The 56944-nt window shown below is 59.8% G+C and carries 53 protein-coding genes, 1 other RNA gene and 1 riboswitch (1 of these 55 cut by a window edge); of the genes, 13 read left to right on the forward strand and 41 right to left on the reverse strand.

Going from position 1 to position 56944, the window contains the following annotated elements:
• Nucleotides 1–129: 129 nt before the first annotated feature.
• From lpxC to rsmI, 18 genes are all read right to left on the reverse strand, one after another.
• Nucleotides 130–1041, reverse strand: coding sequence for a UDP-3-O-acyl-N-acetylglucosamine deacetylase (gene lpxC, locus JQF37_RS16295; protein WP_034149517.1), 912 nt, complete (start codon nt 1039–1041; stop codon nt 130–132).
• A gap of 112 nt (nt 1042–1153) precedes the next feature.
• Nucleotides 1154–2347 carry a cell division protein FtsZ gene (ftsZ, locus tag JQF37_RS16300; protein WP_130211251.1) on the reverse strand — a complete coding sequence of 398 codons (1194 nt, stop codon included), beginning with the start codon at nt 2345–2347 and terminating at the stop codon, nt 1154–1156.
• Nucleotides 2348–2424: 77 nt separating this feature from the next.
• Complete coding sequence (ftsA, locus tag JQF37_RS16305; RefSeq protein ID WP_047532946.1) at nt 2425–3684, reverse strand: cell division protein FtsA; 1260 nt, start codon at nt 3682–3684, stop codon at nt 2425–2427.
• A gap of 15 nt (nt 3685–3699) precedes the next feature.
• A complete protein-coding gene (locus JQF37_RS16310; protein WP_103406171.1) occupies nt 3700–4566 on the reverse strand; it encodes a cell division protein FtsQ/DivIB in 867 nt (288 codons plus the stop codon).
• 4 nt (nt 4567–4570) lie between these two features.
• Nucleotides 4571–5554 (reverse strand): D-alanine--D-alanine ligase, encoded by a 984-nt coding sequence (locus JQF37_RS16315; RefSeq protein ID WP_130211252.1) that lies wholly within the window; start codon nt 5552–5554, stop codon nt 4571–4573.
• Entirely contained in the window at nt 5551–7011 is a 1461-nt protein-coding gene (gene murC / locus JQF37_RS16320) for a UDP-N-acetylmuramate--L-alanine ligase (RefSeq protein ID WP_130211253.1), read from the reverse strand. The genes JQF37_RS16315 and murC overlap by 4 nt, the downstream gene beginning before the upstream one ends.
• The gene (gene murG, locus JQF37_RS16325; protein ID WP_130211254.1) at nt 7004–8074 is read right to left on the reverse strand and encodes an undecaprenyldiphospho-muramoylpentapeptide beta-N-acetylglucosaminyltransferase; all 1071 of its coding nucleotides are present in this window, start codon (nt 8072–8074) and stop codon (nt 7004–7006) included. Before murG ends, murC begins: the two co-directional genes overlap by 8 nt.
• Nucleotides 8064–9275 (reverse strand): putative lipid II flippase FtsW, encoded by a 1212-nt coding sequence (gene ftsW / locus JQF37_RS16330; RefSeq protein ID WP_189340507.1) that lies wholly within the window; start codon nt 9273–9275, stop codon nt 8064–8066. Before ftsW ends, murG begins: the two co-directional genes overlap by 11 nt.
• 2 nt (nt 9276–9277) lie before the next feature.
• Complete coding sequence (gene murD / locus JQF37_RS16335; RefSeq protein ID WP_130211256.1) at nt 9278–10624, reverse strand: UDP-N-acetylmuramoyl-L-alanine--D-glutamate ligase; 1347 nt, start codon at nt 10622–10624, stop codon at nt 9278–9280.
• Nucleotides 10625–10629: 5 nt separating this feature from the next.
• A complete protein-coding gene (gene mraY, locus JQF37_RS16340) occupies nt 10630–11712 on the reverse strand; it encodes a phospho-N-acetylmuramoyl-pentapeptide-transferase (protein ID WP_008016698.1) in 1083 nt (360 codons plus the stop codon).
• A complete protein-coding gene (gene murF / locus JQF37_RS16345) occupies nt 11712–13079 on the reverse strand; it encodes a UDP-N-acetylmuramoyl-tripeptide--D-alanyl-D-alanine ligase (RefSeq protein WP_130211257.1) in 1368 nt (455 codons plus the stop codon). Before murF ends, mraY begins: the two co-directional genes overlap by 1 nt.
• Entirely contained in the window at nt 13072–14535 is a 1464-nt protein-coding gene (locus JQF37_RS16350) for a UDP-N-acetylmuramoyl-L-alanyl-D-glutamate--2,6-diaminopimelate ligase (protein WP_130211258.1), read from the reverse strand. Before JQF37_RS16350 ends, murF begins: the two co-directional genes overlap by 8 nt.
• Nucleotides 14535–16274 (reverse strand): penicillin-binding protein 2, encoded by a 1740-nt coding sequence (locus tag JQF37_RS16355; protein ID WP_177329359.1) that lies wholly within the window; start codon nt 16272–16274, stop codon nt 14535–14537. The genes JQF37_RS16350 and JQF37_RS16355 overlap by 1 nt, the downstream gene beginning before the upstream one ends.
• The gene (ftsL, locus tag JQF37_RS16360; protein WP_047532978.1) at nt 16274–16567 is read right to left on the reverse strand and encodes a cell division protein FtsL; all 294 of its coding nucleotides are present in this window, start codon (nt 16565–16567) and stop codon (nt 16274–16276) included. Before ftsL ends, JQF37_RS16355 begins: the two co-directional genes overlap by 1 nt.
• Nucleotides 16564–17505 (reverse strand): 16S rRNA (cytosine(1402)-N(4))-methyltransferase RsmH, encoded by a 942-nt coding sequence (rsmH, locus tag JQF37_RS16365; protein WP_130211265.1) that lies wholly within the window; start codon nt 17503–17505, stop codon nt 16564–16566. Before rsmH ends, ftsL begins: the two co-directional genes overlap by 4 nt.
• A 2-nt stretch (nt 17506–17507) precedes the next feature.
• Nucleotides 17508–17963 (reverse strand): division/cell wall cluster transcriptional repressor MraZ, encoded by a 456-nt coding sequence (gene mraZ, locus JQF37_RS16370; protein ID WP_047532982.1) that lies wholly within the window; start codon nt 17961–17963, stop codon nt 17508–17510.
• Nucleotides 17964–18410: 447 nt separating this feature from the next.
• An RNA gene (gene rnpB / locus JQF37_RS16375) (RNase P RNA component class A) lies at nt 18411–18764 on the reverse strand.
• A gap of 75 nt (nt 18765–18839) precedes the next feature.
• Nucleotides 18840–19712, reverse strand: coding sequence for a 16S rRNA (cytidine(1402)-2'-O)-methyltransferase (gene rsmI, locus JQF37_RS16380; RefSeq protein WP_130211259.1), 873 nt, complete (start codon nt 19710–19712; stop codon nt 18840–18842).
• A 209-nt stretch (nt 19713–19921) separates the two neighbouring features.
• On the opposite strand from rsmI, the gene JQF37_RS16385 reads away from it, so the two are divergent.
• From JQF37_RS16385 to JQF37_RS16400, 4 genes are all read left to right on the forward strand, one after another.
• On the forward strand, nt 19922–21733 hold the full coding sequence (locus tag JQF37_RS16385) for a penicillin-binding protein activator (RefSeq protein WP_130211260.1): 1812 nt from the start codon (nt 19922–19924) through the stop codon (nt 21731–21733).
• The gene (locus JQF37_RS16390; protein ID WP_130211266.1) at nt 21733–22095 is read left to right on the forward strand and encodes a YraN family protein; all 363 of its coding nucleotides are present in this window, start codon (nt 21733–21735) and stop codon (nt 22093–22095) included. Before JQF37_RS16385 ends, JQF37_RS16390 begins: the two co-directional genes overlap by 1 nt.
• A gap of 101 nt (nt 22096–22196) precedes the next feature.
• On the forward strand, nt 22197–22790 hold the full coding sequence (locus JQF37_RS16395; RefSeq protein ID WP_003171862.1) for a phosphoheptose isomerase: 594 nt from the start codon (nt 22197–22199) through the stop codon (nt 22788–22790).
• Nucleotides 22787–23365 (forward strand): BON domain-containing protein, encoded by a 579-nt coding sequence (locus tag JQF37_RS16400; protein WP_056853208.1) that lies wholly within the window; start codon nt 22787–22789, stop codon nt 23363–23365. The genes JQF37_RS16395 and JQF37_RS16400 overlap by 4 nt, the downstream gene beginning before the upstream one ends.
• 75 nt (nt 23366–23440) lie before the next feature.
• On the opposite strand, the gene JQF37_RS16405 is transcribed toward JQF37_RS16400, so the two are convergent.
• From JQF37_RS16405 to rplM, 7 genes are all read right to left on the reverse strand, one after another.
• Nucleotides 23441–23854, reverse strand: a complete 414-nt coding sequence (locus JQF37_RS16405; RefSeq protein ID WP_047532998.1) for a ClpXP protease specificity-enhancing factor — start codon at nt 23852–23854, stop codon at nt 23441–23443.
• A 16-nt stretch (nt 23855–23870) separates the two neighbouring features.
• Entirely contained in the window at nt 23871–24488 is a 618-nt protein-coding gene (locus JQF37_RS16410) for a glutathione S-transferase N-terminal domain-containing protein (RefSeq protein WP_007972581.1), read from the reverse strand.
• A 150-nt stretch (nt 24489–24638) separates the two neighbouring features.
• On the reverse strand, nt 24639–25418 hold the full coding sequence (locus JQF37_RS16415) for a cytochrome c1 (protein ID WP_130211261.1): 780 nt from the start codon (nt 25416–25418) through the stop codon (nt 24639–24641).
• Nucleotides 25418–26629, reverse strand: a complete 1212-nt coding sequence (locus JQF37_RS16420) for a cytochrome bc complex cytochrome b subunit (protein WP_047533006.1) — start codon at nt 26627–26629, stop codon at nt 25418–25420. The genes JQF37_RS16415 and JQF37_RS16420 overlap by 1 nt, the downstream gene beginning before the upstream one ends.
• Nucleotides 26629–27222, reverse strand: coding sequence for a ubiquinol-cytochrome c reductase iron-sulfur subunit (gene petA, locus JQF37_RS16425; protein ID WP_034149537.1), 594 nt, complete (start codon nt 27220–27222; stop codon nt 26629–26631). The genes JQF37_RS16420 and petA overlap by 1 nt, the downstream gene beginning before the upstream one ends.
• Before the next feature lie 268 nt (nt 27223–27490).
• The gene (gene rpsI / locus JQF37_RS16430; protein ID WP_003228056.1) at nt 27491–27883 is read right to left on the reverse strand and encodes a 30S ribosomal protein S9; all 393 of its coding nucleotides are present in this window, start codon (nt 27881–27883) and stop codon (nt 27491–27493) included.
• 14 nt (nt 27884–27897) lie between these two features.
• Nucleotides 27898–28326 (reverse strand): 50S ribosomal protein L13, encoded by a 429-nt coding sequence (rplM, locus tag JQF37_RS16435; protein WP_003228062.1) that lies wholly within the window; start codon nt 28324–28326, stop codon nt 27898–27900.
• Between the two features lie 245 nt (nt 28327–28571).
• Here rplM and JQF37_RS16440 point away from each other — a divergent pair, with 245 nt between their 5' ends.
• Nucleotides 28572–29612, forward strand: coding sequence for an NADP(H)-dependent aldo-keto reductase (locus JQF37_RS16440; protein WP_130211262.1), 1041 nt, complete (start codon nt 28572–28574; stop codon nt 29610–29612).
• A 98-nt stretch (nt 29613–29710) separates the two neighbouring features.
• On the opposite strand, the gene JQF37_RS16445 is transcribed toward JQF37_RS16440, so the two are convergent.
• Nucleotides 29711–30847, reverse strand: coding sequence for an acyl-CoA dehydrogenase family protein (locus JQF37_RS16445; protein ID WP_130211263.1), 1137 nt, complete (start codon nt 30845–30847; stop codon nt 29711–29713).
• Nucleotides 30848–31067: 220 nt separating this feature from the next.
• Between JQF37_RS16445 and JQF37_RS16450 the strand changes: the two genes are divergently transcribed.
• A complete protein-coding gene (locus tag JQF37_RS16450) occupies nt 31068–31988 on the forward strand; it encodes a GlxA family transcriptional regulator (RefSeq protein ID WP_189340509.1) in 921 nt (306 codons plus the stop codon).
• Nucleotides 31989–32091: 103 nt separating this feature from the next.
• On the opposite strand, the gene zapE is transcribed toward JQF37_RS16450, so the two are convergent.
• The 3 genes from zapE to JQF37_RS16465 all read right to left on the reverse strand — a co-directional run bounded on the left by zapE (nt 32092) and on the right by JQF37_RS16465 (nt 35286).
• Nucleotides 32092–33186: a cell division protein ZapE gene (gene zapE, locus JQF37_RS16455; protein WP_130208239.1), complete on the reverse strand. Its 1095-nt coding sequence runs from the start codon at nt 33184–33186 to the stop codon at nt 32092–32094.
• A gap of 90 nt (nt 33187–33276) precedes the next feature.
• A complete protein-coding gene (locus tag JQF37_RS16460) occupies nt 33277–34632 on the reverse strand; it encodes a tryptophan--tRNA ligase (RefSeq protein WP_130208241.1) in 1356 nt (451 codons plus the stop codon).
• Between the two features lie 24 nt (nt 34633–34656).
• The gene (locus JQF37_RS16465) at nt 34657–35286 is read right to left on the reverse strand and encodes an alpha/beta fold hydrolase (RefSeq protein ID WP_130208379.1); all 630 of its coding nucleotides are present in this window, start codon (nt 35284–35286) and stop codon (nt 34657–34659) included.
• Between the two features lie 144 nt (nt 35287–35430).
• Here JQF37_RS16465 and JQF37_RS16470 point away from each other — a divergent pair, with 144 nt between their 5' ends.
• Nucleotides 35431–35865 carry a DUF1043 family protein gene (locus JQF37_RS16470; protein ID WP_047533043.1) on the forward strand — a complete coding sequence of 145 codons (435 nt, stop codon included), beginning with the start codon at nt 35431–35433 and terminating at the stop codon, nt 35863–35865.
• Between the two features lie 265 nt (nt 35866–36130).
• Here the strand turns inward: JQF37_RS16470 and JQF37_RS16475 are convergent, their stop codons facing one another.
• The 7 genes from JQF37_RS16475 to JQF37_RS16505 form a co-directional block, all read right to left on the reverse strand.
• A complete protein-coding gene (locus JQF37_RS16475) occupies nt 36131–36859 on the reverse strand; it encodes an OmpA family protein (protein ID WP_130208243.1) in 729 nt (242 codons plus the stop codon).
• Between the two features lie 103 nt (nt 36860–36962).
• Nucleotides 36963–37604 (reverse strand): MBL fold metallo-hydrolase, encoded by a 642-nt coding sequence (locus JQF37_RS16480; protein ID WP_130208245.1) that lies wholly within the window; start codon nt 37602–37604, stop codon nt 36963–36965.
• Nucleotides 37605–37692: 88 nt separating this feature from the next.
• Complete coding sequence (locus JQF37_RS16485) at nt 37693–40431, reverse strand: LuxR C-terminal-related transcriptional regulator (protein ID WP_130208247.1); 2739 nt, start codon at nt 40429–40431, stop codon at nt 37693–37695.
• A 245-nt stretch (nt 40432–40676) separates the two neighbouring features.
• Nucleotides 40677–42041, reverse strand: coding sequence for a DUF1329 domain-containing protein (locus tag JQF37_RS16490; protein WP_130208249.1), 1365 nt, complete (start codon nt 42039–42041; stop codon nt 40677–40679).
• A 28-nt stretch (nt 42042–42069) separates the two neighbouring features.
• Complete coding sequence (locus JQF37_RS16495) at nt 42070–43956, reverse strand: DUF1302 domain-containing protein (protein ID WP_130208251.1); 1887 nt, start codon at nt 43954–43956, stop codon at nt 42070–42072.
• A gap of 339 nt (nt 43957–44295) precedes the next feature.
• Nucleotides 44296–45978, reverse strand: coding sequence for a fatty acid--CoA ligase (locus tag JQF37_RS16500; RefSeq protein WP_130208253.1), 1683 nt, complete (start codon nt 45976–45978; stop codon nt 44296–44298).
• Between the two features lie 144 nt (nt 45979–46122).
• Nucleotides 46123–47307 carry an MFS transporter gene (locus tag JQF37_RS16505; protein WP_130208255.1) on the reverse strand — a complete coding sequence of 395 codons (1185 nt, stop codon included), beginning with the start codon at nt 47305–47307 and terminating at the stop codon, nt 46123–46125.
• An 85-nt stretch (nt 47308–47392) separates the two neighbouring features.
• Here JQF37_RS16505 and JQF37_RS16510 point away from each other — a divergent pair, with 85 nt between their 5' ends.
• Nucleotides 47393–48163, forward strand: a complete 771-nt coding sequence (locus JQF37_RS16510; protein ID WP_130208257.1) for a helix-turn-helix transcriptional regulator — start codon at nt 47393–47395, stop codon at nt 48161–48163.
• A 2-nt stretch (nt 48164–48165) separates the two neighbouring features.
• Here the strand turns inward: JQF37_RS16510 and JQF37_RS16515 are convergent, their stop codons facing one another.
• On the reverse strand, nt 48166–48795 hold the full coding sequence (locus JQF37_RS16515; protein WP_130208259.1) for a LysE family transporter: 630 nt from the start codon (nt 48793–48795) through the stop codon (nt 48166–48168).
• A gap of 92 nt (nt 48796–48887) precedes the next feature.
• Here JQF37_RS16515 and JQF37_RS16520 point away from each other — a divergent pair, with 92 nt between their 5' ends.
• The 3 genes from JQF37_RS16520 to JQF37_RS16530 all read left to right on the forward strand — a co-directional run bounded on the left by JQF37_RS16520 (nt 48888) and on the right by JQF37_RS16530 (nt 51725).
• A complete protein-coding gene (locus JQF37_RS16520) occupies nt 48888–49853 on the forward strand; it encodes a 2-hydroxyacid dehydrogenase (RefSeq protein ID WP_130208261.1) in 966 nt (321 codons plus the stop codon).
• A 33-nt stretch (nt 49854–49886) separates the two neighbouring features.
• Nucleotides 49887–50885, forward strand: coding sequence for a class I SAM-dependent methyltransferase (locus tag JQF37_RS16525; protein ID WP_130208263.1), 999 nt, complete (start codon nt 49887–49889; stop codon nt 50883–50885).
• A gap of 41 nt (nt 50886–50926) precedes the next feature.
• Nucleotides 50927–51050, forward strand: a riboswitch (yybP-ykoY riboswitch).
• Between the two features lie 90 nt (nt 51051–51140).
• On the forward strand, nt 51141–51725 hold the full coding sequence (locus JQF37_RS16530) for a TMEM165/GDT1 family protein (protein WP_130208265.1): 585 nt from the start codon (nt 51141–51143) through the stop codon (nt 51723–51725).
• Between the two features lie 58 nt (nt 51726–51783).
• On the opposite strand, the gene JQF37_RS16535 is transcribed toward JQF37_RS16530, so the two are convergent.
• Entirely contained in the window at nt 51784–52602 is an 819-nt protein-coding gene (locus JQF37_RS16535) for a M48 family metallopeptidase (RefSeq protein ID WP_130208267.1), read from the reverse strand.
• A 262-nt stretch (nt 52603–52864) separates the two neighbouring features.
• Between JQF37_RS16535 and JQF37_RS16540 the strand changes: the two genes are divergently transcribed.
• The gene (locus tag JQF37_RS16540; protein WP_130208269.1) at nt 52865–55006 is read left to right on the forward strand and encodes a methyl-accepting chemotaxis protein; all 2142 of its coding nucleotides are present in this window, start codon (nt 52865–52867) and stop codon (nt 55004–55006) included.
• Nucleotides 55007–55114: 108 nt separating this feature from the next.
• Here the strand turns inward: JQF37_RS16540 and JQF37_RS16545 are convergent, their stop codons facing one another.
• From JQF37_RS16545 to JQF37_RS16555, 3 genes are read right to left on the reverse strand one after another with little or no spacing between them, the layout of a single operon-like run.
• Nucleotides 55115–55738, reverse strand: a complete 624-nt coding sequence (locus JQF37_RS16545; protein ID WP_047533082.1) for an SOS response-associated peptidase — start codon at nt 55736–55738, stop codon at nt 55115–55117.
• A gap of 35 nt (nt 55739–55773) precedes the next feature.
• Nucleotides 55774–56034, reverse strand: coding sequence for a DUF2007 domain-containing protein (locus JQF37_RS16550; protein ID WP_090464998.1), 261 nt, complete (start codon nt 56032–56034; stop codon nt 55774–55776).
• Nucleotides 56035–56043: 9 nt separating this feature from the next.
• Entirely contained in the window at nt 56044–56226 is a 183-nt protein-coding gene (locus JQF37_RS16555) for a CPXCG motif-containing cysteine-rich protein (RefSeq protein WP_130208271.1), read from the reverse strand.
• A gap of 142 nt (nt 56227–56368) precedes the next feature.
• Here JQF37_RS16555 and JQF37_RS16560 point away from each other — a divergent pair, with 142 nt between their 5' ends.
• Nucleotides 56369–56944, forward strand: the start of a protein-coding gene (locus tag JQF37_RS16560; RefSeq protein ID WP_189340423.1) for a 1-acyl-sn-glycerol-3-phosphate acyltransferase. Its footprint extends 588 nt past the window's final position; only the first 576 of its 1164 coding nucleotides appear in the window; its start codon is at nt 56369–56371; its stop codon lies off the right edge, out of view.

The following is a 56944-nucleotide window of genomic DNA, read 5'->3' on the forward strand; positions in this document are numbered from 1 at the left end:
ATGTGTTTGCTCGCACGAACATCATCAATCAAATCGGCGTTCTTGTTTCTGTGTTTCCCGGGATTCCGTGAAGAACCATAAAAAAGGCCACCCAAAGGTGGCCTTCAAAAAACTAGAGAGGTTTTTTACTTACACGGCCGCAACAGGACGCATGTAAGAGATCGGTGCAGTGCTGGCGTCTTCGAAAGTCACGACTTCCCAAGCATCTGTCTGCTCAATCAACTTGCGCAGCAGCTGGTTGTTCAATGCATGTCCGGACTTGAAGCCCTTGAACTCACCAATCAGGCTATTGCCCAACAGGTAGAGGTCACCAATTGCATCGAGGATCTTGTGCTTCACGAATTCGTCTTCATAGCGAAGGCCGTCTTCGTTCAGTACTCCATCCGCGTCGACCACAATAGCGTTTTCAACGCTGCCGCCGAGTGCGAGGTTGTGCTTGCGCAGGTACTCGATGTCACTCATGAAACCAAAGGTACGGGCGCGGCTGACTTCTTTTACGAACGAAGTGCTGGAAAAATCCACGCTTGCACTTTGTGTGCGGTCACGGAAAACCGGGTGATCGAAATCGATCTCGAAGCTCACCTTGAAGCCTTCGAAAGGGACGAAAGTGGCGCGCTTGTCGCCGTCTTCCACTGTCACTTCCCGCAGGATACGGATGAACTTCTTGGCGGCGTCCTGTTCTTCCAGGCCAGCCGATTGAATCAGAAATACGAAGGGTCCAGCGCTACCATCCATGATCGGGACTTCGGACGCGGAGAGCTCGACGTAGGCGTTATCGATGCCCAGGCCAGCCATGGCCGAGAGCAAGTGCTCCACCGTATCCACTTTGGTGTCACCGTTGACCAAGGTGGTCGACATCGTGGTTTCACCAACGTTTTCCGCGCGGGCAGGGATCTGCACCGCAGGGTCCAGGTCGGCACGAACAAACACGATGCCGGTGTCGACAGGCGCAGGCTTGAGGGTCAGATAGACCTTCTCACCAGAGTGCAGACCTACACCTGTGGCACGGATAATATTTTTCAGTGTGCGTTGTTTAATCATGGCTTGGGCCGCTTCAGCGCAAATTGCGAACTGGTATCAACAAAGGCTGGCGATGATAGCAGACCACGCCTTTGCTGAACACCAATCACCTTCATAGCCCTGATACATTTCATCAATCGGCCTGACGACGCAGGAATGCCGGGATATCCAGGTAATCCAGATCATCTTGCGGATTCATCTTCGCGGCAGCCGCAGCACCGGCCTGAGCCTGGTTGCGCATGACGGTCGGACGGTCCAGGTCACGGTAGTTCACCGCTGGCGCTTCCTGACGAGCAGGGGCTTGCTGTTGTGGCTGCGAAGCCATCGAGGTGTGAACGGTATTGTCGATGACCTTCACAGGCTTCTCGATTTTTGCGCCCAGACCGGTGGCAACCACAGTCACGTGCAACTCGTCGCGCATGTCCGGATCGATAACGGTACCGACCTTGACCATTGCGTGCTCGGAAGCGAAGGCTTCGATGATGCTACCCACGTCGGAGTACTCACCCAGGGACAGGTCAGGACCGGCGGTGATGTTCACCAGGATGCCGCGTGCACCTTGCAGGTTCACGTCTTCGAGCAACGGGTTGCGAATGGCGGCTTCAGTCGCCTCACGCGCACGGTTCGGACCGCTGGCGCAGCCAGTGCCCATCATCGCCATGCCCATTTCGCTCATCACGGTACGTACGTCGGCGAAGTCGACGTTGATCATGCCCGGACGCTTGATGATGTCGGAGATACCGCGAACGGCACCGGCCAGTACATCGTCAGCCTTGGCGAAAGCCGACAGCAGGCTGGCGTCTTTACCGAGGATGGTCAGCAGCTTCTCGTTGGGAATGGTAATCAACGAGTCGACGCTTTCGGAAAGCAGACGGATGCCTTCGTCGGCGATCTGCATGCGCTTGCGACCTTCGAACGGGAACGGACGGGTCACCACCGCAACGGTGAGGATCCCCATTTCCTTGGCCACTTCAGCAATGATCGGCGCAGCACCGGTACCGGTACCACCGCCCATGCCAGTGGTGATGAACACCATGTTGGTGCCCTGCAGGACTTCGGCAATGCGCTCACGATCTTCGAGAGCGGCCTGACGACCTACTTCAGGGTTGGCGCCAGCGCCCAGACCCTTGGTCACGCCGGTACCCAGTTGAAGGATGGTCCGCGCGCCGATGCTTTTCAGCGCCTGGGCATCAGTGTTGGCGCAGATGAACTCAACGCCTTCAATGTTGCTCTTGACCATGTGATTCACGGCGTTGCCGCCGCCACCGCCAACACCGATAACTTTAATAACCGGGCTTGCGGGGATGTTGTCTACGAGTTCGAACATTTTCCCTCTCCTTTACGTTCTCTAGTTTTTCGCCTACTGCCTGTATCTACAACGGTGTAACGGTGCTGCGGTAAATCTTAGAAATTGCCCTGGACCCAGCTCTTGATGCGATCGAGCAACGCGCCTTTCGGTTCTTCGTTGCTGTAGCTGTCGCGGCTGCCGATGCCCGAGAACGAAATGCCGTCGGATTGCTTCTGCAGGCCGTACATCAACAGGCCAACGCCCGTGGAATAGATCGGGTTGCGGACCACGTCATCCAGGCCTTTCACGCCATGTGGCACGCCCAGGCGCACCGGCATGTGGAAGATTTCCTCGGCCAGTTCGGTGGCGCCTTCCATTTTCGACGTACCACCGGTCAGCACGATGCCGGCCGGGATCAGGTCTTCGTAGCCGCTACGGCGCAGCTCGGCCTGGATCAGCGTGAACAGTTCGTCGTAACGCGGCTCGACCACTTCGGCCAGGGCCTGACGGGACAGCTCGCGAGGTGGACGGTCGCCCACGCTTGGCACCTTGATGGTTTCACCGGCGCCAGCCAGTTTGGCCAGCGCGCAGGCGTAGCGGATCTTGATTTCTTCGGCGTACTGGGTCGGAGTGCGCAACGCCATGGCGATGTCGTTGGTCACCTGATCGCCCGCAATCGGGATCACGGCGGTGTGCCGGATCGCGCCTTCGGTAAAGATGGCGATGTCGGTGGTGCCGCCGCCGATGTCGACCAGGCACACGCCCAGCTCTTTCTCGTCGTCGGTCAGTACCGAATAGGCGGAAGCCAGTTGCTCGAGAATGATGTCGTCGATTTCCAGACCGCAGCGGCGCACGCACTTTTCAATGTTCTGTGCGGCGTTGACGGCGCAGGTGACCACATGAACCTTGGCTTCCAGGCGCACGCCGGACATGCCCAACGGCTCGCGGACGCCTTCCTGGTTATCGATCACGTAATCCTGCGGCAGGGTGTGCAGCACGCGCTGGTCAGCCGGGATCGCCACGGCCTGGGCAGCGTCGAGTACGCGCTCGAGGTCGGCGGAGCTGACTTCGCGATCACGAATCGCCACGATGCCGTGGGAGTTCAGGCTGCGGATGTGATTGCCCGCCACACCGACGAAGGCCGAGTGGATGCGGCAACCCGCCATCAGCTGTGCTTCTTCGATCGCGCGCTGGATCGACTGCACGGTGGACTCGATGTTCACCACCACGCCTTTCTTCAGGCCACGGGACGGATGGGTACCGATCCCGACGATTTCCAGCGTGCCGTCGTCCGCAACCTCGCCTACCAGCGCCACCACCTTGGAGGTGCCGATATCGAGACCGACGATCATTTTGCCGCTTTGCACGTTTGCCATGGGTCCTGCCTCTTCTTAATTCTTCGCGACAGCGGGTTGGGCTGTCGTGGGCGCTACAGGTTCCCGCCAGCCAACAGCGAGGCCGTTGGCATAGCGCAGATCGATGCGCGCAATGTTCGTAATCTGTTCTTTGAGCGTCTTGTCATAGATGGCAATGAAGCGGCGCATCTTTTCCACCAGGTTGCCGCGTCCCAGCAACAGTTCGATACCGGGGCCCGAACTGCCGGGGCCGGTGGTCAGGAACCAGCTGCCACGCTCACGCAGCTCCAGGCGTGCAATCGAAAAGCCCAGCGGCCTGAGCATCTGGCTCAACACCTGGTATTGCTGCATCACTTGCTGTTGCGCCCGTTGTGGACCAAACAGCTGAGGCAAGTGTTCGTAGTTCGCCAACTCGCGCGGAGTGAACGCCTGACCCTGGTTGTTCAACAGCGACTCGTCGCCCCAACGGGCCACCGGCAGTTGCTCTTCCAGGCGGATCACCACTTGATCCGGCCACACCCGACGCACTTCGGCGTGGGCAATCCATGGCATTTGCTCCAGCTCGGTGCGCATGCTCGCCAGGTCGATGGTGAAGAAGCTCGATGCCACGTACGGGGCGATCCGCTGCTGCACGGCTTGCTGGCTGATGTAACTCAAGTCGCCCTGCACATTGATCTTGGTGATCGGCCGGTCGGCGTATGGCAACAAACGCTGCGCGCCTTCGTAAGTGCCGAAACCCAATGCAACCAGCAGCACCGGCCAGAACAAGGCTTTGAGAAAACCAAAATTGGCTTTCGGCAGGCGCACGGACATCGGCTCTTTGGCCACCATTCGGCTGGCACCCCGAGGCACCGGCTTGCGGCCGGGAGCGGGTGGCTGATGTCTGAGCTGTGCGCCTTGCATGGTCTTAACCTCGCGTCGACTCTTGGTTGCCAGCCGTGTTGCCGGCAACGCTCGCAGCCAGGATGGCCAGAACCAATTGCTGGAAATCCAGACCGGCGGCACGGGCCGCCATCGGAACCAGGCTGTGATCGGTCATGCCCGGTGCAGTGTTGACCTCCAGGAACCAGAACTGCCCTTCGGCGTCCTGCATCACGTCCGCCCTGCCCCAACCGGCGATACCCAGCGCCTCACAGGCTTTCGCCGTGAGGTCCATGAGTTCCTTTTCCTTGGCGCTGTCCAGCCCGCACGGAATGCGGTACTGGGTATCGTTGGCGATGTACTTGGCGTCGTAGTCGTAGAAACTGTGCGTCGTGCCCAGGGCAATCGGTGGCAACACCTGGTCACGCAGGGTGGCGATGGTGAACTCGGGACCTTGAATCCATTGCTCGACCAACACTTGCGAATCGTAGGTACTGGCCGCTTTCCAGGCGTCGATCAACTCGGACGTGGAACTCACTTTGGCCATCCCGATACTTGAACCTTCATGGGCCGGTTTGACGATCAAAGGGAAGCCCAGTTCCGTCGCCGCCGAAATACAATCGGCCTCGCTGCTCAGTACCGCGTGACGTGGCGTCGGAATGCCCAGGCTGTGCCAGACCTGCTTGGTGCGCAGCTTGTCCATGGCCAGTGCCGAGGCCAGGATGCCACTGCCGGTGTACGGAATGCCCAGGCATTCGAGCAGGCCCTGCATGCTGCCGTCCTCACCGCCACGACCGTGGAGGATGATGAAGGCGCGGTCGATTTTTTCGTTCAACAGGCGCTGCAGAAGGTCATCGCCCACGTCGAGGCCGAACGCGTCCACACCCGCGCTTTGCAGCGCATCGAGAACGGCGTTGCCGGACTTCAGGGACACTTCGCGCTCGGCACTCTTGCCACCGAACAGCACGGCGACCCGGCCGAAATCTTTCGGCGCGACGGTGGAGACGAGGTTGGCGTAGGCAGCAGTCATTTCAACTTCCCCTCGGCTGACGCCGCAACGGCACCAGCGAACAACTCACTCTTCAACAGTTTGGGTGCGAGACCACCGATGTCACCGGCCCCCTGGCACAGCAGGATGTCGCCGGCGCGCAGCAGCGGCTTGACGATTGGCGCGAGGTCCACGCCGCGATCGATGTAGATCGGGTCGAGCTGGCCGCGCTGGCGGATGCTGTTGCACAACTTGCGGCTGTCGGCACCCGGGATCGGCTCTTCGCCAGCCGGATAGACTTCCATCAGCAGCAGCACGTTGGCGTCGGCCAGTACATTGACGAAATCGTCGTACAAGTCGCGGGTACGGCTGTAGCGGTGCGGCTGGTAGACCATCACCAGGCGACGCTCCGGCCAGCCACCGCGTACCGCCTTGATGACCGCCGCGACTTCGGTCGGGTGGTGGCCGTAGTCGTCCACCAGCATCACGTTGCCGCCCTCTACCGGCAGCTCGCCGTAGACCTGGAAGCGCCGGCCAACGCCCTGGAACCCGGACAGGCCCTGGACGATGGCTTCATCGCTGACACCTTCGTCAGTGGCGATGCAGATGGTGGCCAGTGCGTTCAGCACGTTGTGGTTGCCCGGCATGTTGACCGAGACATCCAGCGGCTCGCGATCGGGACGCAGCACCGTGAAGAAGGTCTGCATGCCTTGCTGGCGAACATTGATCGCGCGTACGTCGCAGTCATCGCCAAAGCCGTAGGTGACGGTAGGACGTTTGACCAACGGCAGGATTTCACGCACCACCGGATCGTCCAGGCACACCACCGCCAAACCGTAGAACGGCAGGTTGTGGAGAAACTCGACGAAGGTTTTCTTCAGTTTGTTGAAGTCACCGTCGTAGGTCGCCATGTGGTCGGCGTCGATGTTGGTGACCACGGCCACCAGCGGCTGCAAGTGCAGGAAGCTCGCGTCGCTCTCGTCGGCCTCGGCGATCAGGTAACGGCTGGTGCCGAGCTGGGCATTGGTGCCCGCGGCATTCAGACGACCGCCGATCACGAACGTCGGGTCCAGGCCACCGGCCGCGAACACCGAAGCGATCAGGCTGGTGGTGGTGGTTTTGCCGTGAGTACCGGCGACGGCGATGCCGTGGCGATAGCGCATCAGTTCAGCCAGCATTTCTGCACGGGGCACCACTGGAATGCGGCGCTCCAGCGCGGTGGCGACTTCCGGGTTGGACGTGTTCACGGCACTCGATACCACCAGCACATCGGCGGTGGCCGCGTTTTCGGCGCGATGGCCGATGAAAATATGCGCGCCGAACGATTCCAGACGCTCGGTGACTGGCGACGCCTTCAGGTCGGAACCGGACACTTCATAGCCCAGGTTCAACAACACCTCGGCGATCCCGCACATGCCCACGCCGCCGATTCCGACGAAGTGGATGCGACGGATGCGGCGCATTTCCGGTTGTGGCATGGCTTTCTGATTCTCAACCATGGGCCACCTCCAGGCAGGTATCGACCACGTTACGGGTGGCATCGGGTTTGGCCAGGCGGCGGGCCGCGGTAGCCATATCGTTGAGTCGTTGTGGTTGCATCAGGACCTCTGTCAGGCGCGCGGCAAGATCCGCTGCGCCGGTCGTTCTTTGCGGCATCAGGAAGGCAGCGCCTTCACGGGCCAAATAATCGGCGTTGCGGGTCTGGTGATCGTCGATCGCGTGGGGCAAAGGCACCAGCATCGAGGGCAGACCGGCGGCGGCCAGTTCACTGATGGTCAGCGCACCTGCGCGGCACACCACCAGGTCGGCCCAGCCATAGGCTTGGGCCATGTCTTTGATAAAGGGCTGCACTTGCGCCTCGACGCCAGCCGCGCGATAGCGCTCTGCAGTCACTTCATCGTGGTTTTTGCCGGCCTGATGGAACACTTCCGGACGCAAGTCGACGGCGACTTGCGACAGGGCTTCAGGCAGCAACTTGTTCAACGGTTCTGCGCCCAGGCTTCCGCCCAGGATCAGCAAACGCGCCTTGCGACCGGCCAGGGCTGGTCGCAATGTTTCGAGGAACAGCTCGGGGCGCACCGGGTTACCGGTGGTCCGACGGCTGCCCGACAGGGTAAAGGTGTCGGGGAAGGCTTCACAGACCCGGGCGGCCAACGGCACCAGCAACCGATTGGCGGTACCTGCCACGGCGTTCTGCTCATGAACGATCACCGGAACACCGGCCAGTTTGGCGGCAACGCCACCGGGACCGGTCACAAAACCGCCAAAACCGACGACACAGACCGGCCGCAACCGGCGAATGATCGCTCGTGCCTGCCAGACCGACTTGAGCAACATGAACGGCGCCTTGAGCAGCGACAACTTGCCCTTGCCGCGCAGGCCGCTGGCATTGATCCGATGCAGCTCGATGCCGGCCGCCGGGACCAGATCGTTTTCAATGCCTCGCGGCGTACCGAGCCAGTGCACGGTGTAACCGCGGGACTGGAACTCACGCGCACAGGCCAGCGCCGGGAACACGTGACCACCGGTGCCGCCGGCCATGATCAAGACGTTAGCGCCCATGGTTCGGCTCCTCGGCGAAGTCGCTCTCATGGAACTCCATCTCCTCGCTGCCCAGGTGGGTTCGACTCTCCCACTCGATGCGCAGCAACAAGCCGAGACAGGCACAGCAGATCACCAACGAACTGCCGCCATAACTGAGGAACGGCAGCGTCAGGCCTTTGGTCGGCAGCAGACCGACGTTCACACCGATGTTGATCAGGAACTGACCGATCCACAGGAACGACAAACCGTAGGCGACATAGGCCGCGAAGAACTGCTTGGCCTTCTCGGCCCACAAGCCGATGTACATGCCGCGAATACAGACGAACACGAACAGCGCCACCGTGCACAACGAACCCACGGCACCCAGCTCTTCGGCCAGGACCGAGAACACGAAGTCGGTGTGGGCCTCCGGCAGGTAGAACTGTTTCTGCACGCTGTTGCCCAGGCCAACACCCAGCCATTCGCCGCGACCGAAGGCGATCAATGCCTGGGATAACTGATAACCGGCACCGAACTGGTCGGCCCACGGGTCGGCAAAGTTGGTCAGTCGCGCCATTCGGTATGGCTGCATCTGGATCAGCAACACCACCGCGCCGACGGCCAGCACGACCATCAGGGAGAAACGGAACAGTCCCACTCCGCCGAGGAACAGCATCGCCGCAGCAGCCCCCATCATCACGACGGTGGCACCAAAGTCGGGCTCCATCAGCAACAGGCCGGCCATCGGCAACAGAACGATGAATGGCTTGAAGAAGCCCATCCAGCTTTCACGCACTTCTTTCTGGCGACGCACCAGATAACCGGCGAGGTAGATCACCACGAACACCTTGGCGATCTCGGAAGGCTGAACGTTGAAGAAGCTGAAGCCGATCCAGCGCATCGAACCGTTCACTTCACGGCCGATGCCCGGGATGATCACCATCACCAGCAAACCGAACGCGCCGATCAGCATGAGCCAACCCAGGCGTTGCCAGGTCGCGATCGGGATCATCATGGTGACGATGCAGGCGCCAAGGCCGAGTACGACGTAGATAAGGTGGCGAATCATGTAATACAGGGCGCTGCCCGACTGCACCGCCGCCACTTCGGTCGATGCCGAGGCAATCATGATCAACCCGAGACCGAGCAAGGCCAGGCAACCGGCGAGCATCGGAAAATCAAGATCAATGCCGCGCCCGGTGATCAGCGGGGATGGGTACGGCTTGATGATGTTTCTCAGGCTCATGCCAGTTCCTCCACAGCGCGGACGAACTGGTGACCACGGTCTTCGTAGTTCTTGAACATGTCGAAACTGGCGCAGGCAGGAGACAGCAACACCGCATCGCCCGGTTCGGCGACAGCACGGCATTGCTCGACCGCTTCGATCAGCGAACCGACACGAATCAACGGCACGGCATCGCCGATGGCCTCACCGATCTTGTCGGAATCGCGACCCATCAGGATCACGGCGCGGCAGTTGGACGCCACGGGATCACGCAGGTCCTTGAACTCGGCACCCTTGCCATCGCCACCGGCGATCAGCACGAGTTTGCCGTCGATGTCCGCGCCCAGACCTTCAATGGCGGCCAGTGCAGCGCCGACGTTGGTGGCTTTGGAATCGTTGTAATAACTCACGCCATCGAGATCGCGGACCCATTGGCAACGGTGCTCAAGGCCGGCGAAAGTACGCAGGCTCGACAGCATGGCATCGAAGGGCAGACCGACGGCGTGCCCCAGCGCCAAGGCCGCCAGGGCGTTGGACTGGTTGTGGGCGCCCCGAATCTTCAACTCGCGCACCGGCATCAGGTTCTGGAATTCGAAGGCCAGGTACTTCTCGCCGTTTTCCTCGCGGATACCAAAGCCCTTGAAATCGGGCTTGCTCAAACCGAAAGTCCAGCACGGCTGCCCCTCGCCCATCAGGGGACGGCTCAAGGCATCCTGACGGTTGACCACGAACTGTCTGGCACCACGGAAAATCCGGTGCTTGGCCAGGTGATAAGCCGGCAGACCGCTGTAGCGGTCCATATGGTCTTCGCTGATGTTGAGTACGGTCGCCACTTCAGCATTGAGTTGATCAGTGGTTTCGAGCTGGAAGCTCGACAGTTCCATCACGTACAGCTCGATGTCATCGCTGAGCAGGTCCAGCGCCGGTGTGCCGAGGTTGCCGCCGACGGCGACACGCTTGCCGGCTGCTGCAGCCATCTCGCCGACCAGGGTGGTCACGGTGCTTTTCGCGTTGGAACCGCTGATGGCTACGATCGGCGCCTTCGCGTTACGCGCGAACAGCTCGATGTCGCCGGACAGTTTTACGCCACGGGCGGCGGCGGCCTGCAGGGCCGGGGTCGCCAGCGCCAGGCCGGGACTCACGTAGAGCTCGTCGGCACGGCACAGGAATTCCACGTCCAGCTCGCCACAACGCACTTCCACGTGCGGATAGTCACGCTTGAGCGTGGCCAGTTCCGGTGGATTTTCCCGCGTATCGGCCACGGCAAAGGCGACGCCCTGGTTCGCCAGGAAGCGAACCAGGGACATGCCGCTCTTGCCGAGGCCGACAACGATGCGGAAGTGGTCAGAAGCGATCAGAGACACTCGTTCTACCTCAGCTTCAGGGTGGCAAGGCCGATCAGCACGAGAATCACGGTGATGATCCAGAAACGGACGATCACGCGCGGCTCGGGCCAGCCCTTGAGTTCAAAGTGGTGGTGAATCGGCGCCATGCGGAATACACGGCGACCGGTCAGTTTAAAAGAGGCAACCTGAATGACGACTGACAGGGTCTCCATCACGAACACGCCGCCCATGATGAACAGGACGATCTCCTGACGGACGATCACGGCGATGGTGCCCAGGGCCGCGCCCAGCGCCAGCGCACCGACGTCGCCCATGAAGACCTGGGCCGGATAGGTGTTGAACCAGAGGAAACCCAGGCCGGCACCGATCAGCGCGCCGCAAAAGACGATCAGCTCACCCGCCCCCGGTACGTAGGGAATCAGCAGGTATTCGGCGAACTTCACGTTACCCGACAGGTAGCAGAAGATCCCCAGGCCGCCGCCGACCATCACGGTCGGCATGATCGCCAGGCCGTCGAGACCATCGGTCAGGTTGACCGCGTTGCTCGATCCGACGATCACGAAGTAGGTCAGGACGATGAAGCCTGCGCCCAGCGGAATGCTGTAGTCCTTGAGCATCGGCAGGATCAGGGTGGTTTCCACCGGAGTGGCGGCAGTCATGTAAAGGAAGATCGCCGCGCCGAGGCCGAATACCGATTGCCAGAAATACTTCCAGCGGCTTGGCAAGCCGCGGGAGTTCTTCTCGATCACTTTGCGGTAGTCGTCGACCCAGCCGATGGCGCCGAACAGCAACGTCACCAGCAACACAACCCAGACATAACGGTTGGTCAGGTCAGCCCACAGCAGCGTGCTGACACCGATGGACGAAAGAATCAGTGCACCACCCATGGTCGGCGTGCCCGATTTGGACAGGTGCGATTGCGGACCATCGTTGCGAACGGATTGACCGATCTGACGGTTCTGCAGGGTGCGGATCATCCACGGGCCATAGCACAGCGACAAAACCAGCGCGGTCAGCACACCGAGGATCCCGCGCAGGGTCAAGTACTGGAAGACCGCGAAGCCTTTGTAGAACTGTTGCAGATACTCCGCTAGCAGCAGCAGCATTAATGTTTCTCCAGACGGGTCCCGCACAAGGCGGCAACGATGTTTTCCATCGCGGCGCTGCGCGAGCCCTTGATCAAAATAGTGGTGTTTGTGTCTTGCTCGGCGTCCAGGGCCTTGATCAATTCAGCCTGAGTACTGAAGTGAAAGGCTTGAGGACCGAAGGCGTTGACGGCGTGGACCATCATCGGCCCGACGGCGTACAGCGCAGAAACCTTGCCACGGGCGTATTCGCCCACGTCGCGGTGCCCCTGCTCCGCCCAATCGCCCAACTCGCCGATATCTCCGAGCACCAGAACGGTGCGACCGGAAAAGCCGGCGAGTATATCAACCGCCGCGCACATGGAGGTGGGGTTCGCGTTGTAAGTGTCATCGATCACGCGCATGCCGTTGCTGGCCAGTTGCGCGACGGTCCGGCCCTTGACCGGTTGTACCGCGCCGAGGCCTGTCGCAATGCCGAACAGCGATACACCCAAGGCATGGGCGGCGGCCGCGGCGGCCATGGCGTTGGCGACGTTATGGGTGCCGAGCAGGTTCAGTTGAACGTGCTCCACGCCTTCGGGGCTGTGCAGATTGAATGCCGGGCAGCCGCGAGCATCACGGCCAAGGTCGCTCGCATGGAAGTCCGCGTTAACGTTACTCAGGGCAAACGTCAGCACTTTACGACCAGCGGCGCGAGCCTTCCAGATGTCGAAAGCCTTGTCATCCAGATTCAGAACGGCGACGCCATCGGCATCGAGCCCTTCAATAATCTCGCCCTTGGCCTCGACGATTTTTTCCGGCCCGCCGAACTCGCCGACGTGGGCGGTCCCGGCATTGTTGAGAATGGCCACGTGCGGCTTGGTCATGCCGACGGTGTAGGCAATTTCGCCAAGACGCGAAGCACCGAGTTCGATCACGGCAGCCGTGTGCTCCGGCGCCAGTTCCAGCAGGGTCAACGGTACGCCGAGGTCGTTGTTCAAGTTGCCGCGGGTTGCCAGCACCGGACCACGGGTACGCAGGATGCTCGCGAGCATTTCCTTGACCGTGGTCTTGCCGCTGGAACCGGTGACGGCGGCGACTGGATGGGTGTAGGCCGCACGGTTGAGCGCGCCCAGTTGACCCAACGCCTGGCGGGTATCGCTGACCACCAGTTGCGGCAGCGTGCTGTGGGCAATTTCGCGCTCGACCAATGCTGCCACCGCGCCTTTTGCCGCGACATCATTCAGATAGTCATGACCATCGAAACGCGGGCCTGTCAGCGCAATAAACAGTTGCCCCGGCTTGATCGCGCGACTGTCGATGCTGACGCCGTCGAAGCTGACATCGGCACCGACCAGGCGCGCATTCAACGCGCCAGTCAGTTCGCTGAGTTTCAAGGCCTTAAGCATGGGCCACCTCCCACGCGGTCAAGGCATGATCAGCCTCGACCAGATCAGAGAAGGCGTGACGCTCGCCATTGATTTCCTGATAGTCCTCGTGACCTTTACCGGCCAGGACGATCACGTCATCCGCCGAGGCACTGGCAATCAGCTGGGCAATGGCCTGGCCACGACCGGAAACGAAGTTCACGTTATCCACAGCCGTGAAACCGGCGCGGATGTCATCGAAGATCACCGAAGGGTCTTCCGTGCGCGGGTTGTCATCGGTCACCAGCACGCCATCGGCCAGACGCTCGACCACTTCAGCCATCAGCGGACGCTTGCCGCGATCGCGGTCGCCGCCACAGCCGAACAGGCAAAGCAGCCGCCCTTTGACATGCGGACGCAGGGCTGTCAGGACTTTTTCCAGCGCATCCGGGGTGTGGGCATAATCGACCACGACCAACGGCTGAGTCCCGCCACCCAGGCGCTGCATGCGACCGGCCGGACCTTCGAGCTTCGGCAGAACCTTGAGAATTTCGTCCAGCGCGTAATCCAGGCCGAGCAAGGCGCCAACCGCCGCCAGCACGTTGCTCAGGTTGAAACGGCCAAGCAGCGCGCTGCGCAGATGGTGCTCGCCTTGTGGGGTAACCAGAGTGGCGCGCACACCTTCGTCGTCGAATTGCGCTTCGCGGCAATACAGATAGGCACTGGAGTCTTCGAGACTGTAGGTAATCAACCGCGACTCACGTTTTTCGGCGGCCAGTTGCCGGCCGAAGTCGTCATCAAGGTTAACGACCCGGCACTTCAAGTCGTTCCAGGCAAACAGCTTGGCCTTGGCGTCGCCGTAGGCCTGCATGGTGCCGTGGTAATCAAGGTGATCCCGGGACAGATTGGTCATCACGGCCACATCGAACGCCAATGCAGTCACACGGCCCTGATCCAGACCATGGGAAGAGACTTCCATCGCCACGGCCTTGGCCCCGGCCTTTTTAAGGTCCGCCAGGGTGGCTTGCACGGCAATTGGATTCGGCGTGGTATGCAGGCCGCTTTGCAGCGCGCCGTAGAAACCGGTACCCAGGGTGCCAACGATGCCGCAGTGCTGGCCGAGCAGGTCCAGCGCCTGGGCAACCAGCTGAGTCACACTGGTTTTGCCGTTGGTACCGGTCACGCCGATCAAGTTCAGATGATGACTCGGCTCACCGTAAAAACGCCCGGCGATATCCGAAAGTTGTGCCGCCAGGCCTTTGACCGGAATCAATGGCACTTCGGTGATCGGCAGCACGGTGGCGCCTTCCACTTCATAAGCCACCGCGGCAGCGCCGCGCGCCAGAGCGTCGGCGATGTGTGCACGACCGTCGAATTTTCCGCCCGGTACCGCGAGGAACAGGTCACCTGCGCGGACGTTACGACTGTCCAGCGCCAACTCACGGATCAACAGATCGTGGCCGGCGTGGGGGAAAATCTTGTTCAGACTTAATGACATCAGCCGCGCCCTCCATTGGCTTTCAGTGGAACAACCGGCGTTGCGTTGGCTTGTTGAGTCGGCGGCAGGTTGTCCGGAGTGACGTTCATCAGGCGCAGGGTGCCGGACATCACGCGACTGAACACCGGCGCCGATACCAGACCACCGAAGTAACCGGCCTTGGTCGGCTCATCGATAACGACCACGATGGCGTAACGCGGATCGCTCATCGGGCCGAAGCCGGCGAACAGCGAACGGTAGGAGTTCTCGGCATAGCCTTTGGTGCCCACCGATGTTTTACGCGCAGTACCCGACTTGCCGCCCACGTGATATGCCGGCACCTGAGCCCGGAACACACCGCGCGGGGCTTCGATCACTTGCTGCAGCATGCCTTGCATCGTCTTCGCGACCGCTTCCGGCAACACCTGGGTAGTTTGCGGAGCCTTGTCGGTTTTGATCAGGGTCAGTGGCGCGAGACGGCCATTGTTGGCCAGTGCCGAAAACGCGTGAACCAACTGGATCGCCGTCACCGAAATACCGTAGCCGTAGGACAGCGTGGCGGTTTCGGCCTTGCGCCATTCGCGGTAGTTCGGCAGGTTGCCGACACGTTCGCCGGGGAAACCCAGGCCGGTGTCCTGACCGAGACCGACTTTCTGCGCCAGCCGGAAAATCGTCTCGCCGCCGATATCGAACGCGACCTTACTCATGCCGACGTTACTGGAGTTGATCAGAATACCGGTCAGGTCGAGTACCGGACCTTCGGTCTTGGATACGTCCTTGATGGTGTACTTACCAATCTGCAAGGAGCCCGGGTACACCTCGACGGTATCGCTCGGCTTCCAGCGCCCGGTTTCGATGGCGGCGCTCATGGAGATCGCCTTCATGGTCGAACCCGGTTCGAACACGTCGATCATCGCGCGGTTGCGCATCATCGCCGGTTGCAGGTTGCGGCGGTTGTTCGGGTTGTAGGTCGGCTGGTTGACCATGGCGAGGATCTCGCCGGTCTTCACGTCCATGATCACCAGGCTACCGGCCTTCGCACCGTTCTCGATGATCGCGTTGCGCAGTTCGCGGTTGGCCAGATATTGCAGGCGCAAGTCAATGGACAACGCCAAGGGCTTTCCGGCCTTGGCGTTTTTGGTGACCTGAACATCCTTGATCAACCTGCCGCGCCGGTCCTTGATGACCTGGCGCTTGCCGGGCACTCCGGCCAGCCATTCGTCATAAGCGAGCTCGACACCTTCACGACCGTGGTCATCGATATCGGTAAAACCAACCATATGGGCGGTCACTTCACCGGCCGGGTAAAAACGCCGGAACTCTTCAATGCCGTAGACACCCGGTACTTTCAGATCGAGCACCGCCTGACCTTGCTCAGGCGTCAGCCCGCGCACCAGGTAAATGAATTCTTTATTGGCTTGAGCCTCAAGGCGCTCGGCCAGGGCTTTCGGGTCTTGCCCCAGCGCAGCGGCCAGCGCGGGCCACTTCTCTTTGGCCAGCTGCATTTCCTTGGCGTTGGCCCACAGGGTGGTCACCGGCGTACTGACAGCCAACGGCTCGCCGTTGCGGTCGGTGATCAGGCCGCGGTGCGCCGGAATCGGAATATGACGAACGCTGCGAGCGTCCCCCTGACCTTTGAGGAAGTCACGGTCGACAACTTGCAGATCGATGATGCGCCAGCAAATCGCGATCACCATGACGCCGAGCAAACCCAGCACCACACGGAATCGCCACGGAAAGAGTGCGCCTTCGAGTTTCATCATGGCGCCACCATCTGCACTTCGGCGGCACCGGGAATGTGCATTTTCAGTTGTTCGGTGGCCAACACTTCGATTCGGCTGTGGGCAGTCCAGGTGCTTTGCTCAAGAATCAACCGCCCCCACTCGGCCTGCGCTTTGTCGCGCACGCTCAACTCGTTGTACAGCGAGTTCAGCAACTGACGATTCCAGTGCGCGCTATAGGACACGCCGATCGCCGACACGAGCACGCCGATAAACAGCAGCAGCATGAAAAAGCTTCCGCCGGGCAGTGGCTTGGCGAAAAGCTTGCTCACCGCAGCTTCTCCGCCACACGCATGACAGCGCTACGGGAACGTGGGTTGGCCTTGAGCTCGGCATCGGAGGCCGTCTGCGCTTTGCCATGGATTTTGATTTTCGGTTCGAAAGCGACATGCCGAACCGGCAGGTTGCGCGGCAGGTTATCGGCTTCGCCTTTCACCAGTTTGCGCATGAACAGTTTGACGATGCGATCTTCCAGCGAGTGGAAGCTGATCACTACCAGACGACCGCCCACTTCCAGGCAGTCCAGAGCGGCTTCGAGGCCGGCTTCCAGATCACCCAATTCGTTATTGACGTGAATACGCAAACCCTGAAAGGCGCGGGTTGCCGGGTTCTTGCCCTTTTCCCACGCCGGGTTGGCGACTTTGAGGACTTCGGCCAGGTCAGCCGTACGCTCGAAAGGTTTGATATCACGACGCTCGGCCACGGCACGGGCCATGCGACCGGAGAAACGCTCTTCGCCATATTCCTTGAACACGCGGGCAATTTCTTCCACCGGCGCGGTATTGACGAATTCGGCGGCGCTGATCCCGCGGGACGGGTCCATGCGCATGTCCAGCGGACCGTCGTTGAGGAAACTGAAGCCACGCTCAGGGTCGTCAAGCTGTGGCGAAGACACGCCCAGGTCGAGCAAAACGCCGCTGACCTTGCCGTGCAAACCGCGATCCGCGACTTCCGAACCGAGCTCGGCAAAGCTGCGCTGCACAACGACAAAGCGGCCGTCTTCGGCCGCTAGCGTCTGCCCGGTGGCAATCGCCTGTGGATCCTTATCGAATCCAAGCAACCGACCATCGGGACCGAGCTGACTGAGGATCAACCGGCTGTGCCCGCCGCGCCCGAACGTACCGTCCAGATAGCAGCCATCAGGACGTACGGCGAGAGCCTCTACGGCTTCGTCAAGCAGTACGGTGATGTGGTTAAAGCCGCTATCTATAGTCACAGGATCAAATCACGCAGTTCGTCAGGCATCGCGCCCGGTTCTTGAATAGCAGCCAGATCAGCGGCAGAAACCGCATCCCAGGCATCCTCATCCCACAATTGGAACTTGTTCAACTGGCCTACCAACATCGCGCGTTTATCCAACTTGGCATATTCACGAAGACGCGGCGGAACCAGAAATCGACCACTGCCATCGAGCTCGAGGTCGACGGCATTACCAATCAGTAAACGTTGCAGGCGGCGGTTCTCTTCGCGTAGCGAAGGCAGTGCGCGCAGTTTGGTTTCAATAATTTCCCACTCGTCGAGGGGGTAAACACACAAGCACGGATCAACGGCATCAATTGTGACGATTAACTGACCGGAACTACGCGAAACAAGCTCGTCACGGTACCGGCTCGGCATGGCGAGACGGCCCTTTGCATCGAGACTGATAGCGTTGGCTCCGCGAAACACGTCAGCGTTTCTCCAAATATTAGCGTTTTGCGCTCAAAAAACCCACTTCATGCCACTTTCCGCCACTTGCGCACACTATAGGAATGCGCCCACCACACCGTCAAGGCGCGGAGTAAAGGAAAACCCTTACGAAACTGAGATTTAGGAGCATAAAAGGAGGGGTAACGAGAATTTGGCAGATGAAACTGCCCGATAACTTGAATCAGCACAGAAGGCTGCATTCGGAAGTTAAAGTAATTTATTAAGAGTAAGATTTTTTCGGTATTACGAAAGTGCTTCTGCTGACGATTCTGAGAGGAGGGAAAATCGGTGCTGCATCGAGTTTAGGCGCTCATCACCAGGGCAGGCAAATTGATATCACGCAACCCCTTCTACTGACAACGCTGCATGACGACAATTTCACCACCCACACCCTGCTCATTGATTTAAGCAGGAGGGTAGAAAAAGGTGGAGAGTCGATCTGTAAGCCGGGTTCTGTCTTGAACAGTCATTCGTCTACGATGGCCATCACTGGACATCTTTAGCAACCTACCCGGTCCCAGCGCGGGCCACGCCTTGGGACCCTATTTGGTCTTGCTCCAAGTGGGGTTTACCTAGCCACGAACTGTTGCCAGACGTGCGGTGCGCTCTTACCGCACCTTTTCACCCTTACCGGCGCCGAAGCGCTTAGGCGGTTATTTTCTGTGGCACTTTCCGTAGGCTCACGCCTCCCAGGCATTACCTGGCACTTCGCCCTATGGAGCCCGGACTTTCCTCCCCCCCCTAATTTTCATAGAGGGCAGCGACTGTCCGATCGACTCTCCGGCGCGAAGGTTAACGGCAGAGCGCCCGAAGAACAAGCGCTAAACGCCTTTTACCGCGCCTGCGCGTCGGGTTTTACTCGCCCTTCTGTTTTTCCAGCGCGACCTGGTACAAAACATTTTTACGCTCGCCGGTAATTTGCGCAGCCAATGCGGCAGCACGCTTGAGCGGCATTTCTTCGAGCAACAGGTTGAGCACGCGCATCGCCTCGCTGCTGACAGCGTCCTCACTCTCGGGAGCCGTCCACCCCGCCACCAACACTACGCATTCGCCGCGCTGCTGATTGCTGTCCGACTCAACGAACTCACGCAGCTCGGCCAATGGCAGGCCTTTGAGTGTTTCAAAGGTCTTGGTCAGTTCACGCGCCAATAACGCCGGGCGCTCGCCACCGAATACCAGCTCCATGTCCTGCAGGCATTCGAGGATACGGTGTGGCGCCTCGTAGAAAATCAGCGTGCGCGGTTCCTCCTTGACGAGCTCGAGGCGTGCGCGCCGCCCCACGGCCTTGGCCGGCAGAAACCCCTCGAAAATGAAGCGATCCGATGGCAACCCGGCCGCCGACAGCGCTGCGATCAATGCACAGGCGCCCGGCACTGGCACTACGTTAATGCCTGCCGCACGAGCCTGACGCACCAGGTGATAGCCAGGATCGGAAATCAGCGGCGTCCCCGCATCGGAAATCAGCGCCACATCGTCACCGGCCAGCAGCCGGGTAATAAAGCGGCTACCTTCATCCCGCTCGTTGTGCTCATGACAGGCAGCCAGCGGCGTCGCGATGCCGAAGTGTTGCATCAGCCGCTGGGAATGCCGGGTGTCTTCAGCGGCGATCAGGGCGACCTCGCGCAGGATCTTCAGCGCACGCGCACTGATGTCGTCCAGGTTGCCGATGGGCGTCGCCACCACATAAAGCGAGCCCGCAGCGGAATTCAAAGCACCTGGAGCAGTCAAAGCGCACACCTCATGATCGATAAAGTCGCCATTGTAACGCGTCGCGACGCCCGCGATACGCGCAAGGAACACTCACCTTTGCGGCCTCTTGCGCCATGGCGCAACATTTGTACGAGCTAAATTGATCGATTCACGCCAGTAACATCGCGCCCCGGCCAGCGCTTGGGTACAATTCCACGCTAATTTGATCGAGTATCAGGAACGCTTACATGATCGCTTGCCTGCGGCTGTTCACTGCCCTCTGCCTCGCTGCCTTGCTGGCCGCTTGCGCCAGTTCGCCCTCCTCCAGCCTTGGCGAACTCCCACGAACCCCGGATGCCAGTATTGAGCAACTGCTTGAAAAAGCGGCTCAAAGCAAAACACCGGAAGAAGCTGCACTGTTTCGCCTGAGCGCAGCAGACCTGGCCTACCACCAAGGCAATGCCGGCCAGTCCGCGCAAATCCTGCAACAGGTTCAGGTCGAACAACTCAAGCCAGGGCAACAGATCTTCGCCAGTACCCTGGCGGCGGAACTGGCCATGACCCGCAATCAACCCAAGGCCGCGCTGAGCGCCTTGAGCCACCCCAGCCTGCAGCGCCTGAGCGAAATGCCTGCCGAGCAACAGGTCCGCACCGGCACGGTTCACGCCCGCGCCCTTGAAGCCGATGGTCAGACGCTGGCCGCCGCAAAGGAACGGATCTTCATCGCGCCGATGCTGAGCGGAGACGCCGCTCGCAAAAACCACGAAGCCATCTGGGCACTGATCGCTTCGCTGCCAACCGATCAATTGCAGCCAAACACTACCGATGACCTCGGCGGCTGGATGGCGCTGGCACTGGCCGTAAAATCGGCCGGCACCCTGGAACAGCAGCAGGCCGCGATCGACAACTGGCGCGCCCAGAACCCGAAGCACCCCGCCGCTATCCAGCTGCCATTGCCATTGACCAACCTCAAGCAACTGGCCAGCCAGCCCTTGAGCAAGATTGCCCTGCTGCTGCCTCAAGACGGCCCGCTGGCGTCGGTTGGCAAGGCACTGCGTGAAGGTTTCATGGCCGCCCACTATCAGGCACAACAGGCCGGACAGAAGCCGCCAGCCATCGAGTTCTATGACAGTTCGCGCCTGACCAATCTCGACGAGTTCTACCGCAAGGCCCAGGCCGATGGCGTGCAGCTGGTCGTCGGCCCACTGGAAAAGCCACTGGTCAAACAACTCAGCACTCGCCCACAACTGCCGATCACCACCCTGGCACTGAACTACAGCGAAGGCGAGCAAGGTCCGGCCCAACTGTTCCAGTTTGGTCTTGCAGCGGAAGACGAGGCACGTGAAGTATCGCGCCGCGCTCGCGCCGACGGCCTGCATCGCGCCGCCATCATGGTGCCGAAAGGTGAATGGGGCGATCGCGTACTCAAGGCTTTCAGCCAGGACTGGCAAGCCAATGGCGGCAGCGTCGTCGCCATCGAACGCGTTGACCAGCCAGTGCAACTGGCCCAGCAAATTGCCGACATGTTCCAGCTGCGTCAGAGCGAAGGTCGCGCCAAGAGCCTGCAAAGCACCATAGGCTCGCAGGTTGCCGCCCAACCTTCCCGCCGTCAGGACATCGAATTCATCTTCCTGGCCGCCACCCCGCAACAAGCCCAACAAATCAAACCGACCCTGAACTTCCAGTACGCGGGTGATGTTCCGGTTTACGCCACCTCCCACGTCTTCAGTGCCAGCGGCGATGTGAACCAGTACAACGACATGAACGGCATTCGCTTCTGCGAAACCCCATGGCTGTTGGAGGCTAATGATCCACTGCGTCGCCAGGTCACCGCACAATGGCCACAGGCAGCCGGCAGCCTGGGGCGCCTGTATGCCATGGGCGTCGACGCCTATCGCCTGGCTCCACGCCTGGGCCAACTCAAGGCCTTGCCTGAAAGCCGAGTCGAAGGTCAATCGGGCAGCCTGGGCATGACGCAGAACCAGCGCGTCGTAAGGCAGTTGCCATGGGCCCAGTTCGTCAATGGCCAGGTTCAACGCCTGCCGGACACTCCACGCTGATGCCTGACAGGTCACGCCAGCAAAGCGGTAAGGATGCCGAGCGCCATGCGCTCGAGCATCTTCAACAACAAGGTCTGCGCCTGCTGGCGCAGAACTGGTTGTGTAAACGCGGCGAGCTTGATCTGGTCATGCTTGATGGCGATACAGTAGTATTCGTTGAAGTTCGCTACAGAAAAAACACTCAATGGGGTGGCGCGCTCGATAGCATCGATGAGCGCAAACGGCAAAAACTGATTTTTGCCGCTCAGTATTTTCTTCAGTGCGAGTCGCACTGGGCCAATTCCCCTTGCCGTTTCGACGTGGTTGCCATCGACAGTAAACTCGATCAGTTGAACTGGTTGCAGAATGCCTTCGACGGCTGATCGTTTACGCTCCGAACCGGACACCCGACAACATTTTTGCTCTTTGTTTTGCGGGCTGCACATTCTCGTGCCGGACAGCCGCGCTCATTAAGGTCACACAGATGGACATGCAATCCCGAATTCGCCAGCTTTTTCAGGCCAGTATCGACACCAAGCAACAGGCGATGGACGTACTTGCACCGCACATCGAGCAAGCCAGCCAGGTGATGGTCAATGCCCTGCTGAACGAAGGCAAAATGCTTTCCTGCGGCAACGGCGGCTCTGCCGGCGACGCCCAGCACTTTTCGTCCGAGCTGCTCAACCGCTTCGAGCGCGAGCGCCCGAGCCTGCCAGCCATCGCGCTGACCACTGACAGCTCGACGATCACCTCGATCGCCAACGACTACAGCTACAACGAAATATTCTCCAAACAGATCCGCGCCCTTGGTCAGCCGGGTGACGTTTTGCTGGCAATTTCCACCAGTGGCAACTCGGCAAACATTATTCAAGCGATCCAGGCCGCACATGATCGCGAAATGATTGTCGTAGCATTGACCGGTCGCGATGGCGGCGGCATGGCGTCGCTGCTATTGCCCGAGGACGTCGAGATTCGCGTACCGGCCAACGTCACCGCACGTATCCAGGAAGTCCACCTGCTGACGATCCATTGCCTATGCGACTTGATCGACAGCCAACTGTTCGGGAGTGAAGAATGACCCCTAATCGCCTCGGCCTACTGGCCCTGACCCTGTGCCTCGGCATCAGCGGCTGCACCTCTGTGGTGAATGCCAGCCGTGAAGCACCGATCGAAGACGACCGCGGCACCCGCACCTTCGGCAGCAAGATCGACGACTCCCTGATCGACACCAAGGTCGGGGTGAACATCGCCAAGGCCGATCCGGCCCTGGACAACGACTCCCATATCGTCGTCACCAGCTTCAACGGCGTGGTACTGCTTGCCGGGCAAACCCCGCGCGCCGACCTCAAGGCCAAGGCCGAACAGGCCGCTGCCGCCGTTCAGCGCGTGAAGACGGTCCACAACGAACTGCAGATCCTGCCACCCTCCGGCTTCCTTGCCCGGCAGAACGACACCTGGCTGACCTCCAAGATCAAGACCCAGATGCTCACCGACCCGAACATCCCCGGCTCGCGCATCAAGGTTGTCACCGAGAACGGCATCGTTTACCTGCTGGGCCTTCTGACCAAACAGGAAGCCGCTCAGGCGACCAATTTGGTGCAAGGCGTTTCTGGCGTGCAGAAGATCGTCAAGCTGTTCGAATACATCGATTAAGACCTGCAGGAGCGCTCCTGCATCGTTTGAAGGCGCTGAAATAAAAAGGGTGATCCTTGCGGATCACCCTTTTTTTTATTTCACCACTTTCAAACTAGGTCGACCGCTGGGACGCGGCGGCTCACTGTCGGGTGGCGGAATATCGTCATCCGGCTCGAGCCCCTCATCGTCTTCCATGGGCGACTCCAGATCGAACACCATACCCTGGCCATTCTCCCGGGCATAGATACCCAGGATTGATGCGATAGGCACGTACAGCGTGTGTGGTACACCGCCGAAGCGCCCCTCGAAACTGACCGCTTCGTTATCCATGTGCAAATGACGCACGGCTTGCGGCGATACATTCAGGACAATTTGTCCATCACTGGCAAAACCCTGCGGCACCTGCACCGACGGATACTCGGAATTGACCAGCATGTGCGGGGTGCAATCGTTGTCCACAATCCACTCATAGAGCGCGCGGACCAGATAAGGTCGACTGGAGTTCATAGCGGCTCCTTAAGCCTTAGCGCATATCGCGTTCGACACCAGACAGACTCGCCTGGAAAGCCTCACGCGCAAACTGGCGCTCCATGTAATCAAGCAGCGGCTTGGCTGGCCGCGGCAGTTCTATACCCAGAATCGGCAATCGCCAGAGTATTGGCAATAGGCAGCAATCCACCAGGCTTTGTTCCTCGCTGAGGAAAAACGGCTTGTCGGCAAACAACGGCGACACGCCGGTCAGGCTTTCGCGCAGTTCTTTACGTGCTACGGCGCGAGCGGCCTCTTTGGTCCGCGAATCCAGGATCAGATCCACGAGACCGCACCAGTCACGCTGAATACGATGAATCAGCAAACGACTGTTGGCACGCGCCACCGGATAAACCGGCAGTAGTGGCGGGTGCGGATAACGCTCATCCAGGTATTCCATCACCACCGTTGACTCCCACAACGCCAGGTCACGATCGACCAGGGTGGGCAAGCTGCCATAAGGGTTCACTTCGATCAGTTTAGGCGGCTGACGGCCAGCTTCCACGTAAATGATCTCGGCGCTTACACCCTTCTCTGCCAGTACGATTCGCACTCGGTGGGAATAGTGGTCGGCGGGGTCGGAGTAACAGGCCAACCGATTGGTCACGCCCATGGCGATCCTCCTCGCTTGTAGAAATTATCGGAAGCGGAAAAACGAGCGCGCCCAGAGGGCGCCTCCCGTAACGCCTGGATCACCAGACTCGTTACACCTTCAGAGACGCCCTTGGGCGCGCGCGATTAACAGCAATTGCTTAAAGCTTTATCAGTGCACATCTTTCCAGTATTCGCGCTTGAGCAAGTAGGCGAATACGAAGAAGAACGCCAGGTACAGCAATACATACGTACCGATGCGCTGATGTTGCAGCTTAACCGGGTTAGCCGAGTAAGCCAGGAAGGTTACCAGATTCTTGACCTTCTCATCGAACTGCTCTTCGGTCAAAGCACCACTTTTCGGCACAATCGTCAGCTGATCGCACGCCTCATGTGTCAGCGGCGTACCGGTAAGCGGATCAAATTGTTTCTTGCCGTCTTCGACGATCTGAACCTGTTTGCAACCGACCACCTGACGACCTTGCAGGCCGACCAGGACGTTTGGCATGCCAACATTCGGGAAGACCTTGTTATTCACACCCCATGGGCGCGCCGGATCTTCGTAGAACGACTTCAGGTAGCCATAGAGCCAGTCAGTACCACGAACGCGAGCAACCAGCGTCAGGTCGGGCGGAGCCGCACCGAACCAGGTCTTGGCGTCCGCTGGCTGCATGCCGATGCTCATGTGATCGCCAATCTTGGCGCCAGTGAATATCAAATGGCTTTGCATCAGATCCGCAGGGATATCCAGATCATTCGCCACTCGCTCATAACGCTGGTATTTCGCGCTGTGACAGCCCATGCAATAGTTGGTGAATGTACGCGCACCATCTTGCAACGCGACTTTGTCACCAACGTCGATCTCAACCTTTTCGAGCTCAGGCTCAAGAGCGTTGGCAAAAGACACGACAGGAAGCGCAGCAAGAATCAAAACTGCAAATAACTTTTTCATCAGCCAGTCACCCTTTCCGGAACCGGTTTGGTCTTCTCAAGCCTGGTGTAGAACGGCATCAGAATGAAGTAGGCGAAGTACAGGAAGGTACATACCTGCGACAGCAGCGTCCGCTCAGGGGTTGGAGCCAGAACACCCAGAACACCCAGGATCACGAACGCGATGCAGAACACCCAGAGCCAGATCTTGCTCAGCCAGCCCTTGTAGCGCATCGACTTGACCGGACTACGGTCCAGCCAGGGCAGGACGAACAGCACAGCAATGGCCGCCCCCATCGCGATTACACCCAGGAGCTTGTCAGGAACAGCCCGAAGGATCGCGTAGAACGGAGTGAAATACCAAACCGGAGCAATATGCGCAGGCGTCTTGAAAGCGTTCGCTGGCTCAAAGTTCGGCTTCTCGAGGAAGTAACCACCCATTTCCGGGAAGAAGAACACGATCGAACAGAAGATGAAGAGGAACACCACCACGCCGACGATATCTTTCACGGTGTAGTACGGGTGGAAGGCAATGCCGTCCAGCGGTACGCCGTTTTCGTCCTTGTGCTTCTTGATGTCCACGCCGTCCGGGTTGTTCGAACCGACTTCGTGCAATGCCAGAACGTGCAGCACCACCAGGCCGAGAATAACGATCGGCAAGGCAACCACGTGCAAGGCGAAGAAGCGGTTCAGCGTAATACCCGAAATCAGGTAGTCACCGCGGATCCACTGGGTCAGGTCGTTACCGATGACCGGGATCGCACCGAACAGCGAGATGATCACCTGGGCACCCCAGTAGGACATCTGACCCCATGGCAGCAGGTAACCCATGAAGGCCTCAGCCATCAGCGCCAGGTAAATCAGCATGCCGAAGACCCACACCAGCTCACGCGGCTTCTGGTACGAACCGTAGAGCAAGCCACGGAACATGTGCAGATAGACCACGATGAAGAACGCCGAAGCGCCGGTGGAGTGCAGCAGACGCAGGATCGAGCCGTACTCGACGTCGCGCATGATGTATTCGACGGAAGCAAACGCCTCTTCCGCAGACGGGGTGTAGCTCATGGTCAGCCAGACACCGGTAACGATCTGGTTGACCAGAACGAGCAGGGCCAGGGAGCCAAAGAAATAGAAGAAGTTGAAGTTTTTCGGGGCGTAGTACTTGCTGAGATGGTCTTCCCACATCTTGGTCGCGGGAAAGCGCGCATCAACCCAATCCATGAACTTGCTCATCACGCTTTCTCCGTATCGACGCCAACGACAATGATGTCATCGGTCTCATAGGAATGCGGGGGAACTGGCAGGTTCAAAGGCGCGGGTTGCGACTTGTAGACGCGGCCAGCCAGGTCGTAGTGGGAGCCGTGGCATGGGCAGAAATAACCACCTACCCAGTCTTTGCCAAGATCTGCGGGAGCGACTTCCGGACGGAAAGTCGGCGAGCAACCGAGGTGCGTGCAGATACCAATCAGCAGCAGAACCTCAGGTTTGATCGAACGGGTTTCCGGATCGACATAGGTCGGTTGAGTCGAGTTCTTGGAGGTAGGGTCAGACAACTGGCCCTCGATCTTCTTCAGATTCCCCAGGATTTCCTGCGTACGGCGGACGATGAATACCGGCTGACCGCGCCACTCAGCAATCATCTGCTGGCCTGGCTCGATTTTGCTGACATTCACTTTCACCGGTGCACCTGCGGCTTTCGCCTTGGCACTGGGAAACCATGACCCCACGAACGGGACCGCAGCCCCCACCGCTCCTGCAGCACCCACCACGGATGTGGCTGCTACCAAGAAGCGACGCCGGCCTGCATTCACGCCGTCATTGCTCATTCAGTCCTCTCCCATCAGCTTTGTGGCCTGTTAAATCAGGCATCTACTAAGTAAAACTCTGTACTTATAAAAATTTTGCCGAATGGTAATGAAAACCCCCAATTCTGACAAGGTAATTACCTGAGGGCACCACTCCCAAGCCTTGTAGTATAGGGGCTCTGCGCGTGTGGCAAGTTGTCACAGAGCAATTCTTTGATAAATCGCACGCATAAAAAAACGCCCAGCTCCGCGAGGAAACTGGGCGTTCTTTTTTGAACGTGGAAGCGAATTAACGCTTCGAGTACTGCGGACGCTTACGCGCTTTACGCAGACCAACTTTCTTACGTTCAACTTCACGTGCATCGCGGGTTACGAAGCCGGCTTTACGCAGAGCGCTGCGCAGAGTCTCGTCGTAATCCATCAGAGCGCGAGTGATGCCGTGGCGGATTGCGCCAGCTTGACCACTTACACCACCACCGATCACGGTGACGTAGATGTCGAACTTCTCGACAGTCTCAGTCAATTCCAGCGGCTGACGAACTACCATGCGGGCAGTTTCGCGGCCGAAGAAATTATCCAGCGAACGGTTGTTGATGGAGATGTTACCAGTACCCGGACGCAGGAAAACGCGTGCGGTTGCGGTCTTGCGACGGCCAGTGCCGTAATTTTGAGTCGCCGACATAATGAACTATTCCGTTAAATCTTCAGTTCTTGGGGCTGCTGAGCAGTATGAGGGTGTGCAGCGCCCGCATAGACTTTCAGCTTACGGTACATGTCGCGACCCAGCGGGTTCTTAGGCAGCATGCCTTTGACCGCGGTCTCGATCACGCGCTCAGGGGCTTTGGCGATCAGCTTTTCAAAGTTGATCGACTTGATGCCGCCCGGGAAACCGGAGTGGGAGTAGTACATTTTGTCAGTGGTTTTAGCACCGGTAACACGGATCTGCTCAGCGTTGATTACGACGATGTAGTCGCCGGTGTCAACGTGAGGAGTGTACTCAGGCTTGTGCTTGCCACGCAGACGGCTCGCGATTTCGGTGGCCAGACGACCCAGGGTCTGACCAGCAGCGTCGACGACAAACCAGTCGCGCTTTACTGTTTCCGGTTTAGCAGTAAAAGTTTTCATTCTTTATAGCCTCAGGGGCCGCCCTGTAAATTAGACGGCGGATCTTACTGAATAGTGCGTACTTTGACAAGTCAAAGGCAGCCGGATACAGACGCTTTCGGGGGCTCGGGTCGGCGCGTCCGTTCAACGGCAAGATTCTTCGGCGGCGGCGCATCACTTCCACTGCAGAAAGAGGTGCGCAATTATGCAGATTGCGAAAAATAATTCAACCTGCTTTTATGATTGTTTTGCCCAAGGAGCACCCGATGGACTATCGCCAGCTAGGCCGGACCAATCTCAACGTGAGTGCCATCTGCCTCGGAACCATGACCTGGGGCGAGCAAAACAGCGAGGCTGAAGCCTTCGCGCAGATTGAACGGGCCAAGAGTGCCGGGATCAATTTCATCGACACCGCCGAAATGTATCCGGTGCCTCCCAAGGCCGAAACCTATGCCTCCACCGAACGCTATATCGGCAATTACTTCAAAAGCCGCGGCGACCGGACCGACTGGATCCTGGCCAGCAAGATCGCCGGCCCGGGCAACACCATTGATTACATCCGCGACAGGAACCTGCGGCACAATCGACAGCACATCACCGAAGCCGTGGATGCCAGCCTGAAACGCCTGCAGACCGATTACATCGACCTGTACCAGCTGCACTGGCCGGAGCGCAGCACCAATTTCTTCGGTCAATTGGGCTACAAGCACAAAATCGAAGCCAACCTGACGCCCCTGGAAGACACCCTCGAAGCACTGGACGAGCAGGTCAAGGCCGGCAAGATCCGCCACATCGGCCTGTCCAACGAGACACCCTGGGGCACCATGCGCTTCCTCGCCCTGGCCGAAGCACGAGGCTGGCCACGCGCGGTCTCGATCCAGAACCCTTACAACCTGCTCAATCGCAGCTTCGAGGTCGGCCTGGCGGAGATCGCCATTCGTGAACAGTGCGGCCTGCTCGCCTATTCACCGCTGGCGTTCGGGTTCCTGTCGGGCAAGTACGAAAGAGGTGCGCGCCCACCAAAAGGTCGCTTGAGCCTCTACAGCCGCTTCAGCCGCTATTTCAACCCGCAGTCGGAAGCCGCGTGCAGCCGGTATGTGGCACTGGCTCGCGAACACGGCCTGGACCCGGCACAAATGGCCCTGGCGTTCGTGACGCAGCAGCCGTTCGTGACCAGCAACATCATTGGCGCGACCACCATGGAGCAACTGGAGAGCAACATCGCCAGTTTCGATCTGAAGCTGCCGGAGGAAGTGCTGGAAGGGATCGAAGCGATCCACAAGGATCACCCGAACCCTGCGCCTTGATCGAATCGTAGAACCCATCACGGGCAAGCCCATCCCACCGGCGTCATTGATCCTGTGGGAGCGCTTGCCCGCGATAGCGTCCACCCTGCCAACGCCGATCAAAGCGATCTGGCAATAATCTCCTTCATGATTTCATTGGTCCCGGCATAGATCCGCTGCACCCGCGCATCCGCCCATGCCCGGGCGATCGGGTATTCCCACATGAAGCCGTAACCGCCATGCAACTGCACGCACTCGTCGAGGACCTTGCATTGCAGGTCAGTGCCCCAGTACTTGGCCATCGCAGCGGTTGGCACGTCGAGCTTGCCTTGCAGATGCAACTCCAGGCAGCGATCCACAAAAACCCGACCGATCTGGATTTCTGTCGCCATCTCCGCCAGCTTGAAGCGGGTGTTCTGGAAGTCCGCAATCGCCTTGCCAAACGCCTTGCGCTCGCGGGTGTACTCCAGCGTCCATTGCAGTGCCGCTTCGGCCGAAGCGAGCCCGCCGATGGCCACGGTGAGGCGCTCCTGGGGCAATTCCTGCATCAGGTACGCAAACCCCATCCCGGCCTGGCCCAGCAGGTTTTCCTTGGGCACCCGCACGTCCTGGAAAAACAATTCCGAGGTGTCCTGGGCCTTCATGCCGACCTTTTCCAGGCGCTTGCCCTTTTCAAAGCCAGGCGTATTGGCTTCTACCAAGAACAGGCTGGTGCCTTTCGCGCCAGCCTTGGGATCGGTCTTGGCGACGACAATCACCAGATCGGCGAGAAAGCCATTGGTGATAAAAGTCTTCGAGCCGTTGATCACGTATTCGTCGCCGTCCAGCACCGCCGTGGTCTTGACGCCCTGGAGGTCGGAACCGGCGCCAGGTTCGGTCATGGCAATGGCGGTGACCAGCTCCCCGGAAACCAGTTTCGGCAGGTATTTGTGTTTCAGCGTTTCACTGCCGTAATGCAGGATGTAGGGCGCCACGATGTCCGAATGCAGGGAAAAACCGATACCGGTCAACCCCAGGCGACCGACCTCTTCGATCACCACCGCACTGTAGAGAAAGTCTGCGCCTAACCCGCCGTATTCCTCCGGCAGATGCGAGCACAACATTCCCGCCTCCCCTGCCTTGTTCCAGAGTTGACGGTCGATGTAGCCCTGTTTTTCCCATTGTCCGTGGAACGGCACGGCCTCTTTTTCGAGGAACGTTCGCACACTGTCACGAAAAAGTTCGTGCTCGGAACTGAACAAGGTTCTGGGAATCATGCGGCACCTTTCTTGGTATTGGGCAGGAATGAACCTTCAGAGACTAAGCCCCGCGTCCGATACAGGACACTGGACACATCCGACAAAAAATAAGACGATCCAGCCGTCTGGTGACCACTTTCCCCTATAAGAATAAAGTTGAATTATGTCTAACCAAGCCTCCACGCCCTTGCGGCGCGTCAGCATCCTGGCCATCGACCGGGTTTTCGCTTCCACCCTCATGCAAGCCAAGGATTTCTTCCACCTTGCCAGCCTGCGCTACGGCAAACAGCTGGGCCACGGCCTGACACCGGCGTTCGAAACACGCCTGGTCAGCCCCGACGGCCAGCCGGTCAACACGTTCAGTGACGTGAAGATCCCGGTAGACGGCGGCCTGGAAAATGCCGACATCATTGTCATTCCTGCCTTCTGGGACGATTTCGACACCCTGAGCAAACGATACCCACAGGTCCTGCCCTGGCTGCGCCAGCAACACGCCCGTGGCGCGGTGCTCTGCGGCGAAGCGACCGGCGTGTTCTGGCTGGCCGAGGCCGGACTGCTCAACGGCAAGGAAGCGACCACCTACTGGCGCTTCTTCAATGCCTTCGCCGAACGCTTCCCGCAGGTCCAGCTCAACCAGGACAAACACCTGACCGACGCCGACAACCTGTACTGCGCCGGCGGCACCACATCGGCGTGTGATCTCTATATCTATCTGATCGAGCGTTTCTGCGGCGCCAATGTGTCCCAGGCCGTGGCACGAGACATTCTTTATGAAGTCCAGCGCAGCTACTCACCGGGTCGCATCGGCTTTGGCGGACAAAAGCTGCATCAAGACGTGATCATCCTGCAGATCCAGCATTGGCTCGAAGAACACTTTGCCGACAAGTTCCGCTTCGAAGACGTCGCCCGCGAACACGGCATGAGCATCCGCAACTTCATGCGCCGCTTCCAGACCGCCACCGGCGACAAGCCCCTGCACTACCTGCAACGCCTGCGCATCGAAACCGCCAAGGGCCTGCTGTCCGCCAGCCGCAAGAGCATCAAGACCATCAGCTACGAAGTCGGCTACGACGATGCGAGCTTCTTCGCACGCCTGTTCCGCCAGCACACGGACCTGTCGCCGAACCAGTATCGGCAGCAGTTTCAGCAGGCAGCATAGACCTGAACGTCAAGCCAACGCTCACTCCCACAGGGTTTGTGCCGAGTCAAAAGGCATAAAAAAGGGCCTGCATGTGCAGGCCCTTTTTGTATTCCGAAATATCCTACGGCTTGTGCGGACGCGACAGGAATTCGTGGGATTGCATTTCCAGCAGACGGCTGAGAGTACGCTGAAACTCAAAGTTCAGGCGACCGCCGGTGTAGAGATCCTTGAGCTCGACTTCGGCAGAAATGATCAGCTTCACGTTACGGTCGTAGAACTCGTCGACCATGTTGATGAAGCGTCGGGCGATGTCGTCGGTGGTGACGCTCATCTGCTCGACACCGCTGAGCAACACAGCGTGGAAGATCTTGCCCAGTTCGATGTAGTCGTTCTGGCTGCGCGGGCCGTCGCACAGCTCCCGGAAGTCGAACCAGGCCACGTCATCGCAGGTGCGCAGGGCAAGGATTTCGCGGTTTTCGATCATCAACACGTCATTCTCGATCGCTGCCGTGCACTCTGGCGTCAGCGCACGGAAGCTTTTGCGCAGGCTTTCGTTGGACGCTTCGTCGAGCGGATAGTGGAACAGCTCCGCTTGTTCGAGGTGGCGCAGACGGTAATCGACGCCGCTGTCGACGTTGACGATTTCGGTGTTCTGCTTGATCAGCGCAATGGCCGGCAGGAAGCGCGCGCGCTGCAAGCCGTCCTTGTACAGGCCGTCCGGCACGATATTCGAGGTCGCGACCAGGGTCACGCCGTTCTTGAACAGCTCCTCCATCAGGGTGCCGAGGATCATGGCGTCAGTGATGTCGGAAACGAAGAATTCATCGAAGCAGATCACCCGGGCTTCGGCGGCGAAACGCTTGGCGATGATGGTCAGCGGGTTTTTCTCGCCGGCCAGGGTCTTCATCTCTTCGTGCACGCGCTTCATGAAGCGGTGGAAGTGAGTTCGGGCCTTTTCCTTGAACGGCAGCGCCTCGAAGAAGGTGTCGACCAGGTAAGTCTTGCCGCGACCCACGCCGCCCCAGAAGTACAGGCCTTTGACCGGGGCCTGATCCTTCTTGCCAAACAGTTTGCCCAGCAGGCCCGGCTTGTTCTGCTCGGCCGCGACCAGATCGTCGTAGAGGCGCTGCAAATGACGCACAGCCGTTTCCTGCGCAGCGTCATGGAAGAATTCCGGGCGTTTCAGATCAGCTTGATATCGTTCTAGGGGCGTCATAATTCGTTAGCAAGGCAACAAAAACGGGCCGTCACTGTAGCGATGGCCCGTGGGAATGGCAATCAGCCCTTGGTCGGGCCGTGCCGTTGATTATTCCTGAACCGGCGTCAGAGCGATCCGCAATGCTTCGATTGCAGCATCGCGCGCAGCGCTGTCAGCGAAGGCCGGGCTATGGGCGACACACTCGCCTTCCAGCCAGACGCTGAAGCTCAAGTCTTCATTTCGCACGTCCAGCGACTGACCCGACTGCAGCTGCTTGGTCACCTGGCCTGCGGCTTTACCGTCAGCGAAGTTGCGCGACAGCAGCAGTTGCTCGCCATCGGCCGCCAGCAGACGGAAGCGGAAACTGCCGTCGTCTTCGCGGAAGCTGACAAAACGTGCAGCTTTTGCCGCCTTTTTCCTGGTGGTCGCTGCAACCTGGGTTTGGGCAACGAACGAACGCAGGCCAACCGCCTCACGCAGCTCGTTGAGGAACGGTGTCGCGACCGCACGGGCCTTTTTCGCGCCGTGTTGCAGGATGTCTTCCAGGTCTGCCGGGCGCTCGATCAACTGGTGATAGCGCTCGCGCGACTCGCCCAACTCATTGTCCAGCAACTGGAACAGACGGTTCTTCGCCTCGCCCCAACCCAGGCCCTGCAGCAGTTCGCTGCGGAACTCGTCGGATTGCGCCGGTGTGGCGAACGCCTGGAACAGTGTGAACAAGTGCGAATTGTCCGGATCTTTTGCCTCGCCCGGCGCGCGGGAGTCGGTGACGATCCGCGAAATCGCGTCCTTCATCTCTTTGGCGCTGCTGAACAACGGAATGGTGTTGTCGTAGCTTTTCGACATCTTGCGACCGTCGAGGCCTGGCAGCGTGGCAACGCTTTCCTCGATCAGTGCCTCGGGCATGGTGAAGAACTCTTTGCCCTGGCCGAACAAGTGATTGAAGCGCTGACCGATATCCCGGGCCATTTCCACGTGCTGGATCTGGTCGCGACCGACCGGCACCTTGTGCGCGTTGAACATCAGAATGTCCGCCGCCATCAGCACCGGGTAGCTGTACAGGCCCATGGTGATGCCGGCGTCCGGGTCTTCGCCGGCCTCGACGTTCTTGTCCACCGATGCCTTGTAGGCGTGGGCACGGTTGAGCAGGCCCTTGGCGGCAACGCAGGTCAGCAGCCAGGTCAATTCAGGGATTTCCGGGATGTCGGACTGGCGGTAGAAAGTCACGCGGTTCACATCCAGGCCACCGGCCAGCCAGGTCGCGGCGATTTCCAGACGCGAGCGCTGGATGCGCAGCGGGTCATCGCATTTGATCAGGGCGTGGTAGTCCGCCAGGAAGTAGAACGAATCGGCATTGCTGTCACGGCTGGCGACGATCGCCGGACGGATGGCGCCGGCGTAGTTGCCCAGGTGCGGCGTGCCGGTGGTGGTGATGCCGGTGAGGATACGGGTACGAGTCGTCATGGGTAATCGCTTGTCAGACTGCAATCATTTCGAAAGACGCGGCAGGATCAGATCCTTGAGATCGGTCAGCTTGCCATGAAAAAAGTGTCCGCATTCTGCCACTTTCAGCAGCTCATGGGGACGTTCGAGCTTGTCGGACCATTGGTAAACGAGCTGCGGATCGATGACTTCGTCGGTTTCCGGCTGGATCAGGGTCAGTTCGCCGTGCTGAGGCAACGAGTGCTGATCGCCCAGACGCATGACCGCCGGTGCGACCATGAACAGGTGTTTGAGCTGTTCGCCCTGCGCTTCGAGGCGCCCACCGAGACTGGCGGCGACAAAACCGCCGAAGGAGAAACCGAACAGGTTGAGCGGCAAGTCCGGGTGTTTGGCTCGAAACCAGTTGGCCACGGCCTGGGCATCATCGACTTCACCGGTGCCCATGTCGTGGGTGCCTTCGCTGGCACCGACGCCACGGTAATTGAAACGCAGGGTAATCAAACCGGCATCGCGCGCGGTGCGCTGCAGGGTCGAGACCACTTTGTTGAGCATGGTGCCGCCCTGCACCGGGTTCGGATGGCAGATCAGCGCCAGGCCGCGCGGCTGCTCGTTATCCAGGTAAAGTGCTTCCAGTTGACCGACCGGGCCATCAATCACTACAGGGGTTTCACGCATAAGCAAGGAAGGAACTCCGTGACCTCGAATCGGGTCGACTCGTCTAGCAAATTGTCTGTAGCTGTCTATTGCGAGTGAATCGCGGTATACAGCGCAGGTTCGAGCCGTTAACGTAAAGCAAAGCCGTTTATAGAGGAAGGACTCGTGGAACACTCGCTCTTAGTTTGGTTGTTGCCGACTCTTGCCCTGGTTGTGGGTGTCGCCATTGGATTCCTGATCGCTCGCCTTGCGCCGAATGCCGCGCCTAGCAGCACGCAACGTCAGCTGGACGATATTCAGGAACGTTTCGACAGTTATCAGAATGAGGTGGTGACCCACTTCAACAGCACTGCAACACTGGTCAAGAAACTGACTCAGAGCTACCAGGAAGTGCAGGATCATCTCGCCGAAGGCGCCAACCGCCTGGCCTTGGACGAGCAGACCCGCCAACGCCTGCTGGCCTCCCTGCACGCCGACGCGGCGCAGGCTCCACGGGAACGCCTGACGCCGCCGCGCAATCAGGAACCACCGCGTGACTACGCGCCTAAAGCCCCGAACGCACCGGGCATGCTCGACGAGCATTACGGCCTGAAGAAGTAATCAGGTCCCAGACGTGAAAAAGCCCTCGGACGAGTGATTGTCCGAGGGCTTTTTTTGTTGTTGAACGCTTCTTTGCCCGGTCTGCCCCCATCGCGAGCAGGCTCGCTCCCACAGGGCTCGTCTTCGATCACAGGATCTGTGTCGATTGAAGATCAATTGTGGGAGCGACCCTGCTCGCGATGGGGCCGGAATCAACGACAAAAAAAAACCGCCCGATCTTTTAAGGATCGGGCGGCTCTTTCACACCTGGGGTTCAGTCAGGCGATCAAGGGTATTGCTGGACGGTGCCTTGTTGCTGGCCGCCATACTGCTGACCCGGAATCGCCTTGAGGTTGACCTCGACACGGCGGTTCTGTGCACGGCCATTGACGTCGCCGTTGCTGGCAATCGGGTTATCCGGCCCGGCGCCACGGGCGCTCAGGTTGGCACCGCTCACGCCTTGCGACGTCAGGTAGGTCGCCACACTCTGCGCACGACGCTGGGACAGGTCCATGTTGTGCTGACGGCTGCCGGTGCTATCGGTATAACCGACGATCTCGATCTGGTTCTGGTTGAACTCTTTCAGCGAGCCGGCCAGGTTGTTCAGTGGCTGGTAGAAGCTCGGGGCGATGTTCGCCGAATCGGTGGCGAACGTGATGTTACCCGGCATGATCAGCTTGATCTGATCGCCCTGGCGCTGCACTTCAACACCGGTGTTGGCCATGCTGGCCCGCAGTTTTTTCTCCTGCTGGTCGGCGTAGTAGCCATAACCGGCAGCGGAGGCACCGCCCAGAGCCGCGCCGATCAATGCCCCTTTACCACGGTTATCGTGGTTGATGGCCGCACCCGCCACAGCACCTGCCAGAGCGCCGAGACCACCGTATTTGGCGGTTTTGCTCATACCCGTGGAGCCACCATCCGCCTGCCCCTGGTTGTCGTACGGGTTGGGCGAGGCACAACCGGACAACAGCGCCACGGCTGTAGCAACAATAATCAAACGACGCGTGGTGAACATGTAGAGCTCCTACTTTTTACATTCTGTGGTGCAACGAACTTAAGCATCGAACCATTGCGGGCGTTGGATCGTCTCGCTGGACAAAAATTCCGCCCGTTACAATTCAAGCCCGAACAAAAGGATTTTCGCGCATTTCATCGCCAAGTCGGGTGTCGGGACCATGCCCGGCTACCACGGTGGCCTCCTCGTCGAGGGTGTACAGACGCTGCTTGATCGAGCGCACGATAGTTGCCTGATCGCCGCCCCACAAATCCGTGCGCCCCACTCCGCGACGAAACAGGGTATCGCCGGCAATCAACAGCTTCGCGTCGGAAAACCAGAAGCTCATGGAACCCGGCGTATGCCCGGGCGTGTGCAGCGCCACACCGCAACCGCAAGCCAATTCTTCATCATCGGCCAGCCAGCGGTCCGGTGATGGCACTGGCGTGTAGGGCACGCCGAACATCTGGCACTGCATCTCCAGATTGTCCCAGAGGAATTGATCTTCTTTGTGCAGGTGCAAGGTGGCGCCGGTTTTCTCCTTCAACTGACCGGAGGCCAGGAAGTGATCGAGATGCGCGTGAGTGTGAATGATGCTGACCACTTTGAGGCCCAATGCATCGAGCCGAGCCAGGATCAACTCATGGTTGCCTCCCGGATCGACGACAATGGCCTTTTTCGTTACCGGATCGCCGATGATCGTGCAGTTGCACTGCAAAGGACCGACAGGGAAGGTTTCTCGAATGAGGGTGGCTGGCCGGGACATCGCAGAGGGCTCAATCAACAGGGATGGGTAATGTTCGCACAAATCGGCGCCCGGCAATTTGCCGCCCTGTGTAACTTTAGTTTCACCCTTAACCCAACACGCCCAGCTCCTTCGCCCGTGCAACCGCCTGCGTACGCCGCTCCACCCCGAGCTTGCTGTTGATGTGGCTGGCGTGGGTTTTGACCGTGTGCAGGGAAATAAACAGCTGATCGCTGATCTCCTGGTTCGAACAGCCTTGGGCGATCAGGCGCAGCACAGACAGTTCCCGCGTACTGAGCTGTTCTGCCGCTGCGGTGGATTCCAGCGCCGGGCGGACCACCGGCGTCGGAAGTTTCTCCGCCAGGTCCTGGCAAACGGTCGTCGGCGCACAGAGTTGAAGCTGTCCACGCAGCCAGTCCGGGTGCTCGGCCAACAACCTGTCGAACGGTTGCAGCACGCCACCGGCAGCCGCCTCTAACGCCTGGCCCAAGGCCTTGCGAGCCTCGGGTTCGCGTCCAGTGCTCAGCAACAACGAGGTTATTTGTGTCAGTGCCATCGTACTGAGCAACTGCCGACCGGTTTGCTGACCACGTTCGAGCAAAGCATTCAAACGCCCCTCGGCCAGCATCGGTTGGCCCTGAATAACCTCCAGCAAAGCTTGCTGCAGCTCGATGTGCAGTGGCAGTTGCGGGTGGAATTCCGGAGGCGCCGCCGGGTGTTCGCCGTTGTAGGTCTGACTCAATCTCGTCAGCCATGCTTCGGCCAGATCGGTGCGGCCCTGGGCCAGCCAGAGTTCGCATTTGACCAGCGTGATCATCGCCAGATAGTAGATGGGCGGCACGTCCCAAATGTGCATCAGCCGTTCGGCTTCGGCCAGCTCGGCAAAGGCCTTGGCGAACTCGCCACTGCTGCCTTCCAGCCGCGCGATCACGCAGTGGCCGATCAGCACGCTGATGTCGCGGCAGGCACGTGCCTCGCTCAACCCGACCTGCAACCGCACCTTCGCCGCTTGTGGTTGCAGGCGCTGCGCCAGCAGAAATCCTTCGTACAAGGCCAGTCTCGCGCGTACCGCATAAAGCCGTTGCGGAGATAAACCTTGCAGACGTTGCAATCCTTGACGGACTTCATCCAGCGAACGAAGGATTTCCCCGCGCGCCTGCAGCACACGGGCGCGGTCGTAGTGGGCCAGCGCTTCGAACAACGGATTGCCAACCCGCTGTGCCAACTCCAGAGAATCCCGGTTCAACTCGCGTGCGCGCCACAAGTCGCCATCGGCGATGGCGAGGTTGGACAGGGTCGAGAGGCACATCAACCGCTGTCCGTAGCGTTTGCACGGAAGGCTTTCCAGCGCCTCGCTGCAATAGAGCAGCGTGAGTTCGCGGTTGCCGCGCCCGCGAGCGATGATCCCGCTCAGTGCCAGCCACTGTGCCAGCATGGATTTCTGCGCGGTGGCCGACGGGGCCGGCAGGAAGCGACTCAAATGGCTCGACAGCTCCTCGGCCGCATCCAGTTGACAGGCCAGCCCCAACGCCCAGCTGTAGAGCACGATCAGACGCGGCGTGCTGATCAGCAGACTGTCGGGCAAGTCCATTTTCCAGCGCAGCAACATGCCGACGTTTTGCTCGGCCAGCAATTGCTCTTCGGAAAGGTTTTGTACCAGGTTCGCCGCCACATCCAGGTGTCCGGCGCGCAAGGCCTGCTCCACTGCTTCGTCGAGCAACCCCTGGGCATTGAACCAGCGACAGGCACGCAGGTGCAGGCTCGCGGCCGGCACCACTGGCTGTGCGGTAGGCCGCGTGCGCAGCAGATCGGAGAACAGGTGGTGATATCGATACCAGTGGCCGTGTTCGTCCAGCGGCACCAGGAAAACCTGGTGCGCCGCCAGAAAGCGCAGGATCTCGGCGCTGTCATGCGCGTCGCGAATGGCGTCGCACAGCTCGCTGCAAAAACGTTCCTGGGGCGCCGTGTCGTAAAGGAAGGACTGAACCTCGGCGGGCAGGCAATCGATCACTTCTTCAAGCAGATAATCGCGGATCAGTCCCTCTCCGCCGTGCAGCGCCTGGGGCAATGCTCCTTGGCTGCCGGCCTCCGAGGCCGCCAGCAACCAGAAGCGCAACCCGGCAACCCAACCTTCGCTGCGCTGGATCAGGCTTTCCAGGGCCTCACCGCGCAATGAGCTGCTGTGCCGGTCGAGCAGGGTCAAGGCTTCGTCGTGGGTCAGGCGCAAGTCCTGTTCATTCAGCTCGAGCAGTTGCCGCGACAAGCGCAGCCGCGCCAGATGCCAGTCAGGGCGCTGGCGACTGGTGACCATGACCAGCAAGCCGTCGGGCAAATGATTGAGGAAAAACTGCAGGCAGCGATCAAGCACCGGCCCCTGGGCCAGATGATAGTCATCGAGCACGAGTAACAGCGGCGTCGCTGTCGAAAGGTGTACCGCCAGCTCGTCGAGCAAGCCGTCCAGCCATTCCTCGAAAGCAAACGGCTGATGCCGCTGGCGCATCTTCAACAGCCCCAGGGACTGCCTGCCCAGTTGCGGAAAATAGTCCTGAAGGCCTTCGAGCAAGCGTTCGAGGAATCGACCCGGATCACTGTCTCGCGGACTCAATCCCAGCCAAAGGCTTTGCCAATGGACCGGCAGCGACTGACAGAACTCCACCGCCAACGAACTTTTCCCGAACCCTGCCGGTGCACTGACCAGTAACAGCCGACCATTGAGCCCGGCACTCAGACGCTCGCAAAGACGAGGCCGCAGCACATGGCCGTCGGGCAAGGGTGGTCGGAAAAAACGCCCGGCCAGCGTGGCGACGGCAACGCTTGCAGGGCCTGGTGGAGGGAACAGATCAGTCATGGCCGGCTCTTGTTTGAATTGCGAATGGCGGCGTTGCAGATGTCCGCAGACTAGCGGTAAACGAAGTGGTTATGAAGGTTATTGCTACAAATGACTACAAAAAGTCTACGAACAAAAGATCACAGCCTCGTTTCACTCGATGGCTCGGACATTGAAATGAGGCCGCCAGCTTTATCAACGCACAAAAAAAACGCCCCGAACCAGTCGGGGCGTTTCTAGAGGATGCGGCCTCTGTTCAGTGCACGTTAGCGAACACCATCCTGACGCAAGGCTGCCGGGGTGAAGTCGCTGGTGGTGGCCGTGAAGCCGAAGTCGTACGCAGACTTTTCTTCGTTCTTCATGCCCAATGCCAGGTAACGGCCCGATTGCAGGTCGTACAAGGCTTCCAGGGCATACCACGGTACTTGCTTGTCGTAGTAGTTCTCGGCATGAGCCTCGGCGACACGCCACAGTTGGTTACGACCATCGTAGTGATCGATCACCGCTGCTTGCCAGGTGTCTTCGTCGATGTAGAAGTCACGCTTGGCATAGATATGGCGCTGACCTTCCTTCAAGGTGGCAACCACATGCCAGACGCGACGCAGCTCGTAACGCGCCAGGTCCTGGTTGATGTGACCGGCCTTGATGATGTCGGTGTACTTCAGACTCGGGTCGTCGAGCTTGTAGGCGTCGGAGGCGATGTACATCTCTTTCTTGCCTTCGAGTTTCCAGTCGTAACGATCCGGCGCACCGTTGTACATGTCCAGGTTGTCGGAGGTGCGCAGGCCATCGGCTGCGGTACCCGGCCCGTCATAGGACACTTGCGGCGCACGACGCACACGGCGCTGACCGGCGTTGTAGACCCACGCCGAACGCGGTTCCTTAACCTGGTCGAGGGTTTCGTGCACCAGCAGCACACCACCGGCCAGACGTGCCGGAGCGGTCACTTTCTGCTTGAAGTAGAACAGGATGTTGCCCGGGTTTTTCGGGTCGTAGTCCTTCATCTTGTCGCGGAACACGAACTGGTCCTGGAAGTACACCAGGCTGAACGAACCGTTTGGCTGCGGCGTAGCCTGGGTGACCAGGCGGGTTACGCTGCCGCCGCGATAGCGGGTGATGTGGTTCCAGATGACTTCAACGCCGCTTTTCGGAATCGGGAACGGCACTGCGGTCTCGAAGTTTTCCAGACCGTTACCGCCGGATACCAGATTGGTATTGGTGGCGTTGCGCTTGATGGCGGCGAACACGTCATCCGGCACGGTAGCGCCACGATGGGACGGGTAAACCGGCATCTTGAAGGTTTCCGGGTAACGCTTGAACATCGCGTACTGGCCCGGGGCGAGTTTGTCCTTGTACTGCTCGACGTTCTGCGCCGTGATGATGAACAGCGGTTTTTCGCTGGCGTACGGATTGGACAGGAAACCTTTGCTGTCGACGGAACCGGCGTTCTTCGGCATGGGTTTCCAGGCCGGGATCGAACCGTCGGCGTTACCCGCCATTTCGGCCCCCATGGGGGTCAGGCTCTTGCCCAGCTTGTCCGCCTCGGCTGCCGGGACCGCCGCCATGACACTGGTCGCCAGCAGCGAAAGCCCCAGAACACCGGCGTGGAACAGACTCTTTGTTATTTTCATATGTGCGTTCGTCCTGAAAATACAGTGCTTAGAAGTTCACGCCGAAGCTGAGCGCAACGAAGTCGCGGTCATCCACGGTGGTGTACTTGCCGTCGAAGAAGTTGGTGTAAGCCAGGCTCGCGGTGTAGGTGTTCTGGTACTCGGCGTCCAGACCCAGGCTGACCGCTTTGCGACCTTCCTCGAAGTTGCCGCCAGGGCCAGGGGAGTAACCGCTCACGTCATGGGACCAGGCGACGTTCGGCTTGAGGTTCACACCGGCGAACACGTCGTTGTATTCCCAAATGGCCCGACCGCGATAACCCCAGGAAGTGGCTGTCGTGAAGCCGTCATCGTTGCAATTGCGGCTGAGGTTGTTGGTAGCAGCACCTGGACCTGCACCGTTGATGGTGCTGGTGTTGAGCGCCACGCAGGTGTTCTGACCGCCGGTGGCAGGCAGCTCGCCAGGCCCGTAGACCGGATCACGGCCGTAGCGGACGTCGGAGGTGCTTTCCAGGCCGCCGACGTGGGTCACGCCCACTTCACCGACCAGGGTCAGACGGCTGGCGCCCATGACCTGATCGAAGAAGTGCGTCAGGGTGGTCTGGAACTGGGTGATTTCCTTACGACGATAGCCGTGCAGATCCGAGCCCGGTGGAGCGGAAAGCAGCGAAGCGTTGGTCAGCGAGCCGCCCAAAGGACGTACGCCGGCGAACAGGATGTCGGTGGAGTTGAGCTGCACCGGTGCGTTCGGACGGTAGCTGACTTCACCGCTCCACGCCGTGCCGGTAGGCAGGGTGGTGGAGAAGCTCAAGCCGTACAGGCGAATGTCTTCCGGATATTCGACGAAGTAGCTCGAGTTACCCGCGACAATCAGCGGCGCCAGCGCCTGCAACTGCGCCGGCAGCGCCCTGACCCCGGCAAAGGTCGACGCCGGAGCACCGGTGGCGCTGAAGATCGGCGCACGGCTGTGGTAATTCATGAAGTAGGCACCGAATTCGGTGTCCAGCGGATCGAACATGTATTTGAAGGACGCGCCCCATTGGCCGCTGTCCCGTGCATCGCGGTCGCCGGAACGACGCACCAGCACACCTTCGTTGTCGACGTCGACGCCCAGTCGGGTCAGCGTAGGCAAGGCCGCGGCCGGAATGGTCGAACGTTTGTTCAGCACACGCAGGTTGTTGTCGCAGCCGTCGGCGATGATGTCCGGCTGGGAGAAGAAGGTGCCGCAGTTGTCGACGACGGTCTGGTCCCATTCCAGCTGGTAGAACGCTTCGGCCGACAGGTTTTCGGTGAGGCTCTGGGACACGTAGAACATGTTGACCGGGATCAGGCCTTCCTTGATCTCGGCACCCGGACGACGGAACGCGGACACGTCGATCGGGTTGATGGAGTTGATGCCGCCGCCGATGAAGGTACTTTCACCCCAGCTCACCACCTGCTTGCCCAGACGCACGGAACCTGGCTGATCGGCAATGGAATAGTTGTGATAAACGAAGGCATCGAGGATCTCGCCACCAGCGGACTTGGCGCCTTCCTTGCGATTGTCGTCGCTGATGTCCTTGAACGGACGACTCTCGTCCTTCAATTCAAAGTCGTACCAGTATTTGCCACGGACGAAGACACCGGTATCGCCGTACTTCAGTTCCAGGTCGTGGATGCCCTTGAAGATCTTCGAGAAGGTTTCCCCGCTCTTGAAGTTCAGGTGACCGTCATCGGAAGTCTGGGACAAGCCATGGCCGCCGTTGTTGACGCCGATGAGGTTCTTGTTCGGCTGCTGGGTAGACCAACTGGCACCAATGGACAGGGACGAGTCGAACTGGCCTTCGATTTCACCAACGTTGAAACTGACGCCGAATGCTGGCCCGGCGAGCGTAGAGGCAAGACTGACGGCCAGAGGCAGTTTTGCCCGGCGCCAGAACTGATTTACTGATGTCATCGACGCTACTCCATGTGCATTTTATTGTTATGGCAGTGAGCACTTCTAAAAACGTTGTGGATGACGGGGAGCCAAGGCATCCCGAAGTCATTCCAAAATTGCATCGCCCCGTTTTGTGCGTTTGCTCCGTTCTTAAAAATCCTTGAGCGGACTATAGCCAGCAGGTAGTAGTGCTTGATCCCTCTAAAGTGTGATTTGCACCTGTCAGCCACTCTGGAACAGTCCTTTTGCCAGACCGACGCCCGTCGGCAGGGCAAGGATGGCTTAATTTTCTGATTTGACAAGCCAAGCGCTTGCTTGGTGGGGCCGGCGTGCCCTTTTGGGCACGCCGGAACACGCTTAAAGCGTGGAAAGGAAGGTACTGTTGTTGGCTTGCCATTCAGTGATATCGACGCGAATTCGCTTCTTGTCGAGCTTGCCGACACTGGTCTTGGGAATTTCAGTAACAAGGGCGATCTGACTCGGGATCGCCCACTTGCTCAGGTGCCCCAGTTCCACGAATGGCTTGAGGTGTTCCTTGAGTTCCCGGGCATCGATAACATGGCCTTCGCGGACCACCAGCAAGGCAAACGGCCGCTCGCCCCATTGCGGATCGGCAATGCCCACCACTGCTACTTCGCGTACCGCCGCATGGCGACTGATCAGGTCTTCGAGGTCCAGGGAGGACACCCACTCACCGCCGGTCTTGATCACGTCCTTGATCCGGTCGCGAATGTCGATCACGCCCATGCTGTCCAGGGTCGCCACGTCACCCGTGTGCAGCCAGCCCCCGGCCCAGAGCTCGGCGCCCTTCTGCGGCTCTTTGAAATACCCCTCGGTCAGCCATGGCGCACGCAGCACCAGCTCGCCCTGGGTCTCGCCATCGGCGGGCAGGAAATTGCCATCGGTGTCGATGATCGCCGCTTCCACCAGTGGCCCCGGTACGCCAGCCTTGATCCGATAAGTCGTGCGTTCGTCTTCGCTGCCGGCCATCAACTCGTCGTTGAGGTGCGCGCAGGAGACCAGTGGCCCGGTTTCCGACATGCCATAAGCGGCCGTCAACTGAATGCCCTTGGCCTTCGCCGCTTCGTACAGGGCACGATTGAGTGCACTGCCGCCGATGACGATTTTCCAGCCAGCGAAATCGGTGTTTTGCGCCGCCTTGGCATTGAGGACCATTTGCAGGATGGTCGGCACACAATGAGAGAAAGAGACCTTTTCCTTGCGCCACAGCTCCACCAGAAACTCCGGGTCATAGCGCCCGGGATAAACCTGCTTGAGCCCGAGCATGGTCGCCACATAGGGCAGGCCCCAGGCATGCACATGGAACATCGGCGTGATCGGCATGTACACGTCGCTGGTGCCCAGCAGGCGCACGCTGTCGATCGCGCCCATGATGGTCGACACGCCCATGGTGTGCAGCACCAGTTGTCGATGGCTGAAGTACACGCCTTTGGGATTACCGGTGGTGCCGGTGGTGTAGAAGGTCGTTGCGACCGAGTTTTCGTCGAAATCCTGGAAGTCGTATTGCGGGCTCGCAGCCGCCAGCAGTTGCTCGTACTCGCCGACCAGGTTCGGCAGGTCGGCGGTCTTTTCCGGCAGGTCGGTCAGCAGCAGGGTTTTCTCGACCGTGGTCAGGTGCCCGGCAATCGCGTTGTACAGCCCCACGAACTCGCTGTTGACCAGTACAAAGCGGTCCACGGCGTGGTTCATGGTGTAGAGGATCTGTTCCGGCGACAGGCGCACGTTGATGGTGTGGATGACCGCGCCGATCATCGGAATGGCAAACATGCATTCCAGATAACGATGGCTGTCCCAATCCATCACCGCCACGGTGTCCCCAGGCTTGACCCCGGCCTCTGTCAGCACATTGGCCAACCGCGCGACCCGTTCGATCAAGGTCGGATAGCTGTAGCGCAACTGGTCGCGGTAAACGATCTCGCGCGTTTTCTCATAGCGCGCCCCGGACATCAGCAGCCGTTTGATCAGCAGCGGATACTGGTAAGCGCCTTCGGCTGGGGGGATAACGCGAGTCTGCAACATAAGAATCCCTTTTCTGACTGCACGGTCGTGGCTGAAAGTAAGCACTCTAGTGCCCTTGATCGCCAGCCAAATCAGCCAAAGGAATGATTTGCAGAGCCGCACAAATGCTAGCGTTGCGCCAGCATTTGTCGGTATGCACAGCGCTCAGGCCGTTTGTCCTGCCAAAGCCTCCGAGGGCGTGCGCGGGAAGACCAGGGCCGCGACGAAGGTCAATGCCGCAATCGCCGCCAAAATCAGATAGAGCCCGACCAATCCCTGGAGCGGTTCGACGTAAGAGATCAGAGGGATGGCGGTGGCGCTGGCGCCGAAAGACAGGCAGTAACGCAACGCAAAGACCCGTGATTGCCATTGAGGCGCAACGAAATTGGCAACCATCGCATCGTTGACCGTGACTTGGCCGAACACCACGAACATGAACGCCGCCCCCAACGCAATCACGCCCCAGCCTTCGCCATAGGCGAGTGCGAAGAGCAGCGGTGCCTGGCACATCGTCAGCACCACGAATGGCCACTTGAGACTGACGCGATGCAATACCCGGCCAATGCTCAACTGAGCCACGGCGCCAAAGGCGTAAGCCAGGCTGACCACGACACCCAAGGTTTGCGGCGAAGCGAACAACTCGTGCAACCGCTCCTGGAACAGTTTCGGATAAGTCATCGTCGTCGCGTTGAACACCACGCCGCCGGTCGCCGTGGCCAATGCCAGCACGCCGAACACCAACGCCATGGAGATTCGCTGACCGCCCGCCCCTTTGAGCGGCGTGTGGGGACGCTTGGGGACAGGCTCCTCACGCACCTGCAAGGCGAACCCGACACCCAGTACCATCGCCACCACACCCGGCAGAATGAACGCCGCACGCCAGCCGAAATGCGCCACCAGCAGCCCGGTGATCAGCGCTGAAAACGCCACGCCCAGGTTGCCCCACATGCCATTGATGCCGATCTCCCGGCCACGGTTTTGTGCGTAGGCCACCAGCATCGCGGTGCCCACCGGATGGTAGATCGCTGCAAACATCCCGATCAGCGTCAGACCCAGCACCAACATCGGGGCGCTGTGACTCAAGCCGGTAAAAATCGCTGAAGCGCCAATGCCGAAGAAAAAAACCAGCATCATTCGCCGTCGGCTCCAGTGATCCCCCAGCCAGCCGGCCGGCAAGGAACAAGCGCCAAAGGCGATGAATCCGCCCAGGGACAAGCCGATCAGCGCCGCGAAATCGAGGGCAAACGCCTGCGTCATGCCGAGCACCGCGGCGGGAAATATGAGCATGAACATGTGGTCGATCACATGGGCGGCATTGATGTAGCGGATTACGTTTCTGGACTGGTTCATCGCGGCACGCTTTACGTTGGAGTGAGCGACCTATGCTAAGTTGGCGAAAAAGCGCATTCCTGACAACAAAGTCATCGGATCTGACATGTTAATCAGCCATTTCCAGCACGGGCCGGTCAGTGCCTATCCGCGAGATTACGTGGATGGCGCACACCAGGAACTTCATCAACATCGCGAAGCGCAGTTACTGTATGCCGTGTGCGGGATGATGCGAGTGGTGACAGCGCAGGGTGCGTGGATCATTCCACCGACCCGCGCCGTGTGGATTCCGCCAAAGGTGGAACATGAGATTTTCATGTCCGGGGAGGTGCGCATGCGCTCGCTCTTCATCGACGCCGAACTGTCGCCGGCGAACCTGCAGCAGTGCTGTGTACTGGCGGTCACGCCGCTGCTGCGCGAGCTGATCGTGCGGGCAGTGCAAGGCCCGCAGCACGCTGAAAATCCTCTGATTCAGCAACTGATGCTGCAAGAGCTGGCCAGCCTGGAAAACCTTGCGCTGCACATACCCATGCCCGAGGATCGGCGCTTGCAGAGCATCTGTCTGGCACTGCTGCAAAAACCTGATCACCTCAACACGCTGGAGGACTGGGCGCAGCAGGTCGGCGCCAGTTCACGCACTCTGGCACGACTGTTTCAGCAACAGCTCAAGATGACTTTCAATGACTGGCGCCAGCAACTGCGCTTGATGGAAGCCCTGCCCCGTCTGCTCGCCGGGGAAAGCGTGCAGAGCGTCGCGCAGGACCTGGGTTACGGCAGCGCCCGCGCGTTCAGCGCGATGTTCCGTCGTTTGCTGGGAGAAAATCCCCGGCAATACCTGAACACCCTGAACAAGCTGAGCGAACTCGGCGCCACGTAGGATCAGTGCATCTCGGTAAACGCGAGTTTCACACCGATTGCAATCAGTACGGCGCCCATGGTGCGGTCGAACCAGTGCCCCATGCGGGCGAAACCGGCACGCACACGTTGCTGGCTGAACAGCATCGCCACCAGGCAGAACCAGGTCGCGGTCGCGGCGGCCAGGTAAATTCCGTAGCCGGCTTGCACCATCAGCGGTGTGTGAGGATTGATCACGACGGTGAACAGCGACAGGAAAAACAGCGTGGCTTTCGGGTTGAGGCCATTGGTCACGAAACCCGAAGTGAAGGCGCCACGGGCCGTGCGTTCGCCCCCTTCCTTGTGCAGATCATCCGCCACCGGTTTGGCCGGTTGCGCCCGCAGGGCCTTGAAGCCGATGTAGAGCAAGTAAGCGGCGGCGGCCCACTTCAAGGCATTGAACAGCACGATCGACTGCGACACGATCAGGCCGATGCCCAGCAGCGAATAGCCGACGTGCAGGAAGATCGCGGTGCCGACACCGAGCGCCGTCCAGGTGCCGGCACGACGACCGTGGGTCACACTCTCACGCACCACCACAGCAAAGTCCGGGCCGGGGCTGGCCACGGCCAGCAGGTGAATCAGGGCCACGGTCAAGAACTCTGTCCAGTACATGAAGGCTCCTTTTTGGACAAGCGTAACTGGTTGTTTCATCTGGTAGGCTCGGCAGATTACGCTTTCAGTTCATTGCACAAAAGGTACAGTTGATGACGAACATTCGCCGCGCCGTTTTCCTCGACCACCCGTCCCTGGATCTGGGCGACCTCGACCTCAGCCCGTTGCGCGATTGTTTCAGCGAGTTGCAGCTATACCCCCAGACCCTGCCGGATCAGGTGATCGAGCATCTCAAGGGCGCCACCGTCGCCATCACCAACAAAATCCGGATCGACGCCGCCGCCATGGCCGCCAGCCCCGAGCTGAAGCTGATCCTCATCACGGCCACCGGCACCAACAACGTCGACCTCGCTGCCGCCCGCGCCCACGGGATTACCGTCTGCAACTGCCAGGGCTACGGCACGCCTTCGGTGGCCCAGCACACCCTCATGTTGTTGCTCAACCTGGCCACACGTCTGGCTGATTATCAGAAAGCTGTCGGTGAAGGCCGCTGGCAACAAGCCAGGCAGTTCTGCCTGCTGGACTACCCGATCGTCGAACTGGAAGGCAAAACCCTCGGTTTGCTCGGTCACGGCGAACTCGGCGGCGCGGTCGCGCGACTGGCCGAAGCCTTTGGCATGCGCGTGCTGTTGGGTCAGATTCCAGGCCGCCCTGCCCGCCCGGATCGCTTGCCGCTGGAAGAACTGCTGCCGCAGATCGACGCGCTGACCCTGCACTGCCCGCTCAACGAACACACCCGCCATTTCATCGGCGCCCGCGAACTGGCCTCGATGAAACCCGGCGCTTTCGTGGTCAACACCGCCCGTGGCGGCCTGATCGACGAGCAAGCGCTGGCCGATGCCTTGCGCAACGGCCATCTGGGTGGCGCCGCCACCGACGTACTGAGCGTCGAACCGCCGACCCATGGCAATCCGCTGCTGGCCCACGATATCCCGCGACTGATCGTCACCCCGCACAACGCCTGGGGCAGTCGCGAAGCGCGGCAACGAATCGTGGGCCAAGTCACGGAAAACGCTCTGGCGTACTTCAGCGGTAAGGCGCTGCGGGTCGTCAGTTGATAAACTGCGGCACTTTTTTCCACAGGAGCAGTTATGGATCCGCGCAGTGAAGTACTGCTTCGTCAGGCCGAGTTATTCCAGGGTTCGGTGCTGCTGGCCGGTTTACCCGCCGACGACTTGCTCGGTCGCCTGCCGGCCGCTCACGGCTGGTGCTGGCACGCCGGCGACCAGGCGGCCCTGGATGCGCGCTTTGCCGAGCGCAGCCATTTTGGCGTGAATGTCCCGCAGCGCGAGTTCGACAGCGCGGTGGTGTTCCTGCCCAAGTCCAAGGACCTGACCGACTACATCCTCAACGCCGTGGCTTCGCGCCTGGAAGGTCGTGAGGTGTTTCTGGTCGGCGAGAAAAAAAGCGGTATCGAGGGGGCGGCCAAGCAACTGAACCCGTTCGGCAAGCCACGCAAGCTCGACAGCGCGCGCCATTGCCAGCTCTGGCAAGTCACCGTGGTCAATGCACCGGCAGCCAAACCGCTGGAAAGCCTGGCCCAGGAATACGAATTGCCGCTGGCGGAAGGCCCGCTCAAGGTCATCAGCCTGCCGGGCGTGTTCAGCCATGGTCGCCTGGATCGCGGTAGCGCGCTGTTGCTTGAGCATCTGGATAAACTGCCAAGCGGCCATTTGCTGGATTTCGGCTGCGGCGCCGGTGTGCTGGGGGCGGCGGTCAAACGTCGCTACCCGCATAACCAGGTCACTTTGCTGGACGTGGATGCGTTCGCCGCCGCCAGCAGTCGCTTGACCCTGGCTGCCAACGGTCTGGAAGCAGACGTCATTACCGGTGACGGCATCGATGCCGCACCGATGGGCTTGAGTGCAATCCTGAGCAATCCACCGTTTCATGTGGGTGTCCATACCGACTACTTCGCCACCGAGAACTTGCTGCGAAAAGCCGCCAAACATCTGAAAAATGGCGGCGAACTGCGCTTGGTGGCGAACAGCTTCCTGAAGTATCAACCACTGATCGAAGAGCATCTGGGCGTGTGCGCGATCAAGGCCGAAGGACAGGGTTTCAGAATCTACCGGGCCAAGCGCGGATAAGAAATTTCTGCTTGCCGAATGGATTTTGCCTAGGCAGAATCCGCTCCGTCCTAGGGGAGTAGTCTCCCACGAGCGCCACGCTCGTCCGGCATGCGTCAACATACTTGGTCCTCAGACCATGGCGTATGCGACCCAAGCGTCCACATCAGATGGATCGCCGGGGTTTGACAAGACCTATGACACGAACACCTTACCCGGGGCGGGAAGGCTGTACGTGTCATAGCCGTGTCGACCCGCCCCTTAGGAAACCCCCTGATGCTGGATTCACTACTCGTACCTACCGCAATCGTTGCCTTGGCCGAAATCGGCGACAAGACGCAACTGCTCGCGCTCATTCTCGCCGCTCGCTTCCGCAAACCCTGGCCAATCATCGCCGGGATCATCGCCGCGACCCTGGCCAACCACGCAGCAGCCGGCGCGGTAGGCGCCTGGGTGGGAAGTTTCTTCTCGAATACGATGCTGCACTGGATCCTCGCGGCGAGCTTCGCCGCCACTGCGCTGTGGACCCTGGTGCCGGACAAGATGGATGACGACGAAGCCAGCACCGCCCGCAAGTTCGGACCGTTCCTGACCACGTTGATTGCGTTCTTCCTCGCCGAAATCGGCGACAAGACTCAGATCGCGACGGTGATGCTCGCCGCGCAATATCCGGAGCTGTGGCTGGTGATCATCGGCACCACGCTGGGCATGTTGATTGCCAACGTACCCGTGGTTCTGGCAGGTAACTTTGCCGCTGAAAAATTGCCACTGACGCTGATTCGCCGGCTGGCGGCTTCGGCCTTTTTCATCCTCGCCATCGTGGCGGTGTACAAGGCGATGCAGAGCAGCGGCTGGGTTTGACCACAACCCTGTGGCGAGGGGGCTTGCCCCCCCTCGCCACATCATCACTGCCGCAAGATCAGGACTTCTTGGCCTGCTCGTAAAGCGGCATGACTTTCGGGATGGCCGCCTGCAACGACGCAATACGACTCGATGAAGCCGGGTGGGTGCTCATGAACTCCGGCGGGGCACCTTCCGAAGCCTTGCTCATCTTGTTCCACAGGGTGATCGCGGCATTCGGGTTGTAACCGGCGCGCGCGGCCAGTTCGAGACCAATCAAGTCCGCCTCGTTTTCATTGGCGCGGCTGTTGGGCAAGGTCATGCCGTAGTTGGCCACGGTGTCGGCCAGCGCCAGGCTGTCCTGACTCAATCCGAGCAAGGCACCGGCGCCCTGCTTGGCCATTTCGATGCCATAGGCCTTGGACATCGCCTCGCGACCGTGCTCGCGCAGGGCGTGGGCGATTTCATGGCCGAGGATGGCGGCGATTTCATCGTCAGTCAGTTTCAGGCTGTCCATCAGGCCCGTGTAGAAAATGATCTTGCCACCCGGCCCGCAGTTGGCGTTGAGCTCATCGCTCTTGATCAGATTGACTTCCCACTTCCACTGGGCCGAATCCGGACGAAACACCGGAGCCTGGGCAATCAGTCGATCGGAGATCGCCTGAATCCGCTTGGCATCGCTACTGGTCTTGTCCAGCACACCCTGAGTGCTCGCCTCGCCTACCGTCTTTTGATAAGACTGGGCGTACATCTGATTAACCTCATCGGTGGACAACATGCTGAACATGTATTGCTTGCGCTCAACGCCTACAGCACCGCCGCTGGTCGTGTTGACCGACTGACACCCGGCCAGCAGCAGACTCGCGCTCAGCCCACACAACACCCATGTCTTGTTCATCAAAAAACTCCGTAAAAACATGCCCGTATCCTATGCGCGCAAATGTATCGACGCCAGATACAACGGATGTAAGACGCTGATTTCTTGCAAAGCGCTCACCGCTGCAGGAAAAAAATTCACAAACCGATGCACGCCACGACCACTCTTGGTTCATTTACGACCTCGAACACGCCAAAACAGTCATTTCGTCCACGTCTGCTAATGCCTGCTCTACTTCCTGCCGATACACCACCGCAGTCGTCTTTTCGCGTGCGGAGCCCCCATGAAATTCAAGTCAATCCAGTTTTCCGTGGCAGCCCTTGCCGGTGCCATTGTTCTAAGCGTCGTGGCAGCACTGGTTGTTTATGCACTGTTTTCCGGGGCACGGACGCAAGACATGGTCCAGGAGCGGACCCAGGCGCAATTCGAGCAGGTGATCGAACAACGCCTGACGTCGCTGGCGCAAACCCAGGTCAGCCAGATTCAGCGTGAACTCGAAGCGCCACTGCTGATCGCCGGCGGACTGGTGCGGGTCAACGCACTCATCGGGACGCAGGGTGCCGATGGCCAGCCTTCGCTGAGCCTCAGCCGTGAGCAGTTGATCGGCCTGATCAAGGAAAACGTCGCCAGGAACCCGAAAATCCTCGGCACCTACATCGGCTGGGAAAAGGACGCGCTGGATCACAACGATGCGGCCTACATCGGGACCAAAGTCGTCGGCATCGACCCCGCCAACGGGCGCTTCCTGCCGTGGTGGTTCCGCAACGAGGACGGCAGCCTCGGCCTGGACAAACTGGTGGACGTCGACGACCAGAAAACCCTGTCCACCGGCGTGCGCGCCAGCGAGTACTACCTGTGCTCGAAGGAAACCAGGAAATCCTGCGTGATTGATCCGGCGCCCTACAAGGTCGGCGACAAGATCGTCATGCTCGCTTCGTTTATCGAACCGATCATGCTCAACGGCGCCTTCCAGGGCATCGTCGGCGCTGACCTGTCGGTGAACTTCATCCAGGAAATGCTGCTCGGCGCCAACCAGAAGCTCTACAGCGGTGCCGGTGAAATGGCCCTGATCGGCGGCAACGGCCGGATCGTCGCCTATACCAAGGACTCGACCAAGTTCGGCGAAAAGGTCAGCGACATCCTCGACAGCAAGCAAATCGCCAACATGGCCAATCTCAAGCGCGGCGAAGTCACCTATACCGTCGACAAAAACCAGGGCCGGATCGAGCTGTACCTGCCCTTCGGCATCGGCCAGACCGACGCGCGCTGGACCCTGATGCTGCAACTGCCGCTGGACGCGGTGATGGCTGATCTGCAAAAGCTTCAGGCTGACCTCAATACCCAACGCAAATCCGACACCTTCGGCATGGCCATGGTCGGCCTGTTGATTGCCGGCATCGGCTTGCTGGTGATCTGGCTGGTGGGCCACGGCATTGCTCGCCCACTCAAGCAAATGGTCGCCATGCTCGACGACATCGCCCAGGGCGAAGGCGACCTGACCCGCCGTCTGACCAGCGACCGTGCCGACGAACTGGGTTCGATCGCCAAGGGCTTCAACACCTTCCTGGCCAAGTTGCAGGCGATGATCACGCAGGTGGTGGCCTCGGTGCAGAGCGTCAGCGATTCGTCGGAACACACCGCCGACATCGCCATTCGCACCAACACCGGGGTGCACAAGCAGATGGCCGAGATCGACCAGGTTGCCACGGCGGTGCACGAAATGACCGCCACTGCCCAGGATGTGGCGCGCAATGCGACCCAGGCTGCGCAAGCCGCCAGCCACGCGGATCAGGCTGCCAGCCAGGGCATGCAAATCGTCCGCGACACCTCGACCTCCATCGGCGCGCTTGCGCTGGAAATCGGCCGCGCGGTCGGTGTCGTACAGACCCTGGCCAAGGACAGCGAGAACATCAACGCAATCCTCACCGCCATTCGCGGGATCGCCGAGCAGACCAACCTGCTGGCCTTGAACGCCGCCATTGAGGCGGCACGGGCCGGTGAACAGGGGCGCGGTTTCGCGGTGGTGGCTGACGAAGTGCGCAATCTGGCGCAGAAGACCCAGAAAGCCACGGAAGAAATCCAGACCATGATTCAGCAGTTGCAGCAAGGCACGCGGGATGTGGTGCGGGTCATGGAGGATAGCCAGAATCGCACGGACGAAAGCGTGCAACACGCGGCAAAAGCGGCAGAAGCGTTGGAAACCATCACCAAAGCGGTTTCGGTGATCAATGACATGAACACCCAGATCGCCAGCGCCGCCGAGGAGCAAAGTGCGGTGGCCGACGACATCAACCGGAACGTGATCAACATCGGTCAAGTGGCCAATGAAGTGGCCGGCGGCGCGGATGAATCGAGCGCGGCCAGTGCGGATCTGACCAAGCTGGCCGAGCAGCAGCGGCGGTTGATCAATCAGTTCAGGGTTTGATCCGACGACCCTCATCGCTGGCAAGCCAGCTCCCACACAGACCTGTGGTGTTCACAAACTGTGGGAGCTGGCTTGCCAGCGATGGGGCCGGTCCAACCACCAAAGCACTCAACCCGGCGTCAAACACTCCGGCCCATTGAGTTTCGGGTCATTGACCATGTTCGCCAGTACCCGTTCGCGCAAGGCGGCGGGCTCGCTGGCCAGCAACGCCTGCAAGGCATGCAACGGCGTTTCGGGATCGAGCCAGATGTCCTGCGCCGCCGCATCGAGAATTAAAGGTCGGCGCTGACTGGCGGCCGGCTGGGTAATCACGGCCGTACTCAACCACACCTGTTCCTGCACCGGATACGCCTCCCAGATGGCCGCGAAAAACAACGATGAGCCTTCCCCCGGCGTCAACCAGTACGGGCGCTTGCGCGTGGTGCCGCGCCACTCGTAGAAACCGTTGGCCGGCAACAGGCAGCGGCGCTCGCGCAAGGCCTGGCGAAACATCGGTTGTTCGGCAACGGTTTCGGCGCGGGCGTGGGCCGGGGTGCGCGACAGATCGGTCAGCCAGGGCGGCGTCAGGCCCCAACGGGCACGGGCCAACTCGCGCTGACCGTCCGCACCGGCACGCAGCATCAACACCGAATCATTGGGGGAAATGTTCCACTGCGCCTGCTGATCGGCGGGAAAACCGGGCAGGGCCGCGAAGGCGGGATTCCAGCGAAACAGGGCATAACGTCCACACATGGGGCAACACGACTCTTGATCAAACGAACGCCAGCCTAACAGACCAGCGTGCCGGGAAAACTTTCCGGTTCATCGCCGGACAGCGGCAGCGCGGCATTGTACGCGGTGATCAGCTCCCGGGCGTATTGCGCCTGATCGTTCTCCACCGCCAATCCCAGCAGGCCGAAGATCGGCAGTTCGCCGGTGCCGCCCACCAGATCCCGACCGACCAGATGCGCCTCGATGCCTTCACTGGCCAGCATGCTTTGCAGCAACTCGCCTTCCATCAGGTTTTCCGGTTCATAGATGCGCTGCATAAAGGGCTCTCACTCGTCTTCGCCGTGCACATCGAGCATCCATTCCTGACCATCGGTTTGCAGCGTGAACACAATCGGCCGACAACATACCGGACAGTCCTCGATGTACTGTTGATCGCCGCCAGACAAGTCCAGAACCGCCTCGCAATCTTCACCACAATACGGACATTGATAATGCTCGGTTTCCAGCATCGCGGTCTCCCAGGTGACTTGTGCGTATAATCGCCGGTCTATTTGCAGGGCTATTTTTGTCTGACTACTTTTTCAGACCGTGCCCCGTTGGTTTTCGATCAAAACCTTTACTTACCCTAGCCGTTTCCAACAAGAGAGCATGATGGGCGAATTCGATGCCATCCGACCTTACGACGACAGCGAAGTCCCAGCGGTGCTGGCACGGTTGCTCGGCGACAAGGCGTTTCTAGATATCCTCACCCACTTCCGCTTCCCGCGTTTCGCTGGCGCTTTAGGCTGGGCGCTCAAACCTCTTATAGCTCATCGGCTGCGCCGTGAGTTCGCCGGCGTCAATTCGGTCGCCTCGTTGCAGGACAAAGTCGAGGTGTATGTCGACCACACCATCGAGAGGGCCACGGACGGTGTGACGTACACCGGCGTCGAGCAGTTCAAGTCCGGCAGCGCCTACGTGTTCATCGCCAACCACCGCGACATCGTGATGGACCCGGCTTTCGTCAACTATGCCGTGTACCACGCCGGCCTGCCGACCCCACGCATCGCCATTGGCGACAACCTGCTGCAAAAGCCCTTCGTCAGCGACCTGATGCGCCTGAACAAGAGCTTCATCGTGCACCGCTCGATCAGCGGTCGCCGCGAGAAGATGGCGGCGTACCAACTGCTGTCCGCGTACATCAATCATTCGATCCGCAACGATTGCGCCTCGATCTGGATCGCCCAG

Source organism: Pseudomonas sp. MIL9, from assembly GCF_016887925.1.
GTDB classification, from domain to species: Bacteria; Pseudomonadota; Gammaproteobacteria; order Pseudomonadales; family Pseudomonadaceae; genus Aquipseudomonas; species Aquipseudomonas mohnii.

What these genes read in the sequence shown, in the direction of transcription:
- JQF37_RS16465 (WP_130208379.1), bottom strand. Translation starts at nt 35,286, where the DNA reads ATGCGTGAAACCCCTGTAGTGATTGATGGCCCGGTCGGTCAACTGGAA.
- rpsI (WP_003228056.1), bottom strand. Translation starts at nt 27,883, where the DNA reads ATGTCGGCGACTCAAAATTACGGCACTGGCCGTCGCAAGACCGCAACC.
- rplM (WP_003228062.1), bottom strand. Translation starts at nt 28,326, where the DNA reads ATGAAAACTTTTACTGCTAAACCGGAAACAGTAAAGCGCGACTGGTTT.
- JQF37_RS16440 (WP_130211262.1), top strand. Translation starts at nt 28,572, where the DNA reads ATGGACTATCGCCAGCTAGGCCGGACCAATCTCAACGTGAGTGCCATC.
- JQF37_RS16460 (WP_130208241.1), bottom strand. Translation starts at nt 34,632, where the DNA reads ATGACGACTCGTACCCGTATCCTCACCGGCATCACCACCACCGGCACG.
- murG (WP_130211254.1), bottom strand. Translation starts at nt 8,074, where the DNA reads ATGGGCGCTAACGTCTTGATCATGGCCGGCGGCACCGGTGGTCACGTG.
- JQF37_RS16510 (WP_130208257.1), top strand. Translation starts at nt 47,393, where the DNA reads ATGTTAATCAGCCATTTCCAGCACGGGCCGGTCAGTGCCTATCCGCGA.
- JQF37_RS16515 (WP_130208259.1), bottom strand. Translation starts at nt 48,795, where the DNA reads ATGTACTGGACAGAGTTCTTGACCGTGGCCCTGATTCACCTGCTGGCC.
- JQF37_RS16485 (WP_130208247.1), bottom strand. Translation starts at nt 40,431, where the DNA reads ATGACTGATCTGTTCCCTCCACCAGGCCCTGCAAGCGTTGCCGTCGCC.
- zapE (WP_130208239.1), bottom strand. Translation starts at nt 33,186, where the DNA reads ATGACGCCCCTAGAACGATATCAAGCTGATCTGAAACGCCCGGAATTC.
- JQF37_RS16450 (WP_189340509.1), top strand. Translation starts at nt 31,068, where the DNA reads ATGCAAGCCAAGGATTTCTTCCACCTTGCCAGCCTGCGCTACGGCAAA.
- JQF37_RS16475 (WP_130208243.1), bottom strand. Translation starts at nt 36,859, where the DNA reads ATGTTCACCACGCGTCGTTTGATTATTGTTGCTACAGCCGTGGCGCTG.
- JQF37_RS16405 (WP_047532998.1), bottom strand. Translation starts at nt 23,854, where the DNA reads ATGAACTCCAGTCGACCTTATCTGGTCCGCGCGCTCTATGAGTGGATT.
- JQF37_RS16355 (WP_177329359.1), bottom strand. Translation starts at nt 16,274, where the DNA reads ATGAAACTCGAAGGCGCACTCTTTCCGTGGCGATTCCGTGTGGTGCTG.
- JQF37_RS16395 (WP_003171862.1), top strand. Translation starts at nt 22,197, where the DNA reads ATGGACATGCAATCCCGAATTCGCCAGCTTTTTCAGGCCAGTATCGAC.
- JQF37_RS16525 (WP_130208263.1), top strand. Translation starts at nt 49,887, where the DNA reads ATGGATCCGCGCAGTGAAGTACTGCTTCGTCAGGCCGAGTTATTCCAG.
- JQF37_RS16530 (WP_130208265.1), top strand. Translation starts at nt 51,141, where the DNA reads ATGCTGGATTCACTACTCGTACCTACCGCAATCGTTGCCTTGGCCGAA.
- JQF37_RS16420 (WP_047533006.1), bottom strand. Translation starts at nt 26,629, where the DNA reads ATGAGCAAGTTCATGGATTGGGTTGATGCGCGCTTTCCCGCGACCAAG.
- JQF37_RS16505 (WP_130208255.1), bottom strand. Translation starts at nt 47,307, where the DNA reads ATGAACCAGTCCAGAAACGTAATCCGCTACATCAATGCCGCCCATGTG.
- JQF37_RS16445 (WP_130211263.1), bottom strand. Translation starts at nt 30,847, where the DNA reads ATGATTCCCAGAACCTTGTTCAGTTCCGAGCACGAACTTTTTCGTGAC.
- JQF37_RS16390 (WP_130211266.1), top strand. Translation starts at nt 21,733, where the DNA reads ATGCCTGACAGGTCACGCCAGCAAAGCGGTAAGGATGCCGAGCGCCAT.
- JQF37_RS16535 (WP_130208267.1), bottom strand. Translation starts at nt 52,602, where the DNA reads ATGAACAAGACATGGGTGTTGTGTGGGCTGAGCGCGAGTCTGCTGCTG.
- JQF37_RS16550 (WP_090464998.1), bottom strand. Translation starts at nt 56,034, where the DNA reads ATGCAGCGCATCTATGAACCGGAAAACCTGATGGAAGGCGAGTTGCTG.
- JQF37_RS16410 (WP_007972581.1), bottom strand. Translation starts at nt 24,488, where the DNA reads ATGGGCGTGACCAATCGGTTGGCCTGTTACTCCGACCCCGCCGACCAC.
- petA (WP_034149537.1), bottom strand. Translation starts at nt 27,222, where the DNA reads ATGAGCAATGACGGCGTGAATGCAGGCCGGCGTCGCTTCTTGGTAGCA.
- JQF37_RS16555 (WP_130208271.1), bottom strand. Translation starts at nt 56,226, where the DNA reads ATGCTGGAAACCGAGCATTATCAATGTCCGTATTGTGGTGAAGATTGC.
- JQF37_RS16315 (WP_130211252.1), bottom strand. Translation starts at nt 5,554, where the DNA reads ATGACTGCTGCCTACGCCAACCTCGTCTCCACCGTCGCGCCGAAAGAT.
- JQF37_RS16385 (WP_130211260.1), top strand. Translation starts at nt 19,922, where the DNA reads ATGATCGCTTGCCTGCGGCTGTTCACTGCCCTCTGCCTCGCTGCCTTG.
- JQF37_RS16540 (WP_130208269.1), top strand. Translation starts at nt 52,865, where the DNA reads ATGAAATTCAAGTCAATCCAGTTTTCCGTGGCAGCCCTTGCCGGTGCC.
- JQF37_RS16495 (WP_130208251.1), bottom strand. Translation starts at nt 43,956, where the DNA reads ATGACATCAGTAAATCAGTTCTGGCGCCGGGCAAAACTGCCTCTGGCC.
- murC (WP_130211253.1), bottom strand. Translation starts at nt 7,011, where the DNA reads ATGGTTGAGAATCAGAAAGCCATGCCACAACCGGAAATGCGCCGCATC.
- JQF37_RS16480 (WP_130208245.1), bottom strand. Translation starts at nt 37,604, where the DNA reads ATGTCCCGGCCAGCCACCCTCATTCGAGAAACCTTCCCTGTCGGTCCT.
- ftsA (WP_047532946.1), bottom strand. Translation starts at nt 3,684, where the DNA reads ATGGCAAACGTGCAAAGCGGCAAAATGATCGTCGGTCTCGATATCGGC.
- JQF37_RS16545 (WP_047533082.1), bottom strand. Translation starts at nt 55,738, where the DNA reads ATGTGTGGACGTTATGCCCTGTTTCGCTGGAATCCCGCCTTCGCGGCC.
- JQF37_RS16310 (WP_103406171.1), bottom strand. Translation starts at nt 4,566, where the DNA reads ATGCAAGGCGCACAGCTCAGACATCAGCCACCCGCTCCCGGCCGCAAG.
- murF (WP_130211257.1), bottom strand. Translation starts at nt 13,079, where the DNA reads ATGCTTAAGGCCTTGAAACTCAGCGAACTGACTGGCGCGTTGAATGCG.
- lpxC (WP_034149517.1), bottom strand. Translation starts at nt 1,041, where the DNA reads ATGATTAAACAACGCACACTGAAAAATATTATCCGTGCCACAGGTGTA.
- JQF37_RS16415 (WP_130211261.1), bottom strand. Translation starts at nt 25,418, where the DNA reads ATGAAAAAGTTATTTGCAGTTTTGATTCTTGCTGCGCTTCCTGTCGTG.
- ftsZ (WP_130211251.1), bottom strand. Translation starts at nt 2,347, where the DNA reads ATGTTCGAACTCGTAGACAACATCCCCGCAAGCCCGGTTATTAAAGTT.
- JQF37_RS16400 (WP_056853208.1), top strand. Translation starts at nt 22,787, where the DNA reads ATGACCCCTAATCGCCTCGGCCTACTGGCCCTGACCCTGTGCCTCGGC.
- JQF37_RS16500 (WP_130208253.1), bottom strand. Translation starts at nt 45,978, where the DNA reads ATGTTGCAGACTCGCGTTATCCCCCCAGCCGAAGGCGCTTACCAGTAT.
- JQF37_RS16520 (WP_130208261.1), top strand. Translation starts at nt 48,888, where the DNA reads ATGACGAACATTCGCCGCGCCGTTTTCCTCGACCACCCGTCCCTGGAT.
- JQF37_RS16350 (WP_130211258.1), bottom strand. Translation starts at nt 14,535, where the DNA reads ATGTCATTAAGTCTGAACAAGATTTTCCCCCACGCCGGCCACGATCTG.
- JQF37_RS16490 (WP_130208249.1), bottom strand. Translation starts at nt 42,041, where the DNA reads ATGAAAATAACAAAGAGTCTGTTCCACGCCGGTGTTCTGGGGCTTTCG.
- mraY (WP_008016698.1), bottom strand. Translation starts at nt 11,712, where the DNA reads ATGCTGCTGCTGCTAGCGGAGTATCTGCAACAGTTCTACAAAGGCTTC.